44 protein-coding genes (1 of these 44 running past the window's edge) are annotated in these 57,671 nt (G+C 63.4%); 27 read left to right on the forward strand and 17 right to left on the reverse strand.

Annotation, left to right across the window (positions count from 1 at the left end):
• Positions 1-223: 223 nt before the first annotated feature.
• Positions 224-691 carry an OsmC family protein gene (locus tag JI744_RS15695; protein ID WP_202662092.1) on the reverse strand — a complete coding sequence of 156 codons (468 nt, stop codon included), beginning with the start codon at positions 689-691 and terminating at the stop codon, positions 224-226.
• Positions 692-758: 67 nt separating this feature from the next.
• Between JI744_RS15695 and JI744_RS15700 the strand changes: the two genes are divergently transcribed.
• Positions 759-1,382 carry a GntR family transcriptional regulator gene (locus JI744_RS15700; protein WP_202662093.1) on the forward strand — a complete coding sequence of 208 codons (624 nt, stop codon included), beginning with the start codon at positions 759-761 and terminating at the stop codon, positions 1,380-1,382.
• A gap of 445 nt (positions 1,383-1,827) precedes the next feature.
• On the opposite strand, the gene JI744_RS15705 is transcribed toward JI744_RS15700, so the two are convergent.
• Positions 1,828-2,115 (reverse strand): HU family DNA-binding protein, encoded by a 288-nt coding sequence (locus tag JI744_RS15705; protein WP_202662094.1) that lies wholly within the window; start codon positions 2,113-2,115, stop codon positions 1,828-1,830.
• A 155-nt stretch (positions 2,116-2,270) separates the two neighbouring features.
• Entirely contained in the window at positions 2,271-3,749 is a 1,479-nt protein-coding gene (locus tag JI744_RS15710) for an AMP nucleosidase (protein ID WP_202662095.1), read from the reverse strand.
• A 117-nt stretch (positions 3,750-3,866) separates the two neighbouring features.
• Between JI744_RS15710 and JI744_RS15715 the strand changes: the two genes are divergently transcribed.
• Genes JI744_RS15715 through JI744_RS15725 form a run of 3 tightly spaced genes read left to right on the forward strand, consistent with a single transcriptional unit; the run spans position 3,867 to position 6,429 of the window.
• Entirely contained in the window at positions 3,867-4,700 is an 834-nt protein-coding gene (locus JI744_RS15715) for an SDR family oxidoreductase (protein WP_202662096.1), read from the forward strand.
• A gap of 36 nt (positions 4,701-4,736) precedes the next feature.
• Positions 4,737-5,312 carry a helix-turn-helix domain-containing protein gene (locus JI744_RS15720; RefSeq protein ID WP_202662097.1) on the forward strand — a complete coding sequence of 192 codons (576 nt, stop codon included), beginning with the start codon at positions 4,737-4,739 and terminating at the stop codon, positions 5,310-5,312.
• A 10-nt stretch (positions 5,313-5,322) separates the two neighbouring features.
• Positions 5,323-6,429, forward strand: coding sequence for a cupin domain-containing protein (locus JI744_RS15725; protein ID WP_202662098.1), 1,107 nt, complete (start codon positions 5,323-5,325; stop codon positions 6,427-6,429).
• Between the two features lie 141 nt (positions 6,430-6,570).
• Here the strand turns inward: JI744_RS15725 and JI744_RS15730 are convergent, their stop codons facing one another.
• Entirely contained in the window at positions 6,571-8,859 is a 2,289-nt protein-coding gene (locus JI744_RS15730) for a transglycosylase domain-containing protein (RefSeq protein ID WP_202662099.1), read from the reverse strand.
• A gap of 261 nt (positions 8,860-9,120) precedes the next feature.
• Between JI744_RS15730 and JI744_RS15735 the strand changes: the two genes are divergently transcribed.
• Positions 9,121-9,459, forward strand: a complete 339-nt coding sequence (locus tag JI744_RS15735) for a P-II family nitrogen regulator (RefSeq protein WP_202662100.1) — start codon at positions 9,121-9,123, stop codon at positions 9,457-9,459.
• Between the two features lie 24 nt (positions 9,460-9,483).
• Positions 9,484-10,821, forward strand: coding sequence for an ammonium transporter (locus JI744_RS15740; protein ID WP_202662101.1), 1,338 nt, complete (start codon positions 9,484-9,486; stop codon positions 10,819-10,821).
• A 76-nt stretch (positions 10,822-10,897) separates the two neighbouring features.
• On the opposite strand, the gene JI744_RS15745 is transcribed toward JI744_RS15740, so the two are convergent.
• The 5 genes from JI744_RS15745 to smpB all read right to left on the reverse strand — a co-directional run bounded on the left by JI744_RS15745 (position 10,898) and on the right by smpB (position 14,618).
• On the reverse strand, positions 10,898-11,536 hold the full coding sequence (locus tag JI744_RS15745) for a trypsin-like serine peptidase (protein WP_202662102.1): 639 nt from the start codon (positions 11,534-11,536) through the stop codon (positions 10,898-10,900).
• A 31-nt stretch (positions 11,537-11,567) separates the two neighbouring features.
• The gene (locus JI744_RS15750) at positions 11,568-12,746 is read right to left on the reverse strand and encodes an amino acid aminotransferase (RefSeq protein ID WP_202662103.1); all 1,179 of its coding nucleotides are present in this window, start codon (positions 12,744-12,746) and stop codon (positions 11,568-11,570) included.
• Between the two features lie 3 nt (positions 12,747-12,749).
• On the reverse strand, positions 12,750-13,607 hold the full coding sequence (gene sseA, locus JI744_RS15755; RefSeq protein ID WP_202662104.1) for a 3-mercaptopyruvate sulfurtransferase: 858 nt from the start codon (positions 13,605-13,607) through the stop codon (positions 12,750-12,752).
• Between the two features lie 110 nt (positions 13,608-13,717).
• Positions 13,718-14,011 (reverse strand): hypothetical protein, encoded by a 294-nt coding sequence (locus JI744_RS15760; RefSeq protein WP_202662105.1) that lies wholly within the window; start codon positions 14,009-14,011, stop codon positions 13,718-13,720.
• A 127-nt stretch (positions 14,012-14,138) separates the two neighbouring features.
• A complete protein-coding gene (gene smpB / locus JI744_RS15765; RefSeq protein WP_202662106.1) occupies positions 14,139-14,618 on the reverse strand; it encodes an SsrA-binding protein SmpB in 480 nt (159 codons plus the stop codon).
• Positions 14,619-14,669: 51 nt separating this feature from the next.
• Here smpB and JI744_RS15770 point away from each other — a divergent pair, with 51 nt between their 5' ends.
• Positions 14,670-15,134 carry a potassium channel family protein gene (locus JI744_RS15770; protein ID WP_202662107.1) on the forward strand — a complete coding sequence of 155 codons (465 nt, stop codon included), beginning with the start codon at positions 14,670-14,672 and terminating at the stop codon, positions 15,132-15,134.
• On the opposite strand, the gene JI744_RS15775 is transcribed toward JI744_RS15770, so the two are convergent.
• Together JI744_RS15775 and dapA are read right to left on the reverse strand one after the other, a co-directional pair.
• Positions 15,100-15,963 (reverse strand): DMT family transporter, encoded by an 864-nt coding sequence (locus tag JI744_RS15775; RefSeq protein WP_202662108.1) that lies wholly within the window; start codon positions 15,961-15,963, stop codon positions 15,100-15,102. The genes JI744_RS15770 and JI744_RS15775 overlap by 35 nt on opposite strands.
• A gap of 62 nt (positions 15,964-16,025) precedes the next feature.
• Positions 16,026-16,898: a 4-hydroxy-tetrahydrodipicolinate synthase gene (dapA, locus tag JI744_RS15780; protein ID WP_202662109.1), complete on the reverse strand. Its 873-nt coding sequence runs from the start codon at positions 16,896-16,898 to the stop codon at positions 16,026-16,028.
• A 150-nt stretch (positions 16,899-17,048) separates the two neighbouring features.
• Between dapA and JI744_RS15785 the strand changes: the two genes are divergently transcribed.
• The gene (locus JI744_RS15785; RefSeq protein WP_202662110.1) at positions 17,049-19,004 is read left to right on the forward strand and encodes a lytic transglycosylase domain-containing protein; all 1,956 of its coding nucleotides are present in this window, start codon (positions 17,049-17,051) and stop codon (positions 19,002-19,004) included.
• Here JI744_RS15785 and JI744_RS15790 read toward each other — a convergent pair.
• Genes JI744_RS15790 through mnmD form a run of 3 tightly spaced genes read right to left on the reverse strand, consistent with a single transcriptional unit; the run spans position 18,979 to position 21,402 of the window.
• A complete protein-coding gene (locus JI744_RS15790; RefSeq protein WP_202662111.1) occupies positions 18,979-19,875 on the reverse strand; it encodes a DMT family transporter in 897 nt (298 codons plus the stop codon). The two genes, JI744_RS15785 and JI744_RS15790, sit on opposite strands and share 26 nt — an antisense overlap.
• On the reverse strand, positions 19,868-20,737 hold the full coding sequence (locus JI744_RS15795) for a DMT family transporter (protein WP_202662112.1): 870 nt from the start codon (positions 20,735-20,737) through the stop codon (positions 19,868-19,870). The genes JI744_RS15790 and JI744_RS15795 overlap by 8 nt, the downstream gene beginning before the upstream one ends.
• The gene (gene mnmD / locus JI744_RS15800) at positions 20,734-21,402 is read right to left on the reverse strand and encodes a tRNA (5-methylaminomethyl-2-thiouridine)(34)-methyltransferase MnmD (RefSeq protein ID WP_202662113.1); all 669 of its coding nucleotides are present in this window, start codon (positions 21,400-21,402) and stop codon (positions 20,734-20,736) included. The genes JI744_RS15795 and mnmD overlap by 4 nt, the downstream gene beginning before the upstream one ends.
• 47 nt (positions 21,403-21,449) lie before the next feature.
• On the opposite strand from mnmD, the gene JI744_RS15805 reads away from it, so the two are divergent.
• Positions 21,450-22,478, forward strand: a complete 1,029-nt coding sequence (locus tag JI744_RS15805) for an NAD(P)/FAD-dependent oxidoreductase (protein WP_202662114.1) — start codon at positions 21,450-21,452, stop codon at positions 22,476-22,478.
• Between the two features lie 61 nt (positions 22,479-22,539).
• Here the strand turns inward: JI744_RS15805 and zapE are convergent, their stop codons facing one another.
• Positions 22,540-23,631, reverse strand: coding sequence for a cell division protein ZapE (zapE, locus tag JI744_RS15810; protein WP_202662115.1), 1,092 nt, complete (start codon positions 23,629-23,631; stop codon positions 22,540-22,542).
• Between the two features lie 213 nt (positions 23,632-23,844).
• Here zapE and JI744_RS15815 point away from each other — a divergent pair, with 213 nt between their 5' ends.
• The 18 genes from JI744_RS15815 to tssH all read left to right on the forward strand — a co-directional run bounded on the left by JI744_RS15815 (position 23,845) and on the right by tssH (position 55,150).
• Positions 23,845-29,166 (forward strand): autotransporter-associated beta strand repeat-containing protein, encoded by a 5,322-nt coding sequence (locus JI744_RS15815; protein WP_202662116.1) that lies wholly within the window; start codon positions 23,845-23,847, stop codon positions 29,164-29,166.
• A 148-nt stretch (positions 29,167-29,314) separates the two neighbouring features.
• Complete coding sequence (gene tssK / locus JI744_RS15820) at positions 29,315-30,652, forward strand: type VI secretion system baseplate subunit TssK (RefSeq protein WP_202662117.1); 1,338 nt, start codon at positions 29,315-29,317, stop codon at positions 30,650-30,652.
• Between the two features lie 10 nt (positions 30,653-30,662).
• Entirely contained in the window at positions 30,663-32,555 is a 1,893-nt protein-coding gene (gene tssL, locus JI744_RS15825) for a type VI secretion system protein TssL, long form (RefSeq protein ID WP_202662118.1), read from the forward strand.
• A gap of 11 nt (positions 32,556-32,566) precedes the next feature.
• Positions 32,567-36,154: a type VI secretion system membrane subunit TssM gene (gene tssM, locus JI744_RS15830; protein ID WP_202662119.1), complete on the forward strand. Its 3,588-nt coding sequence runs from the start codon at positions 32,567-32,569 to the stop codon at positions 36,152-36,154.
• 1 nt (position 36,155) lies between these two features.
• A complete protein-coding gene (gene tagF / locus JI744_RS15835; RefSeq protein WP_202662120.1) occupies positions 36,156-37,088 on the forward strand; it encodes a type VI secretion system-associated protein TagF in 933 nt (310 codons plus the stop codon).
• A 57-nt stretch (positions 37,089-37,145) separates the two neighbouring features.
• Entirely contained in the window at positions 37,146-38,000 is an 855-nt protein-coding gene (locus JI744_RS15840; RefSeq protein ID WP_202662121.1) for a PP2C family protein-serine/threonine phosphatase, read from the forward strand.
• Positions 38,001-38,002: 2 nt separating this feature from the next.
• Complete coding sequence (locus JI744_RS15845; protein ID WP_202662122.1) at positions 38,003-40,699, forward strand: serine/threonine-protein kinase; 2,697 nt, start codon at positions 38,003-38,005, stop codon at positions 40,697-40,699.
• A 164-nt stretch (positions 40,700-40,863) separates the two neighbouring features.
• Positions 40,864-42,687, forward strand: a complete 1,824-nt coding sequence (locus tag JI744_RS15850) for a type VI secretion system Vgr family protein (RefSeq protein ID WP_202662123.1) — start codon at positions 40,864-40,866, stop codon at positions 42,685-42,687.
• A 2-nt stretch (positions 42,688-42,689) separates the two neighbouring features.
• A complete protein-coding gene (locus JI744_RS15855; protein ID WP_202662124.1) occupies positions 42,690-43,286 on the forward strand; it encodes a DUF6931 family protein in 597 nt (198 codons plus the stop codon).
• A gap of 124 nt (positions 43,287-43,410) precedes the next feature.
• Positions 43,411-44,685, forward strand: a complete 1,275-nt coding sequence (tagH, locus tag JI744_RS15860; RefSeq protein ID WP_202662125.1) for a type VI secretion system-associated FHA domain protein TagH — start codon at positions 43,411-43,413, stop codon at positions 44,683-44,685.
• Positions 44,686-44,889: 204 nt separating this feature from the next.
• Positions 44,890-46,200: a type VI secretion system protein TssA gene (locus tag JI744_RS15865; RefSeq protein ID WP_202662126.1), complete on the forward strand. Its 1,311-nt coding sequence runs from the start codon at positions 44,890-44,892 to the stop codon at positions 46,198-46,200.
• Positions 46,201-46,286: 86 nt separating this feature from the next.
• Positions 46,287-46,808, forward strand: a complete 522-nt coding sequence (tssB, locus tag JI744_RS15870) for a type VI secretion system contractile sheath small subunit (protein ID WP_202662127.1) — start codon at positions 46,287-46,289, stop codon at positions 46,806-46,808.
• A 66-nt stretch (positions 46,809-46,874) separates the two neighbouring features.
• A complete protein-coding gene (tssC, locus tag JI744_RS15875; RefSeq protein ID WP_202662128.1) occupies positions 46,875-48,362 on the forward strand; it encodes a type VI secretion system contractile sheath large subunit in 1,488 nt (495 codons plus the stop codon).
• A gap of 56 nt (positions 48,363-48,418) precedes the next feature.
• Complete coding sequence (locus JI744_RS15880) at positions 48,419-48,907, forward strand: Hcp family type VI secretion system effector (RefSeq protein WP_202662129.1); 489 nt, start codon at positions 48,419-48,421, stop codon at positions 48,905-48,907.
• 66 nt (positions 48,908-48,973) lie between these two features.
• On the forward strand, positions 48,974-49,525 hold the full coding sequence (locus tag JI744_RS15885; RefSeq protein ID WP_202662130.1) for a type VI secretion system baseplate subunit TssE: 552 nt from the start codon (positions 48,974-48,976) through the stop codon (positions 49,523-49,525).
• Entirely contained in the window at positions 49,522-51,453 is a 1,932-nt protein-coding gene (gene tssF, locus JI744_RS15890) for a type VI secretion system baseplate subunit TssF (RefSeq protein ID WP_202662131.1), read from the forward strand. The genes JI744_RS15885 and tssF overlap by 4 nt, the downstream gene beginning before the upstream one ends.
• The gene (gene tssG, locus JI744_RS15895) at positions 51,450-52,445 is read left to right on the forward strand and encodes a type VI secretion system baseplate subunit TssG (protein ID WP_202662132.1); all 996 of its coding nucleotides are present in this window, start codon (positions 51,450-51,452) and stop codon (positions 52,443-52,445) included. Before tssF ends, tssG begins: the two co-directional genes overlap by 4 nt.
• A 41-nt stretch (positions 52,446-52,486) precedes the next feature.
• Positions 52,487-55,150, forward strand: a complete 2,664-nt coding sequence (tssH, locus tag JI744_RS15900) for a type VI secretion system ATPase TssH (RefSeq protein ID WP_202662133.1) — start codon at positions 52,487-52,489, stop codon at positions 55,148-55,150.
• A gap of 48 nt (positions 55,151-55,198) precedes the next feature.
• Here the strand turns inward: tssH and JI744_RS15905 are convergent, their stop codons facing one another.
• Both JI744_RS15905 and JI744_RS15910 read right to left on the reverse strand, forming a co-directional pair.
• Positions 55,199-57,514, reverse strand: a complete 2,316-nt coding sequence (locus JI744_RS15905; protein WP_202662134.1) for a peptidoglycan DD-metalloendopeptidase family protein — start codon at positions 57,512-57,514, stop codon at positions 55,199-55,201.
• 18 nt (positions 57,515-57,532) lie between these two features.
• A protein-coding gene (locus tag JI744_RS15910) for a caspase family protein (RefSeq protein WP_202662135.1) crosses the window boundary here: on the reverse strand, positions 57,533-57,671 show its end. 1,556 nt of this gene lie beyond the right edge of the window; 139 of the gene's 1,695 nt are visible here — the last part of the coding sequence; its start codon lies beyond the right edge, outside the window; it ends in the stop codon at positions 57,533-57,535.

A 57,671-nucleotide genomic window follows, 5' to 3' on the forward strand; every position in this document is an offset into this window, starting at 1 on the left:
CCTGTTCCCTGATCATCCCGATAATCTGCGCCTCGGTGAAACGGCTTTTCCTCATGTCGTCTGCTCCTTCTCAGGTTGGGCAGACTCTACATCACAGCGAGGGAACTTCCGGGGGGCAGGTCACCATCGCTAGCTGTCTTGCAACCGGGCAGGCAAAATAGCGGAAAGGCTGCGTTGCAAGCCCTCTCCCACTGCGGGACGAGGGCCAGTCGTGTCATGGCTGTCAGGCTTGAACCACGAATTCCGGCGCATGAGAGACCGGAAAGTTCACCGAGCGGGCGATAAAGCAGAACTGATGGATGCGGTGGTGAATGGCCTCTGCCGCTGCCAGATCAGTCCCGGCCTGCACTGTGACACGGGGCCGCAGCACGGCCGACACGAACCGCCCCGCGCCGCCGGGACCAATCTCGCCCACGCCTTCGGGGTTGTCCTCATAGCCTGTCACAACAATTCCGGCATCGGCGGCGTAATGCAGATACCACAGCATATGGCAGGCCGACAAAGCCGACAGCAGCAGGTCTTCGGGGTTCATCTTGGCCGGGTCACCCCCCAGAAGCGGATCGTTTGAACAGGCCACCACCTGCTTACCCGGCACCGCGATGTTCCACGTCCGGTCATAGGCCCGATAGCCTGCCGTACCCGTCCCGCGATTGCCGGTCCAAAGGATATGAGAGGTATAGCTGTGGGTCATGGTCTGTCCTTGTGCCGCGCGATTCCAAGCCGTATACTTGTATACATACAACCACCGCAGGGCCCAAATGGCAATTGTTGATGACATCCGCCGCGATCTTCTGACCGGGCGGCTGCCCCCCGGCAGTCTGTTGTCGCAAACCGATCTGGCCACAGCCCATGGCGTCAGCCGTATCCCGGTGCGCGATGCGTTGCAGGCGCTTGCGGCGGAAAAGCTGGTGACAATCGTGCCCGGCAAAGGCGCGCGCGTTCTGTCTCTGACGCCAGAAGAACTGGCCGAGCTTTACGACCTGCGCATCCTGCTCGAAGGCGATCTGATTGCCCGCGCCACATCGCTGGCCGATGCCGCCGCCCACGCCGAGGCGGAATATGCCTGTCGCAAATCCTCGCTAGAGGCGGGCCGTCCCGGCTGGGCCGAGGGGGACTGGCTGTTTCACCGCACGCTTTATCAGCCGGCCAACCGACCCCGGCAACTGGCCATCGTGCAGGAACTGCGGCAGGGATGCGTGCTGTTTGCCAGCGGCTATCACGGGCTGGCCGACCAGACGCCGCGCTGGCTGACTGATCATGCCGCGATCCTTGGGGCCTATGTCACGGGACAGGCCGAAGAGGCCGCCGTCTTGCTGCGCAAACATTTGGCCGGTGCCCGGGATCACCTGCTGGCTGCGCGGCGCGAGACGGCCGAGCGCTAGGGAAACAGACACGCGGCAACGGTTGCCCGGGCGGATCAAGAAACGCATTGCGCTTCCCCGGCCGCGTGTGCGGGTTTTCATCAGAGGCCTGTCCACAAGCAAAAGCGAAAGGCCCGTGCCACCCAGCCGCGCCATGGACGCGGCGTTCTTCGGGAAAACGTGCCACTGGCACGTTTCTCATCCCTCATCACCCCCGGCGGGCGAGAAGCGCCCGCCGGTAGCGGGGCGGGCGCTGGCCGGGCGGGGCAACCTGCCTCCTCACCGCATGGCGAAGGCGATAGCCTTTGCTAGAGCGACCGCGTTAAATGCCAACGCCGCCCTAAACCCCCAACGGCAATTCCGGGCAAGTATGCTTCCTCTAATGCGCAGGAGGGCTTCCTATGGTCGGCCCAAAAAAAAGGGCCGCCCCAGAGGGACGGCCCGAAACACCTCTCAGCAGACGCGATCAGGCGTTGACGCTGTCTTTCAGCGCTTTGGCGATCGCGAACTTGACCTGCTTGTCAGCGGGCTTGGTCACGGTCTCGCCGGTAGCGGGGTTGCGCACCTGACGCTCGGGGCGGGCCTTGCAGGCCACCTTGCCCAGACCGGGCAGCGTGACGGCACCACCAGCGGCAACCTCGCGCGCAACGACCGAAGCGATAGCGTCCAAAGCAGCCGACGCAGTCTTTTTGTCGGCGCTCATCGCATCGGCGAGGGCGGCCACAAGTTGCGTCTTGGTCATAGGTTTCGACATGTCCTAGTTCCTTTTTTGGCCACCTTATCGCGGGTGGCATAGGGCTTATGCCGGGAAGGGCAATGGCCCGCATTCCCATGGATTTGCGGTGCAGCGCAAGCCTTTTCCGCCTGAAATGCTGGGTTTTACCCAGTCATTCCCCTATCAACACCACGTCACAGGAAGGCAGTTTCCTCGAAACTGCGCAACTTGCGGCTGTGAATACGCTCCAGTGGCATATCGCGCAGACGCTCCATCGCGCGGATGCCGATTTGCAGATGGCGCTGCACCTGTGTGCGGTAAAAGTCGCTGGCCATGCCAGGCAATTTCAGCTCGCCATGCAGCGGCTTGTCGCTGACACACAAGAGCGTGCCATAGGGAACCCGGAACCGGAACCCGTTGGCAGCGATGGTGGCGCTTTCCATATCCAGCGCGATGGCGCGTGATTGCGACAGGCGCTTTACCGGGCCGGACTGGTCGCGCAGCTCCCAGTTGCGGTTGGCGATGGTGGCCACCGTGCCCGTCCGCATGATGCGCTTCAACTCAAATCCCTGAAGCTGCGTCACCTCTGCCACCGCCTCTTGCAGGGCAATCTGGATCTCGGCCAGCGCCGGAATCGGCACCCACAAGGGCAAGTCATCATCCAGCACATGATCTTCGCGAAGATACGCGTGGGCTAGGCAGAAATCGCCCAAACTCTGGCTGTTGCGCAGCCCCGCGCAATGGCCGACCATCAGCCAGGCATGGGGCCGCAGCACCGCGATGTGGTCGGTCGCTGTCTTGGCATTCGACGGGCCAACCCCGATATTGACCAGCGTGATCCCGTTCCCGTCCGCCCGCTTCAGATGATAGGTCGGCATCTGCGGCATCTTGGCGATATGGGCAATCTCGGCATCGGGGGTGGTGATGACCTGATTTCCCGTTGCCACAAAGGCAGTGTAGCCCGAAGTCGGATCGCCCAATGCGGCGCGACCATAGGCCTCGAACTCATCAACGTAGAACTGATAGTTGGTGAACAGAACGTGGTTCTGGAAATGGAGTGGGTCGGTCGCGGTGTAATGCGCAAGCCGCGCCAGACTGTAATCGACACGCTGCGCGGTGAACGGGGCAAGCGGGAACGACCCGTCATCATTGCGCAGCCGTTCGCCGTTCACAATGTCATCCGAGGTGGTGGCAAGGTCGGGCACGTCGAACACGTCGCGCAAGCTGAACTCCAGCACGCCCTCCTGTGGCACCGAAACGCCCGGATTGCCCGCAACCGCGAAATGCACAGGAACCGGGGTGTCCGAAGGCCCGATCTCGACTGGCACGCCATGGTTCTGCATCAACAGGCCGATCTGCTGGGTCAGGTAATTGCGGAACAGATCGGGACGGGTGACGGTGGTGGCATATGTGCCGGGGCCGGGCACATGGCCAAAGGCCAGCCGCGAATCCGCCTGGGCATGACTGGTCACGGTTATGCGGATTTCAGGGTAAAAGGCGCGAATGCGGTGCGCAGGCTTGCCACCCGTTACTGCCGCGCTGAAATGGCGGGCCAGAAAGGTGGTGGCCTGCTCATAAAGCGCCTCCAGCCGGGCAACGGCGGCGGCGGCATCGGTGAAACTGTCATGGCCCATCGCATCGGGGGTCAGGATCGGCTGGGTCTGGTCGTGCATCATCGGCTTCGCGTCTCGCTTTGGTCGGGCATCTAAACCGGCATCGGCCCTGCGGCGCAAGTGAAGTCTTGGTGTCAGACCCTTGCCCATCGCGGGCGGGCGGTGGATAACCGGGGCATGAAAACCCTGCTTGTTCTTGGCCTCGGCTATTCCGCCAGCGCCCTTGCCCGCCGCCTGCTGCCGCTGGGCTGGTCTGTCATCGGCACCACCCGTACCAGCGCCGATGCCTTGCGCGCCCAAGGGGTGACACCGTTGCTTTGGCCCGGTGACCTTGGGCCTGCGCTGGGCCGTGCGACTCATATCCTCGCCTCTGCCGCACCCGATGCCGGGGGCGACCCGTTCTTGCAGGCGGCGGGCGTGCAGATTGCGGCTGCCCGCCCCGAATGGGTGGGCTATCTGTCCACAACCGCGGTTTATGGCGACCATGACGGCGGCTGGGTTGACGAGGATACACCGCTTGCCCCGCAATCCCCGCGCGCGGTGCAGCGCGTTCTGGCCGAAACCCAATGGCTGGCCACCGGCCTGCCGGTGCATATTTTCCGCCTTGCCGGCATCTACGGCCCCGGTCGCGGCCCGTTTGAAAAGCTGAAGAATGGCACGGCGCGGCGTATCCTGAAACCCGGTCAGGTGTTTTCGCGTATTCATGTGCAGGATATTGCGGCAACGCTGGCCGCATCGATCGCGCGGCCCAATCCGGGCCGCATCTATAACGTCTGCGATGATGAACCCGCCGCACCTGAGGACATCATTTCCCACGCAGCCCATCTGCTCGGCCTGCCCGAACCCCCAGCCATCGACTTTGACAAGGCTGAGATGACCCAGATGGCCCGTAGCTTTTACAGCGAATCCAAGCGGGTGCGGAATGACCGCATCAAGCAGGAGCTGGGCGTGAAACTGGCCTATCCCGGCTATCGGCAGGCCTTGCAGGCGATCTTGCAGGCCGAAAGCTAATCTTGCAAATTTGCAAGAATCATGCATTATTGCCGCATGAAAGCTACCACCTCTCCCCTTGGCACCCGCATCCGTACCCTTCGGCTTGAACGCGGCTTGTCGCTGGCCGATCTTGCCCGCGCTACCGGCGTGTCAGAGGCCACGATGTCGCGTATCGAAACCGGCGCAAGCGAGGTCTCTGCCCCACATCTTTATGGCCTTGCACAGCACCTTGGCACCGACATTTCCAGCTTTTTCGCCGCAGGCACTGCCATAAGCCCCGGCGCGCGGTCGCATACGATGGCTGGACAGGGCGAGACCTATGCCTCGCCCCGGTTGCAGGCACAGGTGCTGAACGGCGACCTGTTGCACAAACGGATGAACCCGTTCCTGAACCGCACCACCGCTCGCACGCTGGAACAGGCCGGTGGCCTAGCCGCCCATACGGGCGAGGAATGGCTCTATGTCCTGCGCGGGCCGCTGGTTTTGCATTCGGCCAGCCACGCCCCCCTGCGGCTGCAACCAGGCGACAGCCTCTATTTCGACGCCAGCACGCCCCATGCCTATCTGGCCGAAGCCGAAGGGGGGGCAGAGTTCCTCGTCCTGTCCTCGGCCCCCGCCACCCAGCCCTGAAAGGCCCGCCATGACCGATGCCACCCTTGCCCCCATTCTTGCCGAAGTGCTGCTGCCGACGCAGGAGCTGCGCAATGACCTGCCGTTCTACACCAAGGTTCTGGGGATGCGGCTGGAGAATATCTTTCCCGCCGACAACCCTTCGGTCGCCACCTTGTCAGGCCACGGGTTGCGGGTGCGGATCGAAAAGGGCGCTGCCGCCCCCCCCGGTCGCCTGCGCATCCTGACCGACACACCCGCCGATTTCGCCGAAGGCCAGTCCCGCCTCACCGCGCCCAACGGCACGGTGATTGAGGTTGTGCCCCTGTCGCCACGCGTCGAACAGCCCGAAACCGTGCATGAATTCGGCGTTCGTCGCCTGCGCGATTCCGCACCTTGGGTGATTGGCCGGGCCGGAATGCACTATCGTGACCTGATCCCCAGCCGGCTGGGTGGATCGATCATCGCCAGTCATATCCGCATTCCCGATGGCGGGCCGGTGCCCGACATGGTGCATTACCACACCGTCGGGTTCCAACTGATCTACTGCTATCGCGGCTGGGTCGATGTGCTTTATGAGGATCAGGGCGGCATGATGCGCCTGCATGCGGGCGATTGCGTGATCCAGCCGCCAGAGATCCGCCATCGCGTCTGCCACGCCTCGCCCAATATCGAGGTGGTCGAGATTGGCGTACCCGCCGAACACATCACCACCATCGACCATGTGGCCACCCTGCCCAACGGCCACGGCGATCCGGCGCGCGAATGGCAGGGCCAGCGGTTTGTGCATCATGTGAAAGAGGGCGCGCTATGGCAGCCCTTCCGCATTCCGGGCTTTACCTGCCGCGATACCGGCATTGCTTCGGGCACCAAGGGCGTGGCGAATATTCAGGTCGCCCGGTTCGAAGGCGACACGCCCCCGGCCACGATGCACGATACCGACATCCATTTCACCTTCGTGCTGGAAGGCAGCATGGTCCTGCGCGCCAAAGGCGAAGCGGACCGAGAGGTTTCGGCCGGTGACGCCTTCGTCATCCCGCCGGGGCTGGCCACGCAATACGCCCAGTGCTCGCCCGATCTGGAACTGCTGGAGGCAAGTCTGCCCGCCGGGTTCACCACAACGGTGACAACGCTTTAAGCCTCGCCGCCCTGTGTTCCACCTCATCAGGTCAAGCTGACCACACCCACAATTCCGGCCAACACGGCCTTCTTGCAAACCAGCAAGCAGAAAGACGCAAAACGCCGCGTCGCAACGCCCCTTCCCACCGGGGCGAGGCCGTCAGTTCCCGCCCAGAATGTCGCGCAAGACATCCTCGATGAGGTCACGCCGGGGTTGCTGAACCTGCCCACCCAAAGCCTCGTCCAGCGGCTGGGTGGTGCCGGGGGCAACCTCGGCGTTCGGGTCATAGGGACGGGTGTAGGGGTCGGGCTGGGCCGTGCCGTCGGGTGCCGTCGGGCTGGGCGGCACGCGCGGTTCAGGCACAATGACTTGTAGGTCATGGACCGGCAGGCCCTTGTTGATACGCACCATCACCTCATGCCAGATCTCGGCGGGAATGCCGCCGCCGGTCACACCCTTCAGCGGCGTGTTGTCGTCGTATCCCATCCAGACGCCCACCACATAGTCGGCGGTAAAGCCGATGAACCAGGCATCGCGCGCGGCCTGCGTCGTGCCGGTCTTGCCCGCCGCCGGGCGACCATCCAGCCGCGCGCGGGTGCCTGTGCCGCGTTCAACCACCTGCGTCATCATATAGGTCAGCTCTTGCGCCGCCGTTTCGCTGATCACGCGCTGACCGATCCCGCCACCGGCCCCCATCAGCGGATCACCCTCATCGCCCTTGATGCGCAATTCACGCAAGCCATAAGGAATGACCGAAGAGCCGCCGTTCAGGATACCGGCATAGGCCCCCGTCATGGTCAGCAGGGTGGATTCCGAGGCCCCCAGCGCCAGCGCCGGGCCAGCGGCCAGATCACTGTCGAGGCCGAAACCGGCGGCGATTTCGCGCACCTTTTCGCGGCCCACCGCCTCGGATACCCGCACGGCGGGGATGTTGCGGCTTTCGGCAAGGGCCTGTGTCAGCGTGATCAGGCCCTTGAACTCTCCGTCATAGTTCTTGGGCGTCCACGGGCCGGACCCGCGGATGTTGATGGTCAGCGGCACGTCTTCGACGAAATCGGCAGGGCTCCACCCCAGATCCATCGCGGCGGCATAGACGAAGGGTTTAAAGGCCGATCCGGTTTGCCGCAGCGCCTGTGTCGCACGGTTGAACGACCCCGCCGCTTCGGTCTTGCGCCCGCCCACCATGGCGCGCACCGCGCCATCCGCACTCATCACCACCACCGCCGCCTGCGCCTTGGACCCGGCCTTCAGCTTGGTATCAAAGATTGAAACCAGCGCCTGTTCGGCATCGCGCTGAATTTCCTGATCCAGCGTGGTCTTGATCACCACATCCTCGGTGGTTTTCTTGGTCAGGAAATCGGGGGCGCTTTCCATCACCCAATCGGCAAAGAACCCGCCCGATTGCGAGGCAGCAGCCTCTGACAGTTGGGCGGGGTGGGCGTGGGCCTCTGCCGCCTCGGCGGCTGTCAGATAACCCTGTTCAGCCATCAGATCGATGATCACATTCGCCCGATCTTGCGAGCGTTTGAGGTTGTTAGTGGGCGCATAGGTTGATGGCGCTTTCAACAGCCCGGCCAGCATGGCGGCCTGTGCCGGGTTCACCTTATTGGCCGAAATGCCGAAATAACGCTGCGCCGCCGCCTCGAACCCTCGGGTGCCCGCGCCCAGATAGGCGCGGTTGAAGTAGATCGTCAGGATTTCGTTCTTGGAGTACTTGGCCTCCATCGCCATGGCGAAGGGCACTTCCTTGGCCTTGCGCCACAGCCCGCCCGACCGGCAATCCGCCTCGTAATCGCTTTCGGATTTCCACTGTTTGGCATCATAGGGCACGCCAAGGCACAGCAACTTGGCCACCTGCTGCGTGATGGTGGACCCGCCGTTGCCGGAAAAGGCACTGCGCCCTTCGGACAGGTTGATGCGGATCGCGCTGGCAATGCCGCGCGGGCTGATGCCGAAATGGTGGTAAAAGCGCTTGTCCTCTGTCGCGACCACGGCATGGAGGAGGTAGGGCGACACGGTATCGGCGGTGATCTGGCCGCCAAAGGTCTCACCCCGCCAGGCAAACACAGTGTCGGTGCGGTCCAGCATAGTGACCGACCCGCGCGCGCGGGCATCCAGCAGTGCGTTCACATCGGGAAGCTGGGCGTAAAAGTAAAAGATGATGCCGCCTAGAATCAGGCCGCAGACCACCGACACCCGCCACACCACGGCCCAGACCATCCCGAAGATCCAGCGGAAGAAGCGGCTGATCAGGCCGCGCCGGGGCGCAGGCTTGCGGCGCGGTGCCGAAGATGACGGGCGCCGACCGCCACTGTTGCCCCCCCCGCCGCTGCCAGAGCCGCCCTTGCCCGAGGTCGTGCGCGCAGGTGCGGCCTTGGTCGCCTGATACCGCCTGTCCGCCACAAGGGGTTTTTGCCCCCTGCCCGATCCTGCCCCCAATCCCGCCATGCCTGCTGCCCGTTCCGGTCTGTTCTTGTCGTTCAGACATCCTAAACGGTCGGCGCGCAAATGCGAAGAACCCCTCGGCAACGATTCGCCTATCAATATCGCATAATATTTAGGCATATACGCATATAAAATAATCAAATGCCCGAAAGCCGTGCCACATCCTCCCTGCGCTTGTGCCCCTTTCTTGTGCTGCGAGTGCGAAACCCGCCTGATCACCCAGGGTCCTGAATAGGGGGCCATGGGACAGGAAAGGGGTGCGACGTGAAAATGATCATTGCCGCCATCAAGCCCTACAAGCTGGACGAGGTGCGCGAAGCGCTTACCGCGATCGGCGTGCGTGGGATGATGGTTACAGAAATCAAGGGTTTCGGCGCGCAGTCGGGCCATACGGAAATTTACCGCGGCGCGGAATACGCGGTGAATTTCGTGCCGAAGATGCGGCTGGAAATCGTGGTGGCCGACAATCTGGCCGATCAGGCGGTTGAAACCATCTCGGCCACGGCCCGCACCGGCAAGATCGGCGACGGCAAGATCTTTGTGCTGGACGTGGCCAAGGCGCTGCGGGTCCGCACGGGTGAAACCGACGACGAAGCGCTTTGAACAGTGGGATGGGGAAACGATAAGATGAAAAACCTGACGAAATTTGCGGGATTGGGGGCGCTGGGTGCCTCGATCTTCGCCAGCCTGCCCCTGTGGGCACAAGAGGCGACGACCGAAGCTGCCGCCCCCGTGATGGACAAGGGCGACGTGTCGTGGATGATGACTTCGACCGTGCTGGTGCTGTTCATGACCCTGCCAGGTCTGGCGCTGTTCTACGGTGGCCTTGTGCGGTCCAAGAACATGCTCTCGGTGCTGATGCAAACCACGCTGATCGCCTGCATGGTGATGGTGATCTGGGTGGTCTATGGCTATTCGGTCACCTTTGGTGGCGGCACCTCGCCCTATTGGGGCGGCTTCGGCAAGCTGTTCCTGGCGGGTGTCACGCCTGACAGCATGGCTGCGACCTTCTCGGCGGGCTACGTCATCCCGGAATATCTGTTCATTGCCTTCCAGATGACCTTTGCGGCCATCACCCCGGCGCTGATCATCGGCGCCTTTGCCGAACGGGTTAAGTTCTCGGCCGTGCTGCTGTTCTCGGCGCTGTGGGTCACGCTGGTCTATTTCCCGGTTGCCCATATGGTGTGGGACGTGTCGGGCCTGATCTTCGTGATGGGCGCCATCGACTTCGCCGGCGGCACCGTGGTTCACATCAATGCCGGTATCGCCGCACTGGTGGCCTGCCTTGTGATCGGCAAGCGCGTCGGCTTTGGCAAGGAAAACATGGCCCCGCATTCGATGGTCATGACCATGATCGGCGCTTCGATGCTGTGGGTCGGCTGGTTCGGCTTCAACGTCGGTTCCAACCTTGAGGCCAATGGCGGCGCTACGCTTGCCATGATCAACACCTTCATCGCCACCGCAGCGGCAACTCTGGCCTGGTCGCTGTTCGAAGCGGTGCAGCGCGGCAAGGCTTCGATGCTGGGCGCAGCTTCGGGCATGGTGGCCGGTCTGGTTGCCATCACCCCGGCTTGCGGCACGGTTGGCCCGATTGGGGCGATTGCGCTGGGCATCATCGCCGCTGCGGCCTGCTACTTCTTCGTCACCGTGGTGAAGAACAAGCTGAAGTATGACGACAGCCTGGACGTGTTCGGCGTTCACGGCGTTGGCGGCATCATCGGCGCCATCCTGACCGGCGTGTTCTCGGCCGGTTCGCTGGGCGGGGTGAAGGGCGACGATTACTCTATCGCGGCGCAGGTCTGGATCCAGATCGAGGCCGTGGCCATCACGCTGGTGTGGTCGGGTGTCGTGTCCTTCGTGTTGTTCAAGCTGGTGGACATGATCGTCGGCCTGCGTGTCGATGCCGACTCCGAGCGTCAGGGGCTTGATCTCAGCTCGCACGGTGAACAGGCCTATCACGGCTGATAAAAGGGCGCGGCGACTTTCCTCCTCCCAGTCGCCAGCCAGAAGCCCGGACCTTCAAGGTCCGGGCTTTTTCATGTCATGGCATCAGATCGGGCGTGGTCAGAACCGCCAACGCATGCAGCGGCGGCCCGGCGCGGGCAACCATGACACCCGCAACCTGCCAGATGCCGCCGGGGCCGGGCACCAGAAGCGGCCCACCCGAATTGCCCGAGACCACGGTGCAATCCAGCCCCACCACTTGCGGCGATTGCGGCGGGAAAAGCGCAAGTGCTCGGCAGGGCGCGGCACTAGGCGCAAGGCCGGGTTGCGCGCGGTCATAGCCAAAGAAGGTGAAGGGGCCGCTTTGAATGCCCGTTGCCAGCGCAAGGGGCGTCACCTGATCGGCGGTATAGGCCGATTGCAGCCGTAACAACGCAGTATCATTGCCCATCCGAACCTGCGGGCCGGGGCGGGGCATAGGGGGCAGCACGGCGGCTCCCCGCCGCTCTGGCCCCGCGCTGACGGTGCCAAGGCCGGGCAAAAACCGCACGCTGGCCGGGTTCGCCTGCGCGGCGTCGGGCAGGCAATGACCCGCCGTCAACACCAGATCAGGGGCAATCAGCGTGCCGGTGCAGATCGCGGCGCCAGGGCGGTCGTTTGCGCCATAGGACAGGCGGCCAATGGCAGGCGGTTGCTGTTGCGCCGATGCGGGGGCAGCAAAAAGCGCGCAGGCCAAGGCCAGCGCGCTTGTTCTTGCAGTGCAGGCCTTAGCCAATGACCTTGGCGATGGCTGCGGCCAGAATCGGCACGGTCTGCGAATTCAGGCCCGCGATGTTGATGCGGCTGTCGCCCACCATGTAAACGCCAGCCTCTTCGCGCAACTGGTTCACTTGCGCTTCGGTCAGGCCAAGGCGGCTGAACATGCCGCGATGGCGGGCCACAAAGTCGAAACGGTCGGAATTGGTGGCGCGGCGCAGCTCCTCGGCAAGGCTTTGGCGCAGGGTCAGCATGTTCTGCCGCACCTCTTCCAGCTCGGTCTTCCACTGGGTCGTCAGGGCCTGATCCTCCAGGATCATTGTCACCAGACGCGCGCCATGGTCAGGCGGAAAGCTGTAGTTCTGACGGTTGAGGAAATTCAGGTTGCCCTGCGTCACCGCTTTGCGGCTGGCATCCCCCAGCGCAATCAGAATGCCGGTCCGTTCGCGGTAAATGCCAAAGTTCTTGCTGCAAGAGGCGGCAATCAGCACCTCGGGGAAGCTGTTCGCGATCAGGCGCGTGGCCTGCGCGTCCTCTTCCAGCCCGTCGCCAAAGCCCTGATAGGCAAGGTCAACCAAGGGAATGGCCTTGCGCGCCTTCAGCACATCGACGATCTGCTGCCATTGCGCCGCCGTGGGGTTGGCCCCGGTGGGATTGTGGCAGCAGCCATGCAGTAACACGACATCGCCCTCGGCCACGGTGCCCAGATCGGCGATCAGGCCTGCAAAATCGACCTCGCCCGTCGCCGCATCAAAATAACGGTATTCGGCGGATTTCATCCCCAGATACTTGATGATCGAGGGGTGGTTGGGCCAGGTCGGGTTCGACAACCAGACCGTTGCGCCCGGCGCTGCCAGCTTGATCAGTTCCAGCGCCTGACGAATTGCCCCAGTGCCGCCGGGCGTGGCGACCGATGCCGCGCGCTCGGCAAAGCCCGCGCCAAGGATCAGCCCGACCATCGCGGCGTTATAGGCGGGCTCTCCGGCAAGGCCGGTGTAGGTTTTGGTCTTTTCGGTGTCCCACAGGGTTTTTTCGGCGGCCTTGACCGCGCGCATCACCGGGGTCAGGCCGGTCGCATCCTTGTAGACGCCAACGCCCAGATCAATCTTTCCATCGCGCGGATCGTCGCGATACATCGCGATCAATTGCAGAATCTTGTCCTGCGGCTGGGCGTTCAGGTTCTCTAGCATCGTCTATCCCTTCTCGACAGCCAGGTCGTCGTACATGCCCCATTCGGCCCACGACCCGTCATAAAGCGCATGGTTGCGGTGGCCCATCCGTTCCAGCGCAAGCGACAGGACCGCCGCCGTAACCCCCGACCCGCAAGAGGTGATGACGGGTTTCGACAGGTCAACCCCGGCAGATTCAAACACCTGTTTAAGCTCGGCAACCGGCTTCATTGTGCCATCGCCGTTCAAAACGGTGGTAAAGGGCACGTTTTTAGCCCCCGGAATATGGCCCGCGCGCAGGCCGGGGCGCGGCTCGGCCACCTCGCCCCGGAAACGGGGGGCAGAGCGGGCATCGACGATCACCGCTTCGGCCAGCTTGGCGGCATGGGCCACCTGCGTCACATCCTTGACCAGATGGTTCTGGCGCGAAACGGTGATGTGGCGATCTTTGATAACGGGGGGCATATCTTCGATCTCGCGCCCCTCGGCTTTCCATTTCGGAAAGCCGCCGTCCAGCACAGCCACATCGGTCTTGCCCATCAGGCGAAACAGCCACCAGACCCGGGCGGCGGAAAACAGGCCCGCGCCGTCATAGACCACTACCTGATGGCCATCGCCCACGCCCATCGCGCGCAGCCGGGTGATGAACTTTTCGGGTGGCGGCGCCATATGCGGCAGGTTTGACCGCAGGTCAGCGATTTCATCGATGTCGAAAAACCGCGCGCCGGGGATATGTGCTGCCTGATATTCGGCGCGGGCATCGCGCCCGGCATCGGGCAGATACCAACTGGCATCCAACAGGCGCAGATCCGGGTCTTTCAGATGCGCGGCAAGCCAGTCGGTGGAAACAAGCGTCTTCGGGTCGTCGGGGGCCTGGGCCATGGTCCTCTCCGGTCGGTTTCGACCAGAAGCCCTAAACCCCGTGGGCCTGCGAAGCAAGGTGGCGCGGGCAGGTCTTGGCCCGCCCGCGCAAGAAAATTACGACCGCGACCTTACGACTTGGCCATTGCGTTCTTGATGGCGCCGATAACAGCCAGCAGCACGCCACCGCCCACACCACCCGAAGCGACCGACTGGATGATCGAGCCGATGTCCAGCCCGCCAGCGGTTGCAGCACCCGCCGCGGCACCGCCACCCATCACCGCGCCCAGGATCTGGCCGCCAATCCCACCGCCCAGAATACCGACGATCGAATTCAACAGCGTACCCAAGCTTTGGTTTTTCAGCACGGCACCAGCAGCATTGCCACCCAGCGCACCAGCGATCAGTTGGATAATCAGTTCCATAACTCGTCCCTCTTTCCCAAGGGTCCGCCGCACCGGGCGGCCCATCCGGCCTTGTTGTCCGCTTTTGCGGCGGCTCGGATAGGGGAAATAGTGGCAAATTGTCACCCTTACGGCAACAGTTGTGTTGTCAGCCCTGTGCGCCCTGCTTGAGCAGACGCGATTTCTGGCGGTCCCAGTCGCGCTTGGCCGATGTTTCGCGCTTGTCAGAAAGTTTCTTGCCCTTGGCTACGCCGAGCTTCAATTTCACGATGCCGCGCTCGTTGAAATAAAGCCGCAGGGGCACGATCGTCATACCTTCGCGCGCCGTCGCAGACCACAGGCGCGACAGTTCCTTACGCGAAACCAACAACTTGCGGCGGCGGCGTTCGTCATGGCCCCAAGTTTTGGCCTCGGCATAGGGGGCGATATAGCCGTTGATCAGCCACAGCTCTCCGCCCTCGACCGAGGCATAGCTGTCGGCGATGTTCGAACCGCCGCGGCGCAGGGATTTGACTTCAGAGCCAAGCAGCATGATGCCCGCTTCCAGATCGCTTTCGATATGGTAATCGAAGCGGGCACGCCGGTTTTCGGCGATGAGTTTGGAATTTGGATCGGATTTGGCCACCATGATCGCCGTGAGATAGGCGAGGGGCGGCGCGGAGTCCAGTCGGAGGAAAGAATGTTCCTGCAAATCCTGGTGGGCACCTGCCTTCTGGTGACCAATATCACCATCGCTGCCGTGGCGGCCATGCTGATGGAACTGGCATTCCTGCGACTGCACCCTTGGCTGCTGCGCCCGCCGCACCGGCCCAAGCTGGTCTTGTTGTTGGCGGGGGTGTCGGTGGCGATTCTGGCGGTGATTACCGTTGCCGTCTGGGTCTGGGCGATTGCGTTCTGGTACCTGGAGGGGTTCGGCACGCTGGAAGAGGCGCTGTATTTCGCGCTGGTCGCCTTTACCACGCTGGGCTTGGGTGATGTGGTCCTGCCTCATGCCTGGCGCATTCTGGCGGGCATGGCGGCTGCCAACGGCTTTTTGCATTTCAGCCTGCTGACGGCGCTGTTGATCGAGGCGCTGCGCCAGGTGCGTCTGGCGCAGTGGCAGCACAAGGTCAGCCGACCCGGCGACGCCCCGAAAGCAGAATGAACAACCCGCAAGCCACAATGATGCCCGCGCCGATCAGTGTGGGCAGGTCGGGGTGTTCGTGGAAAACCAGCGCCCCGATGATCATGGCAAAGACCAGCCTGGTATAGCGGAACGGCGTCACCGCCGACACATCACCCATCCGCATCGCCGATGTCAGGCAGGCATAGCCAAAGATGCCAAAGCCCGCAGCCCCGCACATCAACAGCCAGCCATGGGCATCCGGCATCGCCGCATTGCCCTCTGCCCCCAGAATGACCACGCCGGAAATGCCCAGCATGGTAAAACCGGCCACGCCAAGCTGCGCATTCGACAGCGCGGGCGGCGCGGCCCGCGTCGCCAGATCGCGCCCGGCAAATCCCAGCATACCCGCAAGGGCCAACAGCGATTGGGCGTCAAACCCTGAAAGACCGGGGCGCAGGATAACCAGCACGCCGACAAACCCCAGCAGAATGGCAAACCACCGCGCCAGACCGACCCTTTCGCCAAATAACACCGCCGCACCCAGCACCACCACCAAGGGTGTGGCCTGCAAAATTGCAGAAGCGACCGAGATCGGGATCAGTGCCAGCGCCAGCGCATAAAACAGCCGCCCCGCCACCTCGAACAGCGACCGGACGGCCATGGTTTTCGACCAGGCCGCGCGCGGCACCGGCGCGTCGCCCACCCGCAGCGCCGTGGTGGAAAACCACGCGATCCCCACCAGACCCATGAAGATCAGGATCTGCCCCAAAGGCACAGTCACGGCGGCGGCCTTGATAAAGCTGTCTTCCACGGCAAAGCCCGCCATGGAAATGGTCATGAAAAGGCTGCCGCGCTGGTTCGGGGTCATGTGATCCGCCGGTAAGGGGCGGGCGGGCCCTGTGCCCGCCCAAGAGGGTCAGATCAGATACGTCAGATCAGGCCCGCATGGCGCATGGCGGCCTTGATCTTGTCTTTGGTGCCATCGGTCAGGCCGACCAGCGGCAGGCGCACCTCCTCGGAACACAGGCCAAGAACCGACAGCGCATATTTCGCACCGACAAGACCCGGTTCGATAAAGATCGCTTCGTGCAGCGGCATCAGGCGGTCCTGATACCCGAGCGCAGCCGCATAATCGCCACGCAGCGTCGCCTCCTGGAACTCGGCGCACAGCTTGGGGGCCACGTTGGCGGTGACCGAGATGCAGCCCACGCCGCCATGCGCGTTGAAGCCAAGGGCGGTGGCATCCTCACCCGACAACTGGATGAAATCCGGTCCGCAAGTGATGCGCTGCTGGCTTACACGCTCGATCTTGCCTGTCGCATCCTTGACCCCGACGATACGCGGCAGCTTGGCCAGTTCGCCCATCGTGGCGGGCGTCATGTCCACCACCGAACGGCCGGGGATATTGTAGATGATGATCGGCAGGTCGGCGGCATCGTGCAGTGCGGTGAAATGCGCGATCATCCCCGCCTGTGTGGGCTTGTTGTAATAGGGCGTCACGATCAGCGCGGCATTGGCCCCGGCCTTTTTGGCGTGCTGGATCAGGCCAACGCCCTCTGCCGTGGCATTGGAGCCTGCGCCCGCAATCACCGGCACCCGGCCCGCCGAAGCGGTGACCACGGCCTCGATCACCGCGCCATGCTCTTCATGGCTTAGCGTCGGGCTTTCGCCCGTGGTGCCCACCGGCACAAGGCCGTGGCTGCCTTGGGCGATATGCCATTCGACAAGTTTTTTCAGCGTATCAAAGTCCACAGCGCCGTTCTTGAACGGCGTGATCAGGGCTGGAAGGGATCCCTTGAACATGACACGCGTCTCCTTGAGATATGGGCAGACTCGCCCGGTGCAAACGTGCCATGACTAGCGGAGACGCGCGGTATTGCCAAGCGCGGTATACTGCGGAGCTAACGGGCTTGTGGCTTGCCCGCCCCGGCCCGCTGGGGCAGGATTGTCGCCATGAGCAGAACAACAAAAATCATTAGCATCCCCCTTTTGTGTCTTGCCCTGCTGACCGCCCCCCCGCCCGCCTTGGCGGATGAGCTGGGCAGCCTGAAAGACGGGTTGCAGGCGGCGGCCGGGCAAGACTGGGACCGGCTGTTGGCCGATGTGCCGTCGGCGGGCACGGTGGGCGGCGACATCCTGCGCTGGCAATGGCTGCGCGCGGGCGAGGGGCGCTTGGGCGATTACGAGGATTTTCTGTCGCGGCGGTCCTACTGGCCCGGCTTAGCGCTGCTGAAAGAAAAGGGCGAAGAGGCTGCCGCAAGGTCCACCGACCCGGCCCGTGTGATCGCCTATTTCGGCAAGACCGCGCCAAAGACCAGCAAAGGTGCCGTTGCACTTGTGCGCGCGCTGATGCAGGCGGGTCAGCCTGCACAGGCCGAGCAGACGGCGTTTGATGCCTGGGTTGGCCTGAAATTCGATGCCGGGGACGAGGCGGCGCTGATCGCGCTGCAAGGCGATGCCCTGTCGGTCGCGCATGAGGCGCGGCTGGACAACATTCTGTGGGATGGGGGCCGTCTGGCCGAGGCGCAGCGCATGCTGCCCCGCGTTGGCCCCGATTTCCGCGCGCTGGCGGCGGCGCGGATTGCGCTGGAACAGGGAGCCGACGGCGTGAACGGGCTGATCGCCAAGGTTCCCGCCCCGATGCAGACCGATGCCGGTCTGGCCTATGACCGTTTCATCTGGCGGATGAAGCGCGACATGTATGACGGCGCGGCAGAGCTGATCGTTCAGCGCAGCGACAGCGCCCAGCACCTTGGCCGCCCCGATGCCTGGGCCGAGCGTCGGGCGCTGCTGGCGCGCAAGATGATGCGGGATGGCGCGCCCAAGACCGCCTACAAGATCGCCTCGCGCCATGATCTGACCAGCGGGCAGGATTATGCGGATCTGGAGTTCCTTTCGGGCTTCATCGCGCTGCGCAAGCTGAACGATCCGGCCCGCGCGCTGAAACATTTCGACCGGCTGAAGGCGGCGGTCGGCACCCCGATCAGCCTGTCACGCGCCGATTACTGGCGGGCCCGCGCGCTGGAGGCGGCGGGTGATGCGGCGGGCGCCAAGGCGGCCTATCGCGCGGCGGCGCAATATCAGACGGCCTATTACGGTCTTTTGGCAGCGGAACGGCTGGGCCAAAGCCTTGACCCCGCGCTGATCGATGTCGGCACGGCAGGGCCGGGCTGGAAATCGGCTGGGTTCGCCGGGTCTTCGGTTCTGGCCGCGGGGCGGATGCTGGATCAGGCGGGCGACCGCACCACGGCAAAGCGGTTCTTTCTGCAACTGGCCGAGGGGCTGGATGCGACCGGCCTGCAACAACTGGCCGATCTGGCCCTGCGGCTGGAGGAACCCCACATCGCCCTGCTGATCGCCAAGCAGGCGGCGGAGCGCGGTATCATCCTGCCCCGCGCCTATTTTCCGGTGCCAGAAATGGTGCCCGGCGAATTGCCGGTCAGCCGGGCGCTGGCACTCGCAATCTCTCGGCGTGAAAGCGAGTTTGATCCCGGCGCGCAAAGCAAGGTGGGCGCGCGCGGCTTGATGCAGGTAATGCCCGAAACCGCCAATCGGGTGGCGGGCACGCTGGGGCTGGACCATACCAACGCAAGGCTGACCACCGACCCGGCCTATAACGTCACCATCGGCTCGGCCTATCTGGCCAAGATGGTCGAGGAATTTGGTCCCTCGGTTGCGCTGATCGCCTCTGGCTATAACGCCGGGCCGGGGCGGCCGCGCAAATGGATGGCCGAGTTCGGCGACCCAAGGATGCCGCAGGTCGACGTGGTCGATTGGGTGGAAACCATCCCCTTTGCCGAAACCCGCACCTATGTGATGCGGGTGGCCGAGGGGGTGGTGATCTATCGCCAGCGGCTGAAAGGCGTGGCCAGCCCGGTGCGGATCACGGCAGAGCTGAAGGGCGGCTAGACTGACGTGCACGGACCTGCTCGCGCCACAGTGTGAACACCCCTGCCGCTGTAACGATCACCGCCCCCAGCGCCACGTTCGGCCGCAGGGTTTCATCGAACAGCAGGAAACCAAGCGCCGCGATCCAGACCAGTTGCAGATAGGCAAAGGGCTGCACGGCGCTGGCTTCGGCCACATCATAGGCCTTGATCAGCAACCCGTGCCCCACAATCGCAGTGATGCACAGGGTGCCCATCCACATCCAGTCGGTCGGCGTCATCCATGTCCAATGCGCCAGACCAAAGGGCGTCATGCCGATGGCGCCGACCACCCCTGTCCAGAAAAAGCTGACCGAAGCCGCGTCTCGCCGCGCAACATAGCGCGTCAACAAGCCATAAAGCGCGAACAACAGGGCCGAGGCAAAAGGCAGCAGCGCCCAGACCGAAAACACGCCCGAACCGGGTTGCAGGATGATCAACACGCCGATGAAACCAATACCAATGGCGGTCCAGCGCCGCCACCCAACCTTTTCGCCCAAGACAGGGCCGGACAAGGCCGCGACCAGCAACGGATAGGCGGTGAACACCGCATGACTTTCAATCAGGCCCAGCCGTGTGAAAGCCACGACCATCACGCAGATCTCAAACACAAGTATCAGGCCGCGCGCGATCTGGATGAAGGGATGGCGGGTGCGCACAGCCTGACGAATGCCACCACCGCTGCGCATTGCTAGGATAGAGACAAAGATGGCGAAGGCCCAAAAGCGGACCATCACCACCATCATGACATTGTAATTCTCGGCCAGATGGCGGGAAATCCCGTCCTGCACGGCAAAGACCAGGGTGGTCAGCACCATCAGGATGATGCCAAGGCGGGTATTCTGTTCAGCCATTGGCCGGTTTCCTTTCCGAAATCAGGGCAAACAGCCCCGAAGCCACCACGATGGCCGCGCCAAGCGCCACAGCAGGGGCAAGATGTTCGCCGAACACCACAAGCGCGATGATCGAGGCAAAGACGATATGCATATAGGCAAAGGGCTGCACCGCGCTGGCCTCTGCCGCCTCATAGGTTTTCAGCATCAGCCAGTTAGAGGCGACAGCCGCCGCCGCATAACCGGCGATAAGCAGCCAGTCAAAACGTGCCACCGGCTGCCAATTCGGCAGGCCAAGGAAGGTGATCAGGAAGGCCCCGATGATCGCAGGCCAGAAGAAATTGGGGAACATCCGCTCGGCCCGCGCGCCAAGCCGGGTCAGCACACTGTAGATGGCGAACAGGATGGCCGAAATCATCGGCAAAAGCGCGGGCCAGGAAAACACCCCGCCCCCCGGTCGCAGGATGACCAGAACCCCCAACAATCCCACTCCTACCGCCACCCAGCGGCGCGGTGTGATCCGCTCTCCCAGAACAGGGCCGGACAGCGCAACCACCAACAGCGGGCAAATGGCAAAGACCGCATGGCTTTCGATCAGGCCGATCAGCGTATAACCCCAGACGATGATGGCGATTTCCGCCACCAAGAGTGCGCCCCGCACCACATGCATCGGCATATGGTCGCTGCGCACCGCCGCGCGGAACCCTTCGGGCCGCCGCAGCGCAAGAACCAGAACAAAGGCCGCAAAGACCCAATAGCGCAGCATCACCACCATCAGCGTGTTGTAGGTGCCCGCCAGATGGCGCGAAAACCCGTCCTGACAGGCAAAGGCAAAGACGGTGGCAACCATCAGCCAGATGCCCCGGCGGTTGTTCGGGGTCATGCGCGCACTCCGGCAGACATATGGCGCTTGGTGCCGAAACCCGGTTGGCGCTCGACCGCAAAGCCCGCCGCCGCCAGCGTCCGGCGCACATGGCCTGCGGCGGTATAGGTGGCAAAGCTGCCGCCCGGCGTCGTGTGGCGGGCCACCTCGTCCAGCAGGGTGTCGCTCCACAATTCGGGGTTCTTGGCGGGCGAAAACCCATCCAGATACCAGGCATCCGCGCGACCCTGCCACGCGGGCAAGGTTGCGCGGGCATCCCCGATGATCACCTCAACCGCAATGCCGCCAAGGGCAAAGCTGCGCCGCCCCGCGGCCCATGCGGCCAGAAAGGGGGCTGCCACCGCCTCCGCCTCGGGAAAGGCGGTCAGGGCGCGGGCGATTTCCTCGGCGGTCAGGGGGAATGCCTCAAAGCTGGTGTAGCTTATGCGTAATCCGGGCGGCATCGAGACCAGCGTTGCCAGCAGGTTCAACCCGGTGCCAAAGCCCAGCTCGGCAATCTGGAACCCGTCGCAGAACCGGCCCGGCAATCCATTTCCGGCCAGAAACACATGCCGCGTCTCGGCCAGCCCGTTGGCGATGGAAAAATATGGGTCGTCAAAGCGGCGCGAGACGGGAATGACGCCCTCGCGCCAATCCAACCCACCGCCCTGTTCGTCGCCGGTCATTTCGCCTATCCCTGATCGCGCGCGGACCATGGGGAAGGCAGCAGGGAATGGCAAGGGTCGATCTGACGGTGCGCGGCGGCGGAGTTTTCGGCCTGACCGTAGCATTCGAGGCCGCCCGACGCGGCGCAAAGGTACGCCTGATCGAAACGGCGCAGATCGGCGCGGGGTCATCGGGTGGCCTTGTTGGCGCCCTGTCGCCGCATGTGCCGGAAAACTGGAACGAAAAGAAGCAGTTCCAACTGGAAAGCCTAGTGATGGCGAGTGATTTCTGGGGCGCGGTGCAGGAAACCTCTGGCCTGCCGACCGGCTTTGGCCGGGTTGGTCGCCTGCAACCCTTGGCCGATGACCGGGCCGCCACCCTGGCCCGTGCACGGGGCGAAAATGCCGCGCGGTTGTGGCAGGGCATGGCCCTTTGGCAGGTGATCTCTGCCACCGGCAGCCCTTGGGAACCCGCCAGCCCTTCGGGCCTGCTGATCCACGACACACTATCCGCCCGGCTGCACCCGCGCATGGCCGCAACCGCACTTGTTGCCGCGATCCGGCAGTTGGGCGGCGAGGTCGTCATTGGCAATGCACTGGACGAGGGCGCGGTGATCTGGGCCGCGGGCCTTGCCGGGCTGCACGCGCTGACCCATGATCTTGGCCGCCCCGCAGGCGACGGCGTGAAAGGTCAGGCCCTGTTGCTGCGCCACAACGCGCAGGACTTGCCACAGCTTTATGTGGACAGCCTGCACATCATCCCCCATGCCGATGGCACGGTTGCCATCGGCTCGACCAGCGAAAATCTCTGGACCGACGCCACCGCCACCGACGCACGACTGGAGGAGATCTTGGCCCGCGCCCGCGCCGCCCTGCCCTGCCTGCAAGATGCACCTGTGCTGGAACGCTGGGCCGGGGTGCGCCCGCGCGCAAAATCAAAGGCCCCGATCCTTGGCCAATGGCCCGGCAAGCCCGGCCATTTCGTCGCCAATGGCGGCTTCAAGATCGGCTTTGGCATGGCGCCCAAGGTCGCGCAGGTGATGGCCGATCTGGTGCTGAACGGCAAAGACGCAATTCCCGAAGGATTCCGCCTCTGACGCCACTCACATTGCATAAATATCCTCTGGGGTTCCGGCGAGCGAAGCGCGCCCAGCGGCGTCAACCCGCGCCGCCCTTGCCCCAATCCGCCCCCTGCATCTCGCGCAATCGGCTGGCGGTGCGTTCAAATTCAAAACTGCCCTCGCCTTCGATATACAGCCGTTCCGGCTCATCTGCGGCGGAACAGATCAGCCGCACATGGCCTTCGTACAAAGCGTCAATCAGGGTGACGAACCGCTTGGCCTCGTTGAAGTTTGACGACGACAACTGCGGCACGTCCTCAAGAATCAGCACCCGCACCGCCTGCGCGATGGCAAGGTAATCGCCGGGCCCAAGCGGACGGGCGCACAGTTCCCAGAAACTTGCCCGGCCCACGCCATTGGCAAAGCGCGGCAGTTCCACCTCGCGCCCATTCACCGGCAGGCGTAGGGGCGCACCCTTGTCGCCCCCGGTCAGGTCTGACCAGATCGCCTCGATCAGCCCACGCGCCTTACCTGCGGGGTGGAAATAGACCTGCGCGCCTGCCAGACGGTGCTGGCGGTAATCATTGGGGCTTTCCAGCTCCACCACCACCAGCCGGTCGCGCAGAATGTCGATAAAGGGCAGGAACAGCGCCCGGTTCAGGCCGTTCTTGTAAAGATCTTCCGGCGGGCGGTTCGAGGTGGTGACAATCACCACCCCCGCCGCCAGCAGCTTTTCAAACAGCCGCCCGACAATCATCGCATCGGTGATGTCGGTAATCTGCATCTCGTCAAAGGCCAGCAAGCGCACCTCACGCGCGATGGCCTCGGCCACCGGGGCCAGGGCATCTTCAACCCCGGTCTTGCGCGCCTCGTGAAGGGCGTGCTGGATCTCTTGCATGAAGGCGTGAAAATGCACCCGGCGCTTGGCGGTGATCGCCGTGGCCTCGCAGAACAGATCCATCAGCATGGATTTGCCGCGCCCGACCCCGCCCCACAGGTACAGCCCCTTGGGCGGCACCACGGGGCGCGCGAACAGCCCGGCAAACAGCCCCGTCCGCCGCCCGGCATTGGTTTCCAGCCACAGCCGCAGGTCTTCCAGCGCGGGCAAAACCGCCTGCTGGGCCGGATCAGGATGGAGAGTGCCCACTGCGATGCGGGCCTGGTAAAGCTCGGTCAGGGTTTGTCGCATCGGGCAAACCTAGCTTGCCGCGCCGCAGAACGAAAGGTGCCGTTGCAGGCTTACAGGGCAGGATATTGCCCTCCAAGCCTGCCCGTGTCGCAAAAGCGTGCGGTCTTTGCCCTAATCAAGCCAAATCACAAATAAATTGATTGCGTCGCGGGTCGCCCGTAACGTGTGGCCTATCCCTTGCTTTCACCCTGCCGCGCGTCAGGAAAAATTCAAATGACCAATTGCCCGCAGATCCGCAACCGGCTGCTTGCCACAACGGCACTGGCGCTGGCGTTCTTGTCCCCCGCAACCTCTGCCGGGGCGCAGACATTCGACAATGGCGCAGGTACAAATCTGTGGGGCACAGGGCAGAACTGGAACCCCAATCAAGTGCCGAACGGCAACAACGACGATGCCGTGATCAACAGCGCGGTCAGCACGGCGGTGGGACTGGGCGGCAACAGCTATACCGTAAACACCCTGACCTTGCAGGGCACCGGCCTGACGTTGAGCGACGGGACAATCGTGATGGCGGGCAATGGTGCCCAGATTACAATGGGCGGCACCCCGACAGACATCAATTTCATCGAAACTGCCCTGACCTTCAACACTGCGACGGTGATCGAGGTCAATACTGATACCGATGGGCACGGGCTGGCCCTGGCCGGGGCAACGGGCGGCTCAGGGGCCATCACCAAGACCGGCAGCGGCATTCTGCAATTCGGAGGAACGACAACCCACACCGGCGGCATAGACGTTCAGGCGGGGGGTGTGATCGTTGCCAATGGTGGCGCCGCAGACGCAGTGACCGCTTCGGGTGGCATCGCGCAGATTGATGCGGGAGGCACCGCCGCTTCTTTGACGGTCACAAGCGGCGGCGGAACAAACGATGGCCAGATCACTGGCGCATTGAGCGTTACTGGCGGCACGATGACCAACACCGGCGCGGTGGACGGCACCACCACGGTCAGCGGCGGCGCGCTTAACCTGAATACTGGCAGCAATCTGTCGGATACCAATGGCCTGACGGTAAACGGCGGCGCGTTGAATGTGAATGCCAGCGATGCGGTGGGGCCATTGTCGGGCACGGGTGGCACGATCACCCTGGCATCCGGCCAGACGCTGACGGTTGACCAATCTGCGGCAGGCACCTTTGGTGGCACATTCAGCGGCGCGGGCAGCCTGTCGAAAGGCGGGACCGAAACCCTGACGCTGACAGGCAACAGCAGCGGCCAGACCGGCACCATCGCCGTCACCGCCGGGGGCCTTTCCTACACCGGCAGTGGCGCGACCGCGGCCAGCTCGGCAGCGATCAGCTCTGGGGCCACCCTGTCGTCGGATGGCGGGGCCTTTGGTGCCGATGGCATCGCCCTGACCGGGGCGGGCGACCTTGCGCTGACCGGCAATGACGCGATCAGCAACCTGACCGGGTTTACCGGTGACATCGCGCTGACCGGGGCCGACCTGACGCTGGCGGGCAGCGCGACCTACAGCGTTGCCGGCGCGATCACGGGCACCGGCGGCGTGGCGGTGAACGGCGCGAACGTGACCTATGGCACCGACCAGACCTATAGCGGTGATACCACCGTGACCTCTGGCAGCCTGTCCTTGGGCGCGGGTGTCGGGTTGGGGTCAAGCGATCTGATCGTCAATGGTGGCACGCTGAATCTGGCCAACGGATCACTGGGTAGCAGCACGGCGCTTGACGTCAACGGCGGCTCGGCGCTGGTGACGGGTGCGGTGACGGCAGGTGGGGTGACGCTGGATGGCGGCACCCTTGGTGGCAGCGGCACGCTTGGCACCACCACCTTTGCGCAATCGGGTGGCACCTTGTCGTTCGGTGGAACAGTCACGCATTCGGATGCTGCCACGCTGAACGGTGGTACCATCGCGGGTACACTCAGCGGTGCGGGCGCGACTACGGTGCAGACCGGAACCACCACGGTTTCGGGTCTGATCGACGGTGATGTGACGGTTGCTTCGGGTGGCACGCTGCGGATTGCCAGCAGCACGGCGATTGCGGGCACCATCACCACAACCGGATCGGTTGTCAGCTATGCCAACGGGGTGAACGAAGGATCGGCCATCGTGCTGAACTCCAACTCGACCCAGTTGGAGGTGCTGAGCGGCGATGCAGCAGAACAATCCGGCGCGATCAGCGAAACCGGCGGCACACGGCCCCTGGAAAAGATCGGCGCGGGCACGCTGACGCTCTCGGGCACCAACACCTATTCCGGCACCACCACCGTCTCGGGCGGCACGCTGGCCCTGTCGGGCGGGGCGGCGATTGCCGATGCGGCGGGGGTTCAGACCAGTTCCGGCACCACCCTGCGAATCGACAGCGCAGAGACCATCGGCTCGTTGGCGGGTCTGGGCAGCGTGGTGCTGAATGCCGGGCTGACCAGTGGCGGCAATGATGACAGCACGACAGTGGGCGGCGTGATCTCGGGCGCGGGCGGGCTGACCAAAGAGGGCACCGGCACGATGACCCTGACCGGGGCGAATACCTACAGCGGCGCAACCACGGTGAACGGCGGCACATTGGCGGTGACGGGTTCGGGCACGCTGAGTTCGACCAGCCTGAGCATCGCCACACTTGGCACCCTGTCCACCGATGGCGGGGCGCTGGCCTCATCTCTGGCGATCAGCAACAGCGGCACGCTGGCGCTGACCGGCGGAGGAGATGAGAGCATCGCCGAAGTGGATGGTACAGGCGGGATCAGCCTATCTTCGGGGTCGGTTCTGACGCTGAATTCCGGCACCTCGGATATTGGCGGCGGAGTCTCGGGCGCGGGTGGGCTGAGTGTTGCGGGCGGCACGACCAACCTGAATGCCACCAACACCTTTACCGGAACAGCAACGGTTGCGGGCGGCACGCTGAACCTGAACAACGGGGCTGCGATTGCCGATGGCGCGGGGGTTGCAGTCAATTCCGGCACGCTGAATGTGAATGCGGCGGAAACCATCGGCACCCTGTCGGGCACGGGCGGCACGGTGAACCTGAGTTTCGGCCTGACGGTGGCCGGATCGGGCAGCGGCACCTATGCCGGGACCATCACGGGCGCTGGCGGGCTGACGCGCAGCGGATCGGGCACGACGACGCTTTCGGGCACCAACACCTATTCCGGCACCACCACGGTTTCGGGCGGCACACTTGCCTTGTCGGGTGGCGCGGCGATTGCCGATACGGGCGCGGTCGTGGTGAACGGCGGTACGCTGGATGTGAATGCCGCCGAAACCTTTGCCAGCCTGTCGGGCACGGGCGGTTCGGTGAACCTTGACGGCGATCTGACGGTGGGTGACGGCACAAGCACCGCCTATGCCGGGGCGATCACCGGCACCGCTACGCTGAACAAGACCGGGGCGGGTACGCTGACGCTTTCCGGCGTGTCCAGCCATAGCGGCGCGATTGATGTCGAACAGGGCACCCTGCTGCTGACCGGCACGATTTCCTCGACCGATCTGGAGACCTTTGCGGGGGCCGTTCTGGAAACCGACGGCGGCGCGCTGAGTGCCAGCGCCGACATCACCAACGCAGGCACGCTGCGCATCACCGCCGGGTCGGAAACCGTGTCCAGCGTCAGCGGCGCGGGTACGCTGGAGTTGAACACCGGGTCGATTGTGCTGTCAGGGGGAACCTCCGCCATCGGGGGCACGATTTCGGGCAGCGGCACCATCACCATCGATGATGGTGCCACCGCCACCCTTAGCGCGAACAACGCGGGCTATACGTCACAGGTCACGGTAACCGACGGCACCTTGCAGATCGCCTCGACCGGGGCCTTGGGCGGGCCGATCAGTGTCAGCAGCGCGGGCCTGCTGCAATTGCAGGGCGGCACGCTGGGTGGTGCGCTGACGAACAGCGGCGATGTCGAAGCGGCGGGCACCATAAACGGCAATGTCGATAACCAGTCGGGCGGCACCTTTGCCACCACTGCGGCGCTGAGTTTTGGCGGCACCACATTCCAGAACGCAGGCGATGTGACGGTTGCTTTGGCCGACATGACAGGGCTTGCCAGCTTTACCAACCTGTCGGGCGGCACCACCACGGTGACCGGGCGCACGCTGGGCAGTCTTAGCTATTCCAACAATGCCGGGGCCACGCTGGCGCTGATCGGCGGCACTGTCAGCGGCAATGTCACCAACGCGGGCACGCTGACGGTGGATGGCGCCTCGGTCATCACCGGGTCACTGGCAAATGCGGGCACGGTCGATCTGGCCGATGGCGCGACGGGCGACACGCTGACGGCGAATGCGATCAGCGGCATCGGCAGCTATCAGCTTGACCTGAACCTGTCGGACGGCACCAGCGACCGCATCATCTCGACCAATGCCACGGCCAGCACGATCAACCTCGCGTTCAGCGTCACCGGATCGGGCTATACCAGCCCGGTAACGGTGTTCAGCGGCGCAGCGGCGGGGGCAACCGTTACTGGCGGCGGCGCGCTGCCCGTGGGCGGACCTGTGCAATATGCGCTGATCCAGAACGGGTCCGACATTCAGGTGGTGGGCGGGGCGAATCCCGGCATCGGCGGCGTGGCGGCCAGCGCGGCCATGACCCAATCGCTGATCGGCACCATCGTGAACCGGCCAACCAGCCCCTTCGTCTCGGGCCTTGCGGCCGAGGAAAGCTGCTCGCATGGCGGCTATATCCGGGCGACGGGCGGCAAGGCGGATGTGCATGGCGAAAGCACTTCGAACGGGCTCACCACGGGCAGCGACATCGGTTCCACTTTCTGGGGCGTGCAGGGCGGCTATGATTTCGGCTGCTTTGACGGGCGGTTCTTCAATGGCTGGGATGGCGCGGGCGGCTTGATGCTGGGCCACAACTCCGGCTCGACCGATCAGCTTTTGTTCTCGGACGCCTCCTCGCTGGCCACGGTGACGGGTGCCTTGGGAACCGAGTTCAGCCAGGATTACGTCGGTCTTTATTTGGCGGGTGCCAAAGATCGCCTCTCGGCCGACCTGCAACTGCGCTATGACCAGACGCATTTCGACCTGTCGGAGCAGACCTTCTCGGGCACGCCAATTGGCTTTGACGGGCTGAGCTATTCGACCAAGGCCACCACATTGGGCGCGCGGGTCAACTATCGCTTTGACCTGAATGAGGAAAAGGGGCTGAACATTATCCCGACCGCAGGTCTGAACCTGACCACGGTCAGCGGCAACAGCCTGACCCTTGCGGGTGGCGATGTGCTGGAAATTGACGGCTATACCTCGGTCGTGGGTTTTGTCGGTGCGACGATAACCAAGACCATGATCGCCGAGGACGGCGCGACGGCAAAGGTGGCCTTCGTTTCGGCCAACTATTATCAGGATTTCGGCGGTGACCGAACGGCCACGTTGTTTTCCGGGGCCGATACGCTGCCGGTTGACGTGACCTCAATCGGCGGGTTCGGCGAGCTTTCAATTGGCCTGAACTATGTCAAGGTGCTGGACCCGGGGGCCTTTGGCCCGGCCAAGCAGTTCAACGCCTCGATCCGGGCCGATGCGCGGCTGGGGTCGAACGTCAGCGGCGCCTATAGCGTGACGGCGCAGGTGCGCCTGTCGTTCTAAGGGCTGGGCCTGAATGTCATAAAACCGGGCTTGATCCGGGGCATCGCAAGCCGCAGGATGAAAGGCGCGGCCAAGAAATTGCCCGTTTTGTTTTGTTGATTGGGTTTGTGATTTCGGGCCTTTGGCCATCTGGAAGATTGAGGGCATTATGTCGTGGTTCAGCAAGGTCGCGTGGAAGGAGGGGTTGTTTTTGCAGCCCCACCATCTGCAACAGAACGACCGCTACCTGGAAAAGCTGGTCGAGGCGCGGTCGCGGCATGTGTCCCCCTATCCTTGGGGCATCGAGGAGATGCGCCTGAACCGCGACCGGCTGCAACAGGGCCGGATCGAACTGGCGCTGGTGGCAGGCATTTTCCCCGATGGAATGCCGTTTGACGCCCCCGCCGTCAGCCCCCTGCCCCGCGCCATCGAGGTGCCAGAGGGCTCGGACGGCCAGTTCCTGTGGCTGACCCTGCCCGATCAGGTGATGAACGGGCGCGAAGTGGCGATGGATGCCGAAGTGGATGCCGCGACGCGCTTTGTACTGTCGGCTGAAACCGTGGCCGATGCCGCCAGCGCGATGCGGATCGAACAACAGATTGAAATCGCCGTGCCCCGGCTGGAGCTGGACATCCGCCAGACGCCCAAGCCCGGCTATCAATGCCTGAAGATCGGCCGCATCATCGAGGTGCGGGATAATGTGGTCATCATGGATGACGCTTTTCCCCCGCCGCTGCTGACCATCACCGGCCATTCTGTGGCGCTGGGCTGGCTGGACCGGGTGATCGGCTGGGTGGAAACCAAGCTGGAAAGCCTTGCCCGCTATGCCGCCGACCCATCGGCGGCAGGGGGCTTGCAGGCGACCGATTACTTCATGCTGCTGGCCCTGAACCGCGAAATCAACGTGCTGCGCCACCTGCGCGCCAGCCGCTATGTTCACCCCGAGCGGCTATATGAGGAATTGCTGCGCTTTTCGGGTGAGCTGTGGACCTTTGACCACGACAAACGGCTGGCCCCGCAATACCCGCCCTATGACCATGCCGACCTGAAAGCCTCGGTTGAACCCGTGGTGCGCGACATTCAGCGGCTTCTTTCCCGCGATGTGGGCCGGGCGACGCGGCTGGAACTGGTTCAGGTGCGCCAGAATTCGTATCTGGCGCAGGTGCCCGACCGGAACCTGTTCCGCGATGCGACCTTTGTGATCGAGGTGGAAAGTAGCCGCAGCCTGACCGTGGTTGCCCAGCAATTCCCCCTGCTGTGCAAGGTCGGCCCCAACACCCGCATGGCCGAGATTGTGAACAACAACCTGCCGGGGATCGAGCTGATCCACGCCCCCACCCCGCCGCGCCAGATCCGCGCCGTGTCACGCAACGTCTATTTCATCATCGAGAAAAACTCGCCCCTGTGGCGAGAGTTTTCCAATGCTCCGGCCATCGGGATGCACTTTGCGGGCGACTGGCCCGACCTGAAACTGGAGCTTTGGGCCATCGTCGAGACGCGGGCGTAAGGGGCCTGTCATGAGCGACAACGACAAGGATAAAACGGTGATCGGCGGGGCGCTTCCGGGCGGCATGGCACCGATGCCAGGCGCGGGCAAGCCGCAGGCGGCCCCCAACCCGTCGCCCAACCAGCCCACCGTGATCGGCGGGCCGTTGCCAGGGTTTGGCGCGCAACCCGGACAGGGCGGCTTTGGCGCGCAACCCGGTGGGTTCGGCGGGCAGGCAGGTGGATTTGGCGGGCAACCGTCGCCCGGTTTTGGCGGGCAGGCACCCGCAGGCGGCGGCGATCCGAATGACCCGTGGGGGGGCGGCGGCGGCGGCTTTGGCACACCGGCCCCGCAGCCCGGTTTTGGCCCCGGGCCGGGACAGGGCCAAGGCCAGTATCCGGGGCAGCAAGGCGGCGGTTTTGCCCCCGGTGTGGGCCAGGGCAGCCCCGGCTTTGGCGCTGGCGGCGATGCCTTTGGCCAGCAAAACCCAAACCAGCGCACCATCATCGGCGGGCCTTTCGCGCCGCAGGACAGCTTTTTCCCCAACCCCTCGACCGCGCAGCCCACCAATTATGCAGCCCAAGGGCCAAAGATCGACCTTCGGGTGGCACTGTCGGCCAAGGGTCTTGGCGCGGGCGGGCCGAAATCGCCCATGCTCGCCGCCGCCGCCAATCTGATGATCCTGTTCGGCCGTCTGCGCACCCAAATGGTCGATATGGACGCCCGCCCCCTGATGGAGCATGTGACGCGCGAGATTGAGGTGTTCGAGGAGAACTGCCTGAAATCCGGCATCGACGCGCATGAAACGCAGGTGGCGAAATACCTCTTGTGTTCAACCGCCGATGACATCGTGCAGAACATTCCCGGCAATGACCGGCATGTCTGGATTCAATATTCCATGACGGTGCGGTTCTTCAACCGCCGCACCTCTGGCGTGGGGTTTTTCCAAGAGGTGGAAAAGGCCCTGCAGGCCCCCGCCCAGCGCTATCAGCTTCTGGAACTGGCAATGATCTGCCTGTCATTGGGGTTTGAAGGGCAGTATCGCACCGCCCCGAACGGAGCGGTGGAACTGGGCCGTATCCGCACGATGATTTACGAAAGCCTGCGGCGGGTGAATGCGCGGCCGGATGAGGATATATCTCCGCGTTGGCAACCCGTTGATGTGGGGCGGCGGCGGCGGTTTGGCGGCACGCCTTTGTGGGTCATCGGTTCGGTTCTGGGGCTGGGGCTGATGGGGGCCTATTTCGGCCTGTCGATGCTGATTTCCGATGAGGGCAGCGTTGTTACCCAGCGCCTCTTGTCGATGCATCCGGTGGGCGAGGTCGGCCTTGTGCGCCCGGCAACGGTGGATTTCGCGCCTTTGGTGGTCGATCAGGCCTCGGTCGTGGACCCGACGCAATTGGAGCGGCTACGCGCCGCGATGAAAGCTGACATCGACGCGGGCACCGTGGTGGTGGATATGAAGGGCGACTTCATCTTTGTCCGCGTGAACAATGCCCTGCTGTTCGCCACCGGCAAGGCCGATACCAAACCCGAATTCGCCGACCTCGCCGCCCGCATCGCCGATGCCCTGAACAAGGAACCGGGTCCGGTCTTTGTGTTTGGCTATACCGACAATGTTCCGATGAGCGGGCGGGGGCGGTTCAAGAACAACCACGATCTGTCACAGGCACGCGCGGATTCGGTCAAGGCCGCACTTGAGGCGAAGATCGACGACAAGAGTCGCTTTGTGGTGGAAGGCAAGGCAGAGGCCGACCCGATCGGCGACAATGCCACCAAGGACGGGCAGGCGCAGAACCGGCGCGTGGAAATCATGATCAAGCGGCAAGAGACGCTGGCGGCGGTGCAGACCGCCGCTCCAGTAGAACCTGCCGATGCCAAGCCAGCCGATGCCGGACAGGCAGACGCCGGACAGGCAGACTAGGGGCGCGCGCGATGGGTTGGGTAAAACTGGTTCTGGTGCTGATCGGGTTTCTGGCCTTTTCCGCCGTGGTGTTCTTTGCCGGCCCGCTGATCGGCATTGGCGATGCCCGCCCGTTTGACCCTTTGTGGGTGCGGCTGACCATCATCGGCGTTCTGGCGCTGATTTTGCTGGTCTGGGGGCTGATCAAGCTCCTGCGCCGCAACAAGGGGCAAAAGGCGCTGGAAAAGGCGCTGGTCGCCGATGCGCCGCCCAGTGGCGACGGGCGCGAACTGGCGATGCGCATGACCGACGCCTTGGGCACGCTGAAGAAAACCGGCGGCAAGCATTACCTTTATGACCTGCCGTGGTATGTGATCATCGGCCCGCCGGGATCGGGGAAAACCACCGCGCTGGTCAATTCGGAAATCAAGTTTCCGGTGGCGGGCAATGCGCAAGGCGGGCTGCAAGGCTTTGGCGGCACCCGATACTGTGACTGGTGGTTTGCCGAAGATGCGGTGCTGATCGACACGGCGGGCCGCTATACCACGCAAGACAGCGATCAGGGAAACGACAAGGCAAGCTGGACGTCCTTCCTGAACCTGTTGAAGAAAAACCGGCCCAAGCAGCCGATCAACGGAGTGATCCTTGCGTTCTCGGTCGCCGATCTGATGCGCGCCGACCCCGACACCATTCAGAAACACGCCGAAACCGTGCGTGCCCGGCTGGGCGAAATTCACGAGGCGCTGAAGGTTGATTTCCCGGTCTATGTGATGTTCACCAAGACCGACCTGATCGCGGGCTTCCGCGAATATTTCGCCAGCTTTGCCGCCGGTCGCCGCAAAAAGGTCTGGGGCACCACCTTTCAGACCAAATCCTTGCGCGAACAAACGTGGGACCGGGTTCCCGCCGAATATGACGCGCTGGTCAGTCGCCTGTCGGAAGAGGTCATCGACCGCATGTCCGAAGAGCCCGATGGCGTGAACCGCATCGCGATTTTCGGCCTGCCGGGGCAACTGGCCGAGATGAAGGACGAAGTGGCGTTGTTCCTGCGCATGGTCTTTGAACCGACGCGCTATGCCAGTTCGGCCATTCTGCGCGGGTTCTATTTCACCTCTGGCACGCAAGAAGGCACCCCGATTGATCAGGTGCTGGGTGCTATGACCCGCAGCTTTGGCGGGCAGGCATCTGGCCTGATGTCGGGTAAAGGCAAGTCGTTCTTTCTGCACGACCTTTTGACAAAGGTGATCTTTGCCGAACAGGGCTGGGTCAGCTATGACCGCAAGGCGGTGCGGCGCAGTTCCGTGCTGCGGATGGTGGCGACCAGCGCAATGGTTCTTGCCTCCTTTGGCCTTTTGGGCGCTTGGGCGTGGAGTTACTATAACAACCGACAGCTTGTCGCCTCGGCCGAAGCGGCGATGTCGGATTACGAACTGGCCGCCGATGCCGACCTGAAGGCGGCAGAGGTTTCCGATACCGACCTGTTGCGCGTTGGCAATGAGTTGCAGATCCTGCGCACCATGCCCTCGGGCTATGACAGCGCCGAGGTCGATGAAAGCGGCTGGGATCTGGGCTTTGGCCTGTCGCAGCAGGGGGCGATCCGGCAGGCGGCGCGCGATGCCTATGCCCAAGGGCTGGAGCGGCTGTTCCGCCCGCGTCTGGTCTTGCGGGTGGAAGAACGCCTGCAAACCCTGATTGCGGGCAATGAAACGCTGGGGATTTACGAAACGCTCAAGGTCTACAAGGCCTTGGGGGGGGCTGCCCCGGTGCCGCAGGATGAGTTCGTGCAGAACTGGTTCAAGGATGATTGGACGCAGATAACCTATCCCGGTATCAACAACGAAGACGCGCGCAAGATGCTGGCCGGTCATCTGACCGCAATGCTGGATCTTGACGACACCACCACCCCCGCCGTCACCCTGAACGGTGATCTGGTGGAAAAGGCCGAGATCATTCTGGGCCGGATGAGCGTGGAAGAGCAGGCCTATTCGCTGATCAAGGCCAGCGCCCCCTTTGCCGGTGTGCCCGACTTCAACCTTGTCGAACGGCTTGGCCCCGATGCGCGGCTGGTGTTCGAAACGGTCGATGGCAGCGATCTTGCGGTTTTGGGGGTGCCTGCGCTTTATACCTACCACGGATTCCACGACTTCTTCCTCGATCAGCTTGCCGCCGTGGCGCAAAAGATCGAGTCGGAACAATGGGTCATGGGCAAGCAGGCCGAGGTGGCCAATATCGACGCGCAACTGACCGCGCTTGGCCCCACCCTGCTGCGCCGCTATCGCGAGGATTACATCGCAGCCTGGGAAGCGATGCTCGACAATCTGAAACTGGCCCCCTTGGTTGCCGACAAACCGACCTATCAGGCGCTGTCGGCGATTTCCTCCTCCGCCACCTCGCCGCTGTTGAAACTGGTCGAGGCGGTTTCGGGCGAGACGAAACTGACCGCGGAACCCGCAGCCCCCACCGATCCGGCGGGCAAGGTGGGCGCCGTCATTGCCGACAACACTGAAGCCCTGAGTGATGCGCAAGGCGCGATTGAGGGGATGGTGGCCAGCCGGGTTTCGGGTCTGCAACGCATCGGGCTGGATCTGGCGCTGGCAGCGGGCAAGTCGCAGGCGCGGGCCGGTGTTGCGGGTGGAGCCGGGCCTATCGTGCCGGGGCAGGATATAGAGGTGAATTTTCAGGATTATCAGCAATTGCTGGACGGCACCCCCGGCAGCCGGCCGATCGACGCGCTGCTGAAATCTTTCGATGGCATCTATCAGGCGCTGATCGTCGCCGCCTCTGGCGGGCAGGCGCAGGTGGATGCCGCGATGCCGCGTCTGATGGGGGAATTGAAAGCCACAGTGTCGCGCCTGCCCACGCCCTTGCAGACCATGATCAACAAGGCGGTTGAGGATATTGAGGGCTCTAACACCTCCTCGACCATTTCCCAGATCAATGAGGCGATGAACAATCAGGTGGTGCCCGCCTGCAAATCGGTGGTCGAGGGGCGCTATCCCTTCTCGAACAACCCGTCGCGGCAGGTGCCTTTGTCGGAGTTTGCACAAGTGTTTGCACCAGGCGGCGTGCTGGACAATTTCTTCAACACCAATCTGGCTGCTCACGCAAACATGGGCGCGGGCGACTGGACGTGGAACCCCGATGACCCGATTGCCGACAAGGCCAGCCTGCAAACCCTGCGCCAGTTCCAGCGCGCGGCGGAAATTCGTGATGCGTTCTTTCCGGGCAGGAACCCCACGGTGGCGCTGGATGTGACGGTGATCCAGACCCAGGCGCATGACCGGGTGCGCCAGTCGATCCTGAGCATTGATGGCCAGACGGTGCAGATGCGCCAGAAGGGCAACACGCCGCAAACCGTGAAATGGCCGGGCGGCGCGGGGGCAACCGTGTTGCAACTGCTGCCCGAACTGGGCAACCGCGAAAGCGCCAAGCAATGGCAGGGTCCATGGTCCTTCATGCAGTTCATTCGTGAGGGAAGCCCGCGTCAGGTGGGCGACATCCTGCAAGTCACCCATATCATCGGCGGGCGCAACATCAGCTATGACATCCGGGTCAATGCCTTGAAAAACCCGTTCAACCTTGCAGCTCTGCGGGAATTCCGCTGCCCCTCGGGGCTGTAAGATGGCGCTTGGGGTTTACGGCAAGCACCCTGCCAAGGGCGATTTTCTGGGCCACGGCGTGCCCGCATCGGTGCAAGCGCGGCTGGAGGCTTGGCTGGACGCCGCCCTGGCCGATGCGCGCGAGGCGCTGGGGGCCGACTGGCAGGCGGTCTGGCCTGCCGCTCCGCATCTGCATTTCTGGTTGGGTGAGGGGATCTGGGGCGAAGCCGTCGCGGGCGTGATGGCCCCCGCGCAAGACCGGGTGGGCCGCCGCTTTCCGCTGGTGTTCCTTGCCACTGGCATGGATGCGCCGCCGCCGCCCATCATTGATGCCGGGCAAGACTGGCAGCACGCCCTGTCGGCCCATGCCGCGCGGGTTCTGGCACAGGCCGATCTGGACCAGCCTGCCGACCTATTGGCAGGGCTGCCGCGCCCGACCATGGCCAAGGGCGCAACAGCCGCCGCCGAGTTGCGGGCCACAAGACAGGGACCAGAGGCAGGTACGCTGTGGCAGGATCTGGCACAGGCCGATCATCGCCGTGCCGCCGCCGCCCGCAGTTATTGGTGGACCGAAGGGGAAACCGCCGCCGCATACCCCGATCCGGCTGACACAGCGCCCCCGCGTGCCCCCGCCAACACCGCACCGACAGAGGCCCCGGCACCCGTTGATGAAGAAGATATCTGGGCGCTGGCCGGGGTAGCGACCGATGATGAGGATTCGCCTTTTGCCGGGCCAGCCTTGGGGCTTTTTGCCCCCCCCGCCCCCAGCCCGATACCATCCCCTGCCCCAGCTCGCGACGCGCCAGAAGCGGCAGAGATGACAACACCTGCGGCCCCCGCTGCACCCATCCTTCGGCCCGCTCAGGTCTGGGCGGGGGAGGGGTTGCCATCGGGGGCGGTTCTTGCGTGGTTTTTCAAGGGGCAATTGGTCAAGGACCTGTCAGATGTGGGCTAGGCAGATGCAACGCTTTGCGCCTAATCTTGGCGGCAAGACCCAGGCTTGGGAGGTGGGATGATCGAGGCTCCTTTCGCGTTCGAAACCGGCGCCGCCTCGGATACCGGCCGGGTTCGCAACCATAACGAAGACAGCTATCTGACTCAGCCCGACAGCGGTGTCTGGCTGGTGGCTGATGGCATGGGCGGGCATCAGGCGGGCGATTTCGCCAGCCGCACCATCGCCGAATCCATCGCCTCTGTCGGAATGCCGGTTTCGGCCCCCGATCTTCAGGCCCGCTTCATGGACCGACTGGCCCGTGCCCATGCCACGATTCAGGACCAGTCGCGGCGGCTGAACGGCGCGACGGTGGGGGCAACGCTGGTGGCCCTGCTGACCTTTGATCGCCATTTTGCCTGCGTCTGGTCGGGCGACAGCCGCATTTATCTGCTACGCGGCGGTCAGTTCCAACAGGTCACGACCGACCATAACGAGGTGAACGAGCTGTTACGTCAGGGCGCCATCACCGCCGAACAGGCCGCGACATGGCCGCGGCGCAATGTGATCACCCGCGCCATCGGCGTACATGATCGCCCGATGACCGATGAGATTGCAGGCGCACTGGCCCCCGGCGATACGTTCCTGCTGTGTTCGGATGGCCTGACCGAGCATGTTCAGGACCATGAAATGGCCGAAACCTTGACCCGCCTGCCCCCGCAGGCAGCCTGTGACGCGCTGGTGCAGACCACGCTGGAGCGCGGCGCGAAAGACAATGTGACGGTGGTGGTGGTGCGCACGCATGACCGCACCGCCCGCAACTGGCAGGCGCAGGCCAATCCCGCCATGGCCACGCCGGTTTCGCCCCGCCAGAAAACCATTACCCCGACCGCCAGTCGCGCGGGCAACCGCGACGAATGGCATGTGGATAGCTGACAATGACCGACGAAACGCCCACCACTCCTCCTGACAGCCAGCCGCCGAAAAAGCAGGCCACCACCGTGACGGCGGGCACGCTGATCATGGGGACGTATGAGATTGAGCAGCTGATCAACTCTGGCGGCATGGGAGAGGTTTACCGCGGCCGCAACATTCATAATGGAGAGCCGGTGGCGATCAAGATCGTGCTGCCTGCGCTGGCGCATGACCCCAAGATCGTGGCGCTGTTCCAGAAAGAATCGACGGTGCTATCGCGTTTGGCGCATGAAGCCATCGTGCGTTACCATGTTTTCACCAATGACCCGACCATCGGCCGCCCCTGCATGGTGATGGAATTCGTGTCCGGGCAGGCGCTGGCCGACCGGATCGAACAGGGGCCGATGCCCTTGGAAGACGTGAAGACCATGCTGCGCCGCGTCGCCTCTGGTCTGGACAAGGCACATCGGGCGGGGGTGGTTCACCGCGACCTGTCGCCCGACAATGTGATTTTGGAAGAGGGCTTGGTCGAACATGCCAAGCTGATCGACTTTGGCATTGCGAAATCCTCGAACTTTGGGTCGGGCACGCTGTTGCAGGGCCAGTTTGCGGGCAAGTTCAACTGGGTCTCGCCCGAGCAATTGGGGGCCTTTGGCGGGCAGGTCGATGGCCGGTCCGACATCTATTCGCTGGCACTGATCACCGCGGCGGCCAGCAAGGGTGCCGTGCTGCCGATGGGTGCCTCGATCGTCGATGCGGTGTCCAAACGGTCTTCGGTGCCCGACCTGTCGGGGGTGGACCCGGCATTGGTGCCGCTGCTGGCATGGATGCTGCAACCCGATCCGGGCCAGAGGGCGGAAAGCATGGCCAAGGTGATCGCCGCGCTGGACAATCCGGCGCTGCTGCCACAGCCCGCAGCCCCTGCCCCGGCGGTGCCTGACCCCAACCGTACGGTGATTGAACCACTGCCGCTGGCGACCACTCCTCCGCCCGTACAGACGGCCCCGCCGCCGCCAAGCAGTTGGCAGGCGCGGCCCCAGACAACGCCCCCAGAGGGTGCCACCATCATCGCGCCGCAGCCCGTGGCCCCGGCTGAAGACGAGATGGCCAGCCCCTTCGGCGCGCCCGCCGCTGCGTCCAAGCCATCCGCAAGGCCAACTTCCGCGCATGTTGATCCGGTTTTGCCCGCCAAGGGAGGCAAGGGTGGTTTGCTGGCTGCGGTGGCGGTGCTGGCGCTGCTGGGGGGCGGAGCCGGGGCGTGGTATGGCGGACTGATCGGGCCGCAAAAGCCAACGGAAACCAAGGTTGCGGCCAATACACCGCCAAAGGTAGAGACGCCGCCAAAGGTAGAGGTCACCCCAACGACCGACCCGGCAACGTCCGATCCTGCCGCCAGCGAAAAGGTGGCGGCAGATAAGGCGGCTACCGACAAGGCAGCCAGCGAAAAGATTGCGGCAGAAAAAGCCGCAGCCGAACAAGCCGCAGCCGAGGCGCAGGCGGCAGCCGACAAGGCCGCCCAGCAAAAAGCCGAGGCGGAAAAAGCCGCAAAGGAACAGGCAGCCGCCGAACAAGCCGCCGCCGAAGCCAAAGCCGCCGAGGAGCAGGCGGCGCAAGCCAAGGCAGAGGCAGAGGCCAAAGCCGCCACCCAGGCCGCCGCCACTCAGGCAGCCCAAGCCGCCCAATCCAGCGCCGAGGCGGCAACCGCCACGCTTGGTATTGCCCAGAACGCGCTAGCCGAAGCCGAGGGCGCAGCAAAAGACATCGCCGCCGCCCCGGACAGCGCAACCGCCGTGCCGCTGGCAGCAAAGGCCGCAGCCGCCGCAAGCCGCGCCGAAACCGCCCGCGCCGCAATTGAATCCGCGCTGGCCGATATTGCCAATCAGGCAGCGGCGGTCAAATCCGACCCGGCCCTTGCCAAATCGGTCGCCGATCAGATGACGTCGGCAGAGGCGGTTCTGAAGCAGGCAACCGAGGCCGCCAAAGATGCCGCCGAGGCCAGCACCAAGGCCGCTGCCGGGCTGAAGGCGCTGTCAGATGCCGAAGCGGCCAAAGCGGCCGAGGAAAAGGCCAAGGCAGATGCCCTTGCCGCCGACCCGCTGGCCAGCCAGCAGGCCTTGTTCGACACGCTGACCCTGCCCGCCTGTACCTATCTGGCGTTGGACGAGGCGGCCAAGACCGGCTTTCGGCTGAGCGGCTTTGCGGTTGATGCAGCCCCCCTGGAAAAGATCGCCGCCGACTGGCAGGCGGCCACCAAGGTCAAACCCGATATCGCGGCGAACCTGATCAACGAAGAGCAATGCGCCGTGCTGGATTTCATGGCAGCAAACCGCGCCGGCGCCACCGTCAAGGTGCAGATGGCCGGAAGTGCCGTGATCAAAAGCGGCGCGCCGGTTGAAGGCACGATCACCGGCATCGACGGGCGGCCCTTCTCGGTCTTTCTGGTCAACGGATCGGGGGGTGCGACCAATATCGCCAAATGGGTCACCACAGATAGCGCGGGCAAGACCACGTTCAAATTCGCGCCGCGCCTGAAAGAAGGTGCTCCGCCCTCGCCGCAACTGATGTTGGTGGTGATTGGCGACCAAGCGCTGGGTCAGGCGCTGTCGGGGGTGAAACCCAATGTCATCGTGCGCCAGCTTGTCAGCTTTATCGATGGGCGGCTGAAGGACAGTGGTGGATCAAAGGCACTGGGTCTTTCGTGGTTCCGGCTGGAGAACTAGGGGATGGCACGCGACAGGTCAGAATTCCGACCCGCCGCGCGGCCCGCTTGGGCCAACGCTGTGTTGCGCGATGCCGATGAGACAGGTAACCTTGCGATCATTGCGGGGCGACTGGCCCCGGCCTCAGGCTTTTTGATCCCATTGTTCTTGAAAGCGGTAATGTGATGCCGGCGGCAAATTCGCAGGAACAGCGCCCGAACAAGATGACGCTTGGCCCCAATAAGGACGAACTCGTCCTTCTGGACCTTTCGGGCACCGAATATGTCAACGACTTGAGCCAGTTTCTGGTGCGCGGTCTGTCACAGGCCCCGGTGAAGATGGACAGTCTTCTGGGCACCGAAGCCGCCGTCTGCATCGAGGTGGCGCCCGACAAGACCCGGACCTTCCACCAGATCATCGCCTCGGTCCGCTATGGCGGCAACGAGCAGGGCGGCCATACCTATGAATTCGAGCTGCGGCCCTGGCTGTGGCTTCTGAGCCATCGGGTGAATTCGCGCATCTTCCACGAGAAAACAGTGCAAGACATCATCCGGCAGGTCTGTAACGACTCGCTGGGCGCGCTGGCGCGGATCAGGTTTGATACGTCACTGGGCACCACCGTGCGCGAATACACGGTGCAGTACAACGAAAGCGACATGGCCTTTGTCCGCCGCCTGCTGGAAGAGGAAGGCATCAACTTTCACTTTGACATGAAGGCAGGCCAGCACGAACTGGTGCTGACCGACAATGCCGCTTCCTTCCCGATGGCCGCCGTGTCTTCGGTGGAATATAATCCGACCGATCAGGGCGGCATCAAGGGCGCGCACAGCTTTGCCATGGTGGCCGACCAGCGGCAGGTTACGCCCGGTGCCTTTCGCACCTCGGATTACGACTTCAAGGCACCAACCACAGGCATGGAAAAGACCGCCGAGCATAGCCGTCCCTATGAGCATTCCACCTTCGAGGTCTACCGCTATCCCGGCAATTACACCGAAGGCGGGCCGGGCCAGCCCATCGCCAACCGCCGCCGCGATGCGCTGCGCACCAAGGACTGCGTGGTCATGGCGCAGGGCTTTGCCCCCAGCCTGACGGCGGGCAGCCGGTTCAGCCTGTCAAAGGCATCCGACAGCGGGCTGAACGGCAGTTATGCCGTGTTGCAGGCCCGGCACGAGTTTTCGGCCAACACCTATCGCAGTGGCGCAGGTGGCGGGCGGCGCAGTGCACCCTATCAGGGCAGCTATATCCTGACCAAGGAATCGAACCCGATCGCTCCCGATCCGGTCACGCCCAAGCCACGGGTCTTTGGCCCGCAGACGGCGGTGGTGGTTGATGGTGCCGACAGCAGCAGCGACGAATATAGCCGCATCAAGGTGAAATTCTTCTGGGACCAGAATGACCAGTCGATGTTCTGCCGCGTGGCGCAGATGTGGGCGGGCAAGAACTGGGGCACCGTCTTTGTGCCGCGCGTCGATATGGAGGTGGTGGTCGATTTCCTGCATGGCGACATCGACCAGCCCATCATCACCGGCTGCGTTTACAACGCCCAGAACCCCGCCCCTTGGGATCTGGCATCCGACCGCACGATCAGCGGCATCAAGACCGAAACCATGGGCGGCGGCGGCTATAACGAGCTGTCGTTCGACGATAAATCCGGCGCGGAAAAGATCCATATCCACGCCCAGAAGGATTACGTCGCCGATATCGAGAACGATTCAACCAAGACCATTGGCGGAAATTACAAGACCGACATTACCGGCACGCGCACCATTACCGTGCAGGGGGATTCGTCGCTGAAATCCATGGCCTCGGTCAAGATCGAGGCGACCAGCAGCATCGAACTGGTCTGCGGCACTTCCAAGATCACGATGGACCCCGGGGGCATCAAGATTTCTGCCCTGAACATCGAGGTTTCGGCAACCGCACAGTTGAAGACCACCGGACTTCAGGCGCAACATGGTGCTTCGGTTGATCTGTCCATCCAATCCGCAATCGTGCGCATCAATTCCTGATCATGGCCCCCGTGACCAACACGACACCGCCGCACACCACCACACCTGCTCCGGGGCTGCGGATGCAGGTCGCGACCGAGGTGTTTCAGGCCCTGCCCCCGCTAGGTGGTCTGGTTCTGGGCCGCCCGCTGCCCGAACAGCACTGCCTGGATTTCCTGCGCCAGTTGCTGACCGGCAAGACCCCGGAAGAGGCGCTGACCTTCATGGCCTTTGCCCTGCCCGCCCGCCACGGCGTGTGGTGGGGGCACGAATGCCTGAAAGCGCTGCCCGACAGCCTTACCAAGCAGGACCAAGAGATGATGGCGCTGATCGCCGCCTGGGTCGCAGAGCAGGATGACAACAGCCGCTATGCCGCACTGGAGGCAGGCCTGCGCGCCGATGTTCATGGTCCGGGCGTCTGGCTGGCGCTGGGGGCCGGATGGTCGGGGGGGTCGATCTCGGGCAAGGGGCTGCCGCCCGTTGCCCCGCCGGTGGGGGCCACCGGGCAGGCGCTGAATGCGGCGATAAACTCTGCCCTGGCACGGGTTGCGCTGGACAAGCGGCGGCGCACGATTGACCATTTCGCCTCGATGGCCGAGGTTCTTGCGAAGACTCCATGATTACGCCACGATCTGACGGCAATGGTCCGGCCCGTCTGGTGGTTTGCTTTGCGGCGCTCTGCCATATAGGCCCATCATCCTTTGGGGGGTTCTCCGGGGGCAAGGATCAGCGGAAACAGACGCGATGAAGATTACCCTGCGGATCGAAAACTTTGACAGCCTGCCCGATGGCGGGCCGCTGGAATTCACCGTAACCGGGCGCGGGTTCGAGGCCGGGCGCGGCAGCGAGATGGACTGGACGCTGCCCGACCCGAACCGCCGCATCTCGTCACGCCATTTCGAAGTGGCCTTGCGTGACCGTCAGTTCTGGCTGAACGACTTGTCCGCCAATGGCACGTTTCTTTATGGCCAGAACCTGCGCATCTCTTCGCCGCATCTTTTGTCGCACAACGACCGGCTTCAGGTGGGCCACTACATCATCCGCGTGATGATCGATATCCCTGCACCCGCCCCCAGCCCCTTTGCCGCAATGCCCGCAATGCATGTAGGGCACGCAGGTGGTGCGTCAGGCAGCCCGTTTGACGCTGCCCCGCCGCCGCCAGCCCCCGCGGGCGACCCGTGGAGCATGTTGCCCACCCCCGCCCCGATGCCCACGCCAATGCCTGCCCCGAACCGCGCGCCCATGCCGCTGGCCGGGCAGTTCGGCGACAGCTTTCTGCAACCGCCTGCACCGCCAGTAACCGCGCCGCCCGGCGGCATGGGCGGGGCGGCCGCCGCACAGCCAGCACCGCCGCCGATGCCCGCCGCAGAACCCTTTGCCCTGCGTCAGCCCGTGGTTGCCACGCCCCTGCCGCCCCAAGCCCCCGCGACCACGGCCACCGCCGATGGCGCGGCGCTGCTGGATGCGATCTGCCGGGGCGCAGGCCTGCCCGAAGGCAGCCTTGCCGCCGCCGATTCCGTGATGCTGGGCGAAGAAATCGGCAAGTGCCTGCGCATCGCCACCCAAGAGCTGATGGCTTTGCTGGGCGCGCGGGCTGCCGCCAAGCAGTTCGTCAAATCCTCCAGCCGGACCATGATCGGCGGGTTGAACAACAGCCCGCTGAAGTTCAAGCCGACCCCGGCCGAGGCGATGCAGACGATGTTCGTGCAAAAATCGGAAAGCTATCTGAACTCTACCGCCAGCTTTCAGCAGGGGTTTGACGACATCAAGCGCCACCAGACGGCGGTCTATGCCGCGATGCAACCCGCGCTTGCACGGCTGCTGGAAGACCTGTCGCCGGAATCGATTGAAGAGCGCGCCTCGGGTGGCCTGATGTCGTCGAAAAAGGCCAGCGCCTGGGATCTGTTCGTAGCGCGCTGGGACGCCAAGACCCATCCCTATGAAAACGGGATGCTGGACGTGTTTCTGGCCTATTTCTCGGATGCTTACGACGATGCGGTCAAGAAAACGGGAGGGTAGGGTATGGAAAGCCTTCCCCCGGCTTCCGGCCTGATTGACCGGCCCGAAAGGCAGGGCTAGCATCACGGCCAAGTCATTTCGATTGAGGTGTTCCATGCTCTGCCTGCTGCCACCTGATCCGGGGGGGCTGCCTTCCCCGTCGGGGGCCGCGCCGACCAAGAACTGCCGCAGAAACCGCTCTCGCCGGGGGCTGGGTGGTCGGGCATGAAACTGAACGATCTGCTGGCCCCGATCTCTGATGATCTGCCTTGCGGCGAGGATCTGCTGGCGGCTGACGATCCTGATTTCGTCGATTACTATTTCAACGTCGAAGACCGCCTGCCCACCAGTTATTTCAACCTGACCAGCGGCACGCTGTTTGATCCGCGCTCGGTCGATCACAAGGGCGAGACTGCGCAGATCGACGCGCTGCTGAAGCGCAGCCGCGACTTGCGGCTGTTGGGGATCGAGGCGAAGTTCCAGATTCTGGCAGGCCGATTCAAGGGCTGGTCAGAAGCGGTTCTGGCGATGATCGAACTGGTGCGCACCTATCCCGAACAGGTGCATCCTGCCGATCCGGTCGAACGCCAGAATGCGCTGGAAGAGTTGAACGCGATGGCGACCATCGTCGCCCCGCTGGATCATGCCGCGCTGATCACCGACAAGCGGTCTGGCGACATCATCTATCGGACCTATGGCACCGGCAGCGGCAAACTGACCCTGCGCGAAGGCGAAGAGGCGGGCGATGCCGGGCTGAACATCGCGGCCCTTGGCTCTTCCGAAAATATCGCGGCGGTCGATGCGCTTTATGCCACGCTGACCGCCATTCGCGACGGCCTGAAATCGGTCGCAAGCATCAGCCAGTCGGGCACGAAACCGTTCCTGCCGCGTTTCGACCGGCTGTCAGAGCGGATCGGCGGCATGATCGCCATGGTCGAGGCCGCGCGCTCTGATCTGGCGGGCACTGCCGAGGAAGACGAGGCGGCAGAAGGCGAGGCCGGGCCCGAGGGCGAGGCCCCCACGACCGGCGGCCAGACCTTCACCATCGCCGCGCCGATCGGCGACATTGCCGACCATCGCGCCGCCTACCGCACGCTCAAGGCGCTAGAGGCGTATTTCGTGGCGCAAGAACCCTCGTCTCTGGCCCTGATTCTGCTTACCCAGTCGCGGATGCTGATCGGTCGTCCGCTGGTCGAGGCGATCGACGCGCTTCTGGAAAACAATTCCAATTATGCTACGCTGACCTTCGGAACCGAACAGGGGTTTTCCTTGTCCATGCACCGGATGCGCGAATTGGCCAATCAGGCGGGCCTTCCGATGAATGAAAGTCTGGGGGAATGGCAAGAAGGGGACGCCGATCCGCCAGAGGTGCTTTCGCGCGATCACGCGGGGGTGCTGCTGAAGCAACTGGAAGAATTTTTCCGCCTGCGAGAGCCGGCAAGCCCGATTCCGATACTATTGTTCAAGGCGCGCAACTTTTTGACAAAAGATTTCCATTCTTTGGTCCGAGAGTTGCTGCCACCAAGTGCTTCTTAACGGCGGCATACCCGCCCTTGTGACCTGTTTGTTCGTTCGCCGTGTTTCGGCTCTCATCATGGACGCAGACCCAGGGAGATATTTTTATGGCCAGTTCAGATTCAGCAACCGGGTTCATCAAGCGCAACCGCCCCCCGCGCGTGCAGATTTCCTACGCCGACCCCATCGACGCCAACCGCCAGGTTGAATTGCCCTTTGTGATGGGCGTGATGTCCGACCTGTCGGGCAATGCCTCAAAAGTTGAAAAGCCCCCAGTGGGTGAGCGCGAATTCACCCAAGTCAGCCAGGATACGCTGGATGACTACATGGCCAGCGTGCAGCCGGGCCTTGCGCTGAACGTCAACAACACGCTCGATCCCGAAGCGGGTGGCAAATTGTCGGTCAGCCTTGATTTCAAGAAGATGGCCGATCTGTCGCCGGGCGAAGTGGCTCGTCAGGTGCCGGCCCTTGCCACCCTTTTGGAAGCGCGTCAGCAACTGGCGAACTTGCAGCGCTATATGAACGGCAAGGCGGCGGCGCAGGATCAGCTCAAGGCGCTGCTGAATGACCCCAAGCTGATGGCCGCGCTGAACGAACGCCGCGCCAAAGGCGACGGCGCCGAAGAATGATTTCGAACGCGCCGGGGCACGTTGCCCGGCGTGCGGTTCTGACCCACTCATATTCGGACATGACACATGGCAACTGAACTTGAAAAAGGCACCGGCGGCGCAGGCGCATTGGCCGAGCTGGATGAGTTCTCCTCAATCCTTAAGCAAAACTTCAAACCGCGCTCTGACACGGCTGCGAAAGAGGTTGAGAACGCGGTTTCCACCCTGGTGAAAGAGGCGCTGGCCGATGACAGCCTGATCGCCGAAGACATCCTTGATACCATCGACGCGATGATCGCCAAGCTGGACGAAAAGCTGTCGGCCCAGGTGAACGAGATCATCCACCACCCCGAATACCAAAAGCTGGAAAGCAGTTGGCGGGGTCTCGCCTATACCGTGAACAACACCGAAAGCGATGCGACGCTGAAGGTGAAGGTCATGAACATTTCCAAGTCGGAACTTGACCGCGAATTGCGGATGTTCCCCGGCGCGAAATGGGATCAAAGCCCGGTCTTCAAGAAGGTGTACGAGGCAGAGTTCGGCCAGTTGGGCGGCCAACCCTTTGGCGCGCTGATCGGCGATTTCTATTTCGACCATTCGTCGTCCGACGTGCGCCTGCTGCGTGACCTAGGCAAGATCGCCGCCTCGTCACACGCACCCTTTGTCTCTTCGGCAGCGCCCACCCTGTTGGGCATGGATAGCTGGAACGAGCTGGGCAACCCGCGCGACCTTTCGACCGTGTTTGACACGCCCGATTATGCCGGCTGGAACAGCCTGCGCGACAGCGAAAACTCGCGTTATCTGGCGATCACCCTGCCGCGCGTCCTGTCGCGTTCGCCCTATGGCCAGAACGGCGAGCCGGTGGATGAGTTCAACTTTGAAGAGGCGACCGACGGCCACGAAGGCAAGCACTATGCCTGGATGAACGCAGCCCATGCCATGGCGGTGAACATCAACCGCGCCCATAAGGAATATGGCTGGACGGTGCAGATCCGCGGCGTGCAGTCGGGGGGTGAGGTAGCGAACCTGCCGGTTCATAACTTCGATACCGGCGACGGATCGACCGACATGAAATGCCCGACGGAATACGCGATTTCCGACCGTCGGGAAGGTGAGCTTTCGAAATCGGGCCTCATCAGCCTTGTGCATCGCAAGAACACCGACCGCGCCGCCTTTATCGGCGCACAGACCCTTTATCGCCCGAAGAAATATCAGGACGAGCAGGCCACCGCCTCGGACAATATCTCGTCCCGTCTGCCCTATATCTTCGCCGTGTCACGCTTCAGCCATTACCTGAAATGTATGGTGCGCGACATGATCGGGTCGAACAAGGAACGCGACCAGTTGCAGCGCGAGTTGCAGAACTGGGTCAGCGGCTATGTTCACGGCTCTCCGGCCAATGCGTCGGAGCGTGACAAGGCACTTCTGCCCTTGGCGGCGGCCAAGGTCGAGGTGATCGCGGACGAAGAGAACCCCGGCTATTACGTCGGCAAGTTCTTCCTGCGCCCGCACTTCCAGTTGGAGGGGATGGATATCGGCATGTCGCTGGTTTCCAAACTTCCGGGCGCGAAATGACTTAACCCCCCCTCCGGGTTTCCCGGTGGCAAATTGATTGGAAAAGGAGTCTCAAAATGGCCGTGGAAATCTTCCTGGAGCTTGACCAGGTTGAAGGTGAATCGCAGAAATCCGGTTTTGCGGGGAAAATTGACCTGCTCAGCTACAGCTGGGCCTCGTCGCAGTCGGCCACCCGCCAGTCGGGCACCGGCGGTGGCTCGGGTCAGGCGAATGTGGGCGACATCGCCTTTTCCAAATACATGGATAAGGCGACCCCCGTCCTCTACAAGGCGCTGCTGGATGGCAAGCACTATGACAAGGGCAAGATCACCGTCCGCAAGGTGACCGGCGGCAAGCCGCTGGATTACCTGACGATCGAGTTGGAAGAGGTGATCATCTCGTCCTACCAGACCGGCGGGGGCAATGCCTCGGATGACCGCATTTATGAAAATATGTCGTTGAACTTCAAGAAGTTCAAGATGACCTATGTGGTGCAAAGCGGTCAGGGTGCCGGTTCGGCCAAGGTGCCGGTCGAATACGATATCTCGGTCGGCCCGACCGGCTGATCAGGTGCGAAACAGGATGCCGGGCGCAACCGTGCCCGGCATCTGCCTTAAAGACGCATGGTCCCGATGAAAGAACGCGGCGAAGGCCATTTCCAGATTTCGCTGATGAACGTCTTTCGCAACGCCGCGCGCGAGCGGGATGCGAAGAAGACCGATGACCAGGTAACCGAAGATGGCCGCGTGCTGTCGCTGCGCAGCATGGAGCGGCGCGAAGGTGCCGGACAGGGCACGCTGCGCAACAATCTGGCGATTGATCTGTCCAGCCTGCTGGGCACCATCAACCTTGAAGCGACCGAAGATCTGACCGGGCTGGACCGGGTGCGCAACTCGGTCCTGAACTATGGTATGACCGACCTTAGCCGCTTTACGCTAGATGATGTGCGCCGCCACAAACTGGCCGCCGACCTGAAAGCGGCACTTCTGGCGCATGAGCCGCGGCTGGTGGCCGATACGCTGGTGGTCAAGCTGAAGGGCGGCAACACCACCAACCAGCACATCGCCTTCGACATCACTGCCGAAATGGCCGCGAAACCGGTGGATGTGCCGCTGGAATTCATCGCAGAGATTGATACCAGCGTCGGCAAGGTAGCGCTGTCGAACCTGACGGTGCGTGGATGAATCGCGCGTTTCTGGAATCCTATAACCGAGAGCTTGCGCTGCTGTACGAGGGCGCGAAAGAGTTTGCCGAGGATTACCCCGGCATCGCCGAACGTCTGGGCGGGCTGACGCAGGACAACCTTGATCCCGCCATCGCGGGTCTGCTGGAAGGGGCGGCCTTCATGGCCGCCCGGGTTCAGTTGAAACTGGATACCGAGTTCGAGACTTTTACCAACGAACTGCTGGATCAGTTGCTGCCCAATTTCATGGCCCCCACCCCTTCGGCGGTGATGGTGCAGGCCGATCCGAATTTTGCCGATGAAGAGCTGGAAAAGGGCAAATCCTATGCCCCCGGCAGTTATATCGACGCCCGCTATCTGGACCGCGATCAACGCATTTCCTGCCGGTTCCGCCTGTCTTCGGCGCTGCATCTGTGGCCCTTGCAGCTAACTCAGGCCCGTGTGGTTTCCGGGGCCACCGCCTTTCAGGCCATGGGGCTGGATGTAACAGCGGGCACCGGCGGCGGCATCATCCTGAACCTGCAACGCCCCAGCGCCAGCAAGGCGGGCAAGCCAAAGCTGGTGTCTGCCATTCAGGCCGACAGCCTGCCGTTCCATCTGGTCGGCGACATGGCCGAGATGGTGGCGCTTTATGAACAGATGTTCGCCAACGTCACCCGCATCACCCTGCGCTATCTGGATGCGCGAGGCGATCCGGTCTTTGTGCCGCTGCCCTTGAACTGCATTGAACAGATCGGGTTTGATGAGGATGAGGCGATCTTTGCTGAAGATACCCGCACCTTTCGCGGCTTTACCCTGCTGCGCGAATTCTTCCTGTTCCCGCAGAAATTCCTTGGCTTTCGCCTGACCGGGCTATCTCAAGTGCTGCCGCGCGTCGCCGCCCCCGCCTTTGATCTGCTGATTGAAATGTCGCAGGTCCGGCCTGCCCTGCCGCCCCGCATCACGGCCGAGAATTTCCGCCTGTTCACCGCCCCTGCCGTGAACCTGTTCGAAGAAAACTGCTCGACCACCCGCAGCGACACCCTCCGCCATGAATATCTGGTGCAGGCCGACAGCAGCCCCTCCTCGCATTACGAAGTGCATCGCGTGCGCGAGGTGTTCGCCTTTTTCACCGATGTGAAAACCAAGGTGCCGGTGCATCCGCTGTACGGCCTACCGAACGACGCCCTGCAACCGCGAGAGGCGCTGTATTACACCACCCGCCAGCGCCCCCGCCGCCTGAACGCCAAGGAACGGCGGTTCGGCAAGGCCCAAGGCTACACCGGCACCGAAACCTTCGTGTCGATCTACGAACCGGGGCACCTGGACAGTGAGGAACGGGTCAAGCGCTTGCAGGTGAAACTGCTATGCTCCAACCGCCATCTGCCGCAATTCCTGCCCATCGCCCAAGGCGGAGCCGATTTCCGCATGAACGACGACACGGCGCTGCCCCTGCGCTGCATCGCCGGGCCGACCGCCCCGCGCGAAAGCGTGACAGAGCTGGACAAAAACGCCGCCCACCGCGCCCATACCGGCCCCGTTGGTTGGCGGATTTTGTCGTATCTGTCGCTCAGCTACCTTGGCCTCGACAACCGGGGGGCCAAAGATCAGGGCGCAGCGCTGCGCGAAATGCTGGCGCTGTTTGCCGATCTGTCGGCGCAGGTCACCGAGCGTCAGTTGCAGGGCCTGAAATTGGTCAGCGCCCGCCCCGTCACCCGCACCATTCGCCGCGGTGGCGGCTATCATGCCGCGCGGGGCACCGAGGTGACGATCACCTTTGACGAAAAATCCTTTGAAGGATCTGGCATCTTCTTGCTGGGTGCGGTGCTGGACAGGTTCATTTCAGAATACGCCTCGATCAACAGCTTTACCCAGGTCGCGATCCGGTCGGAACAGCGCGGGCTGGTCAAGGTCTGGCCGCCCCGCACCGGGCAGGGGCCGCTGCTATGACCAACCGCCGCCGCGCCCTGATAGACGACCCGACCCAGTTCGGCTTTCTGTCCCTGATGCGCGAGGTGGAGCGTGCGAACCCCGCCCTGCCCCGTATCGGCCGCAACCGGACGCTCAGGGAAGAGGCGGTGCGGCTGGGCCAGGAACCGTTTCAGGCCTTCCCGGCGCAAAACGTCAGCCAGGTGCAGGACCGGGGCGACGGAAAACTGCGCGTGCGGTCGAACTTTCTTGGCTATTTCGGCCCGCAGGGGGCGCTGCCGCTGAACATCACCGCCGAGGTGCAGCAGTGGTATATGTATGGTGACGATGCCTTCATTCGTCTGACCGACATCTTCACCAACCGCTTTCAGCAACTTTTCTTCCGCGCCTGGTCGGATGCGCGCGGCATCACTCAGTTTGACCGCCCCGATGATGACCGCTTTCAAACCTATGTCGGCGCAGCACTTGGCCATGGCTCACCTGCCTTGCGTCATCGCGGGAGGGTGTCGGAAACCGCCTGGCTGCCTTTGGCCGGGGTGGCAATGGGGCGGGTCAAATCTGCCGTCAGGCTGCGTCAGGTACTGCAATCCTTGTGCCGGGTGGAAATCACCATCGAGGAAAACATCCCCTCTTGGCTGGTGTTCGAACCGGGTGATCTGACGCAGATGGGCCGGTCGGGTGCCACCTTGGGCATGGATTGCCGGCTAGGCGCACGCGTGCAAAGCGTGAACGACAAAATCCGCATTGCGGTGCGCACCGAAAGTCTGGCTGAATATCAAAGTTTTCTGCCCGGCGGCCCCAATTTCGCCAAGCTGACCGAGATGATCTTCTGGTATCTTGGCCATGAGGTCGAGGTCGAGATTTCGCCCGCCCTGCCCGCCACCGAAGTGCGCGGCATGGCCTTGGGCAAGTCAGGTGCCTTGGGCTGGACGGGCTGGATCGCGCCCACCCCTGCCAAGCCCGACACCTACCGCAGCGATGCGGTGTTTTCGTCCGAACACCGGACAGGGTGATGTGATGGGTGGGGCAGTTTTTTAGCACAAAGGATTGGGAAATGGCCGATATCAGTCTTGAAACAGTCGCCGGAAAACTGAACCGCGTCGGATACGATGCCTTTCTGCAATCGCTGCGCCACGCGCGAAGCGAGGGAAACCGCAACGTGGAACTGTCGCACTGGCTGTTCCACATCCTGCAAAACCCGAAATCCGACATTGCGGTGACGCTGGCCCATTTCAAGCTGGATACCGCCAAGGCCCAGAAAGACTTGGGCGCGGTGATCGACGGTCTGCGCAAGAACGCGACCGAAATGCCCCAGATCAGCGAGCAGTTGACTGATGTGCTGGACCGTGGCTGGCACTACGCCACGTTGATGTTCGGCGAGGCGATGATCCGCACCGGCCATATTCTGGTGGCAGCCCTGAAGAACACCACGCTGCGCCGTGATCTGGTGCAGATGTCAAAGGTCTTCGGCGAAATCAACGTCGATACCCTGGCGAATGAGGCGCGCACCGCCTGGGCCGATAGTGACGAAGACGACATGCGCCCGATGGATGGCTCTGGCATCGGCCAGACCTCGGGTTCGGCTGCCGCCCCCGGTCAGGGCAGCACGGCCTTGGGGCGTTTTGCGGTCGATATGACGGCCCAGGCCACGGGCGGCAAGATGGACCCGATTGTTGGCCGCGATGATGAGATTCGCCAGATCATCGACATTCTGCTGCGCCGCCGCCAGAACAACCCGATCCTGACGGGTGAGGCGGGCGTGGGCAAAACCGCTGTCGTCGAAGGCTTTGCCCAGCGCCTTGCCGCGAACGAGGTGCCGCCCAAGCTGCAAGGCACCAAGCTGTTCATGCTGGACCTTGGGCTGATGCAGGCGGGCGCATCCATGAAGGGTGAGTTTGAACAGCGCCTGCGCAGCGTGATTGACGAGGTGCAGAATTCGCCCACCCCGATCATCCTGTTCATCGACGAGATTCACACCCTGATGGGGGCCGGGGGCGCTGCGGGCACCGGCGATGCCGCAAACCTGCTGAAACCGGCGCTGGCGCGCGGCACGTTGCGCACCATCGGGGCCACCACCTGGATGGAATACGCCAAGTATTTCGAGAAAGACCCGGCGATGACCCGGCGCTTTCAGCCGGTGATGGTGGACGAGCCCACCATCGACCGCGCCTGCTATATGCTGCGCGGCATTCTTGGCCCGATGGAGGCGCATCACGGCATCCGCATCTCGGATGAGGCGGTGGTTGCGGCGGTCAACCTGTCGGCCCGCTATCTGCCCTCACGCCAACTGCCGGACAAGGCGGTCAGCCTGCTGGACACCGCCTGCGCGCGGGTGGCGATCAGCCAATCCACGGTTCCGGCCTCGATTCAGGACAGCAAGGCCAAGATTGCGGGCCTTGAAACCGAACTCGCTGCCAAGGAACGGCAGGCGGACTTGGGCGAGGATGCCGGGCCGCGCGTGGCCGAAATCCACGACCTGCTGGCCAAGGAGCGGGATACGCTGGCCCAGCTGGAAGCTGACTACACCGAGGAGAAGGCGCTGGTTGATCAGCTGCTGGACCTATGGAAGCAGATCGGGCTTGGGGCCAAGACCGAAGGCGCGGTAACGCCTGATCAGGTGGAAGGCGAACCCGAAAACCTGCGCCCGCAGGCGATGGAAAGCGTGAAACGCCTGCAAGCGCGCAAACCCGATGACCGCAAGATCTATGCCCATGTCGATGCGCAGGCCGTGGCGGCGGTGATTTCCGACTGGACCGGCATTCCCGCAGGCAAGATGGTCTCGGATGAATTGCAGGCCATCCTGACCCTTGCCGACCGGCTGAAGGAACGGGTGATCGGGCAGGATCATGGGCTGGAAATGATCGCCACGCGGGTGCAGACCGCATCGGCGAAACTGGCCAACCCCAACAAGCCAATCGGCGTTTTCATGCTGTGCGGCCCGTCGGGTGTGGGCAAGACCGAAACCGCGCTGGCGCTGGCCGAGGCGGTTTACGGCGGTGAGCAGAACATCATCACCATCAACATGAGCGAGTTTCAGGAGGCGCATACCGTTTCCCTCTTGAAAGGTGCCCCCCCCGGCTATGTCGGCTATGGCGAGGGCGGGCGGCTGACCGAGGCCGTGCGCCGCAAGCCCTATTCCGTTGTGCTGCTGGATGAGGTGGAAAAGGCCCATTCCGACGTGCATGAGCTGTTCTTTCAGGTGTTCGACAAGGGCATCATGGAGGATGGATCGGGCCGCCAGATCAACTTCAAGAACACGCTGATCCTGCTCACCTCGAATGTCGGCACCGATGTGATCATGGATATGGCCGACAAGGGCGAGACGAAGCCCGATGTCGAGGTGCTGGAAGAGGCGATGAAGCCGCACCTTCTGCGCGTCTTCCCGCCCGCTCTGCTGGGCCGGATCGTGACGATCCCCTATTTCCCACTATCGACCGAGGTTCTAGGCGGCATCACCAAGCTGAAACTGAACTCTATCGTCAAGCGGATGAAGGAAAACCATGGCGCGGCGATGAGTGTCTCGCCCGAGGTCACCGCCCATATCGTGGACCAATGCCGCGACCCCGATTCCGGTGGGCGGATGGTGGACAACATCATTTCAAACACCATCCTGCCGGCGCTGTCGCGCGAGGTGCTGGACCGTATGGTCAAGCAGACGCCGATGGCGCGGGTCGAACTGGTGATGAAAGACGGCCAGATCGGGTATGATTTCGCCTGACCTCGATTGCTTCAAAGAAATCGGATCGGAGCCTTTGCAGGCTCCGGTTCACGTCGCGGCCAACAGCACCTCGATCACCTTCTGATAGGCCAGCACATCGGGTGGCAGCGGCGGCGCGACGGCCACCGCCCCGCCCTTGCCGCTCATCTTCAACTCGGCCCATTCCTTGACATAGGCGATGGTGCGCCCTTTCAGGAACGGGTTGGCATTGACCACGCCTGCCCCCATCACATCGGCGACCAACTGGTCATCCTGCGCCGACAGCACCACATCGGCCCCCCCCGCCCCAAGGAAGTGGCACAGGTATAGCCGCCCGGCGGTGATCTGATGGCCCCGGTTGCGCAGATAGGCCTCGCCTTCCCGCGCAAGATTGGTGACCATCTCACGGCTAAGCGTCGGGTCGGTGCGCAGGGCCAGCAGGTCCTGTCGGCTCATTGTGCTGGCAAGGTCGGGGCGATACTGGTTCATCATCCGAATCCATGTGCTTTCAATGAACTGGCCCAGCCCGACAGCGGTAGACAAGGGGTTTGCCGCATCGGCCTTGCCGCCGGATTCGACGCGGATGATCTGATCAACCATGGTTTCCACCGGCGACCCGGCACCACCCGCCGCCACCACGGCATCGGCGGCAAAGGGATCAATCGGCTGCCCGCCTGCGTAAAGCTCAAAATGCAGATGGGGTCCGGTCGATTGGCCGGTGGTGCCGACATAACCGATCAATTGCCCCGCCGCCACCGCCTGCCCCGCCTTCAAGCCATCGGCAAAGCGCGACAGATGGGCATAGCGAGTCTCGGTGCCATCGGCATCGGTGATCTTGACCAGATTGCCATAGGTGCCGCCGTCGCTGGCGAAATTCACCGTCCCGGCAAAGGCGGCCACCACCGGCGTGCCAACGGGTGCGGCCCAGTCGGTGCCCTTGTGCAGCTTGACTACATGCAAAATGGGGTGCATCCGCGGCCCGAAGCGAGAGGTCATCACCCCCGCCGTCGGCGTCACCATCCCGGCGCGCATCGCCCCGCCGCCGCCAGCACCGGCCCCCCCGCTGCCCTGCCCGAAACAGGCATAGTCCTGCGCGCCGACCGGGCGATAGACGTGGCAGCGCAGGTCACGTCCCTCGCCCTTGATCGCGGCGTAAAGCACCTGCCCCGGCCCCGGACCTTCGCCGCCCGCATCAGGGGCGTAAAGAAGGGTCATCTGGTCGCCGGGGGCGGCAAAACTTTCCATGTCCCATGACTGGCTCAGCATCACGATGGTTTCCGCAACCACGGCCGAGGGAACACCATTGCGGATCGCCGCCGAATAGAACGCATCCAGCAGGCGGTATTTGCGGCCAATATCGGCGCTGGCCACAGCATCTTCGCCCGCAAAGCTGAACAGGTCTTCGTCAACCCAAGGGTCCGCCGCCTCGACCACATGGCCATCGTCGTCAAGGCCAAGGCTGCCGGCATAGCTGTCGCGGGTGTAAAGCGAAAGTTGGACCGGCACTTTCACGCCCGCCCGCGTGGTCAGCCGGAACGCCAGAATATGCCCCGGCACCAGCGCCGCGATGTCGGGCACCACCAGCTTGCCCTCCTCGGCAAAGCGTTCCGCTGCGGCCTTGTCGGCCCCGTGATCAACCATCAGTTGCACCAGATCGCCCGGCTCTTTCATCCGCAGGATCACATCTTCAAACGCCGCCGCGCGGGTCTTTTCGGGCTGGATATAGGCAACGCTGGTGGTGTCCTCGATCCGGGTCCGGGTAAAAGTGTCGGGCTGGCCAGCGCTGGAAACCCCCGCAATATCGCTTCCCCAACTGGCATCTTCGCCCGCCGCGACCACTTCGGTCTGCACAGGGGTTGTTGCATCCGCCTGCAGCACGGGGGCGGGCACAGAGAGCGGGGCCACCGGGGCCTGCACCTTCACGTCGCGCTGCGCATTGAAGAATGCGAAATCCTCGCGGCTGGAGGGAAGGGTGGTGATCAGCCGTTCCTCGGTGGTGATCATCGCATCGGTCAGCAGAACCAGATCGCCCCCGGCGCGGTCGGGCGGCACCTCGGCCGGGCGCGGCATTTCCTTACGGTGATCGCCCGCGCCAGAGGTGTCGAAATGGAGCGTCATCGGATCGCCCGGCAGATCGATGAAGGCCGAGGTATAGGCGGCGGCGGCATCCATCACCACGCCTTCGTCCTGCACCCCGTCATTCTCGGCGACCTCTTTCGCCGTCGGATGCCCGAACCGCAGGATACCGCCAAAGTACAGCCCCGTTCCCAGACCCGCGACGCCCAAGCCGACGCCCCCCCACAGGATCAGCGGCACCAGCCAAGAGTTGCGGCGGCGCAGCTTGGCCTGCTGGCGGGCGGCTTTGAAACGGGGGTCAATTTCCATGACCGCAGCCCCACACGATCAGAACGATCCGGTGATGCCGATGGTGCCCTTGGTGATCCGGGTCTTGGCGGTTTCCTGTTTTTTGCCGGTTTTCACGTTGGACTTGACCGAGGCTTTTTCGACCGGCGCGGTTTCGACCTGCGCACGCTTGCCGGTC

This window comes from Fuscibacter oryzae, from assembly GCF_016765795.1.
GTDB lineage: Bacteria > Pseudomonadota > Alphaproteobacteria > Rhodobacterales > Rhodobacteraceae > Fuscibacter > Fuscibacter oryzae.

What these genes read in the sequence shown, in the direction of transcription:
- JI744_RS15695 (WP_202662092.1), bottom strand. Translation starts at nt 691, where the DNA reads ATGACCCACAGCTATACCTCTCATATCCTTTGGACCGGCAATCGCGGG.
- JI744_RS15700 (WP_202662093.1), top strand. Translation starts at nt 759, where the DNA reads ATGGCAATTGTTGATGACATCCGCCGCGATCTTCTGACCGGGCGGCTG.
- JI744_RS15705 (WP_202662094.1), bottom strand. Translation starts at nt 2,115, where the DNA reads ATGTCGAAACCTATGACCAAGACGCAACTTGTGGCCGCCCTCGCCGAT.
- JI744_RS15710 (WP_202662095.1), bottom strand. Translation starts at nt 3,749, where the DNA reads ATGCACGACCAGACCCAGCCGATCCTGACCCCCGATGCGATGGGCCAT.
- JI744_RS15715 (WP_202662096.1), top strand. Translation starts at nt 3,867, where the DNA reads ATGAAAACCCTGCTTGTTCTTGGCCTCGGCTATTCCGCCAGCGCCCTT.
- JI744_RS15720 (WP_202662097.1), top strand. Translation starts at nt 4,737, where the DNA reads ATGAAAGCTACCACCTCTCCCCTTGGCACCCGCATCCGTACCCTTCGG.
- JI744_RS15725 (WP_202662098.1), top strand. Translation starts at nt 5,323, where the DNA reads ATGACCGATGCCACCCTTGCCCCCATTCTTGCCGAAGTGCTGCTGCCG.
- JI744_RS15730 (WP_202662099.1), bottom strand. Translation starts at nt 8,859, where the DNA reads ATGGCGGGATTGGGGGCAGGATCGGGCAGGGGGCAAAAACCCCTTGTG.
- JI744_RS15740 (WP_202662101.1), top strand. Translation starts at nt 9,484, where the DNA reads ATGAAAAACCTGACGAAATTTGCGGGATTGGGGGCGCTGGGTGCCTCG.
- JI744_RS15750 (WP_202662103.1), bottom strand. Translation starts at nt 12,746, where the DNA reads ATGCTAGAGAACCTGAACGCCCAGCCGCAGGACAAGATTCTGCAATTG.
- sseA (WP_202662104.1), bottom strand. Translation starts at nt 13,607, where the DNA reads ATGGCCCAGGCCCCCGACGACCCGAAGACGCTTGTTTCCACCGACTGG.
- JI744_RS15760 (WP_202662105.1), bottom strand. Translation starts at nt 14,011, where the DNA reads ATGGAACTGATTATCCAACTGATCGCTGGTGCGCTGGGTGGCAATGCT.
- smpB (WP_202662106.1), bottom strand. Translation starts at nt 14,618, where the DNA reads ATGGTGGCCAAATCCGATCCAAATTCCAAACTCATCGCCGAAAACCGG.
- JI744_RS15770 (WP_202662107.1), top strand. Translation starts at nt 14,670, where the DNA reads ATGTTCCTGCAAATCCTGGTGGGCACCTGCCTTCTGGTGACCAATATC.
- JI744_RS15775 (WP_202662108.1), bottom strand. Translation starts at nt 15,963, where the DNA reads ATGACCCCGAACCAGCGCGGCAGCCTTTTCATGACCATTTCCATGGCG.
- dapA (WP_202662109.1), bottom strand. Translation starts at nt 16,898, where the DNA reads ATGTTCAAGGGATCCCTTCCAGCCCTGATCACGCCGTTCAAGAACGGC.
- JI744_RS15785 (WP_202662110.1), top strand. Translation starts at nt 17,049, where the DNA reads ATGAGCAGAACAACAAAAATCATTAGCATCCCCCTTTTGTGTCTTGCC.
- JI744_RS15790 (WP_202662111.1), bottom strand. Translation starts at nt 19,875, where the DNA reads ATGGCTGAACAGAATACCCGCCTTGGCATCATCCTGATGGTGCTGACC.
- JI744_RS15795 (WP_202662112.1), bottom strand. Translation starts at nt 20,737, where the DNA reads ATGACCCCGAACAACCGCCGGGGCATCTGGCTGATGGTTGCCACCGTC.
- mnmD (WP_202662113.1), bottom strand. Translation starts at nt 21,402, where the DNA reads ATGACCGGCGACGAACAGGGCGGTGGGTTGGATTGGCGCGAGGGCGTC.
- JI744_RS15805 (WP_202662114.1), top strand. Translation starts at nt 21,450, where the DNA reads ATGGCAAGGGTCGATCTGACGGTGCGCGGCGGCGGAGTTTTCGGCCTG.
- zapE (WP_202662115.1), bottom strand. Translation starts at nt 23,631, where the DNA reads ATGCGACAAACCCTGACCGAGCTTTACCAGGCCCGCATCGCAGTGGGC.
- JI744_RS15815 (WP_202662116.1), top strand. Translation starts at nt 23,845, where the DNA reads ATGACCAATTGCCCGCAGATCCGCAACCGGCTGCTTGCCACAACGGCA.
- tssK (WP_202662117.1), top strand. Translation starts at nt 29,315, where the DNA reads ATGTCGTGGTTCAGCAAGGTCGCGTGGAAGGAGGGGTTGTTTTTGCAG.
- tssL (WP_202662118.1), top strand. Translation starts at nt 30,663, where the DNA reads ATGAGCGACAACGACAAGGATAAAACGGTGATCGGCGGGGCGCTTCCG.
- tssM (WP_202662119.1), top strand. Translation starts at nt 32,567, where the DNA reads ATGGGTTGGGTAAAACTGGTTCTGGTGCTGATCGGGTTTCTGGCCTTT.
- tagF (WP_202662120.1), top strand. Translation starts at nt 36,156, where the DNA reads ATGGCGCTTGGGGTTTACGGCAAGCACCCTGCCAAGGGCGATTTTCTG.
- JI744_RS15840 (WP_202662121.1), top strand. Translation starts at nt 37,146, where the DNA reads ATGATCGAGGCTCCTTTCGCGTTCGAAACCGGCGCCGCCTCGGATACC.
- JI744_RS15845 (WP_202662122.1), top strand. Translation starts at nt 38,003, where the DNA reads ATGACCGACGAAACGCCCACCACTCCTCCTGACAGCCAGCCGCCGAAA.
- JI744_RS15850 (WP_202662123.1), top strand. Translation starts at nt 40,864, where the DNA reads ATGCCGGCGGCAAATTCGCAGGAACAGCGCCCGAACAAGATGACGCTT.
- JI744_RS15855 (WP_202662124.1), top strand. Translation starts at nt 42,690, where the DNA reads ATGGCCCCCGTGACCAACACGACACCGCCGCACACCACCACACCTGCT.
- tagH (WP_202662125.1), top strand. Translation starts at nt 43,411, where the DNA reads ATGAAGATTACCCTGCGGATCGAAAACTTTGACAGCCTGCCCGATGGC.
- JI744_RS15865 (WP_202662126.1), top strand. Translation starts at nt 44,890, where the DNA reads ATGAAACTGAACGATCTGCTGGCCCCGATCTCTGATGATCTGCCTTGC.
- tssB (WP_202662127.1), top strand. Translation starts at nt 46,287, where the DNA reads ATGGCCAGTTCAGATTCAGCAACCGGGTTCATCAAGCGCAACCGCCCC.
- tssC (WP_202662128.1), top strand. Translation starts at nt 46,875, where the DNA reads ATGGCAACTGAACTTGAAAAAGGCACCGGCGGCGCAGGCGCATTGGCC.
- JI744_RS15880 (WP_202662129.1), top strand. Translation starts at nt 48,419, where the DNA reads ATGGCCGTGGAAATCTTCCTGGAGCTTGACCAGGTTGAAGGTGAATCG.
- JI744_RS15885 (WP_202662130.1), top strand. Translation starts at nt 48,974, where the DNA reads ATGAAAGAACGCGGCGAAGGCCATTTCCAGATTTCGCTGATGAACGTC.
- tssF (WP_202662131.1), top strand. Translation starts at nt 49,522, where the DNA reads ATGAATCGCGCGTTTCTGGAATCCTATAACCGAGAGCTTGCGCTGCTG.
- tssG (WP_202662132.1), top strand. Translation starts at nt 51,450, where the DNA reads ATGACCAACCGCCGCCGCGCCCTGATAGACGACCCGACCCAGTTCGGC.
- tssH (WP_202662133.1), top strand. Translation starts at nt 52,487, where the DNA reads ATGGCCGATATCAGTCTTGAAACAGTCGCCGGAAAACTGAACCGCGTC.
- JI744_RS15905 (WP_202662134.1), bottom strand. Translation starts at nt 57,514, where the DNA reads ATGGAAATTGACCCCCGTTTCAAAGCCGCCCGCCAGCAGGCCAAGCTG.